The organism is Neobacillus dielmonensis (assembly GCF_000612665.1).
Taxonomy (GTDB): domain Bacteria; phylum Bacillota; class Bacilli; order Bacillales; family Cytobacillaceae; genus Neobacillus; species Neobacillus dielmonensis.
The window spans coordinates 1-56243 of the sequence record NZ_HG942021.1; the positions used below are offsets into that span (position 1 = coordinate 1).

69 protein-coding genes and 2 other annotated features (1 of these 71 running past the window's edge) are annotated in these 56243 nt (G+C 41.8%); of the genes, 67 read left to right on the plus strand and 2 right to left on the minus strand.

The annotated features are described in order from the left end of the window. Positions 1–340: 340 nt before the first annotated feature. The 67 genes from BN2425_RS00440 to ftsZ all read left to right on the plus strand — a co-directional run bounded on the left by BN2425_RS00440 (position 341) and on the right by ftsZ (position 54174). Entirely contained in the window at positions 341–802 is a 462-nt protein-coding gene (locus tag BN2425_RS00440; RefSeq protein WP_042453893.1) for a CtsR family transcriptional regulator, read from the plus strand. A gap of 24 nt (positions 803–826) precedes the next feature. Then, on the plus strand, positions 827–1378 hold the full coding sequence (locus tag BN2425_RS00445) for a UvrB/UvrC motif-containing protein (RefSeq protein ID WP_042453895.1): 552 nt from the start codon (positions 827–829) through the stop codon (positions 1376–1378). Between the two features lies 1 nt (position 1379). Further along, positions 1380–2453 carry a protein arginine kinase gene (locus tag BN2425_RS00450; protein ID WP_042453898.1) on the plus strand — a complete coding sequence of 358 codons (1074 nt, stop codon included), beginning with the start codon at positions 1380–1382 and terminating at the stop codon, positions 2451–2453. A gap of 12 nt (positions 2454–2465) precedes the next feature. Continuing rightward, the gene (gene clpC, locus BN2425_RS00455) at positions 2466–4907 is read left to right on the plus strand and encodes an ATP-dependent protease ATP-binding subunit ClpC (RefSeq protein WP_042453901.1); all 2442 of its coding nucleotides are present in this window, start codon (positions 2466–2468) and stop codon (positions 4905–4907) included. Between the two features lie 209 nt (positions 4908–5116). Further along, positions 5117–6499: a DNA repair protein RadA gene (radA, locus tag BN2425_RS00460; RefSeq protein WP_042453903.1), complete on the plus strand. Its 1383-nt coding sequence runs from the start codon at positions 5117–5119 to the stop codon at positions 6497–6499. Positions 6500–6502: 3 nt separating this feature from the next. Continuing rightward, the gene (disA, locus tag BN2425_RS00465) at positions 6503–7576 is read left to right on the plus strand and encodes a DNA integrity scanning diadenylate cyclase DisA (RefSeq protein ID WP_042453905.1); all 1074 of its coding nucleotides are present in this window, start codon (positions 6503–6505) and stop codon (positions 7574–7576) included. A 190-nt stretch (positions 7577–7766) separates the two neighbouring features. After that, positions 7767–8855: a PIN/TRAM domain-containing protein gene (locus tag BN2425_RS00470; protein ID WP_042453906.1), complete on the plus strand. Its 1089-nt coding sequence runs from the start codon at positions 7767–7769 to the stop codon at positions 8853–8855. Between the two features lie 21 nt (positions 8856–8876). Next, on the plus strand, positions 8877–9569 hold the full coding sequence (gene ispD / locus BN2425_RS00475) for a 2-C-methyl-D-erythritol 4-phosphate cytidylyltransferase (RefSeq protein ID WP_042453907.1): 693 nt from the start codon (positions 8877–8879) through the stop codon (positions 9567–9569). Then, positions 9569–10045, plus strand: coding sequence for a 2-C-methyl-D-erythritol 2,4-cyclodiphosphate synthase (gene ispF, locus BN2425_RS00480; RefSeq protein WP_042453908.1), 477 nt, complete (start codon positions 9569–9571; stop codon positions 10043–10045). Before ispD ends, ispF begins: the two co-directional genes overlap by 1 nt. Positions 10046–10125: 80 nt before the next feature. Continuing rightward, positions 10126–11583 carry a glutamate--tRNA ligase gene (gltX, locus tag BN2425_RS00485; protein ID WP_042453909.1) on the plus strand — a complete coding sequence of 486 codons (1458 nt, stop codon included), beginning with the start codon at positions 10126–10128 and terminating at the stop codon, positions 11581–11583. Positions 11584–11630: 47 nt separating this feature from the next. Next, positions 11631–11893 (plus strand) — a binding site (T-box leader). A 52-nt stretch (positions 11894–11945) separates the two neighbouring features. Then, a complete protein-coding gene (cysE, locus tag BN2425_RS00490; RefSeq protein WP_042453910.1) occupies positions 11946–12614 on the plus strand; it encodes a serine O-acetyltransferase in 669 nt (222 codons plus the stop codon). Continuing rightward, a complete protein-coding gene (gene cysS / locus BN2425_RS00495; RefSeq protein ID WP_042453912.1) occupies positions 12595–13992 on the plus strand; it encodes a cysteine--tRNA ligase in 1398 nt (465 codons plus the stop codon). The genes cysE and cysS overlap by 20 nt, the downstream gene beginning before the upstream one ends. Before the next feature lie 3 nt (positions 13993–13995). After that, a complete protein-coding gene (locus BN2425_RS00500; protein WP_042453914.1) occupies positions 13996–14421 on the plus strand; it encodes a Mini-ribonuclease 3 in 426 nt (141 codons plus the stop codon). Further along, a complete protein-coding gene (gene rlmB, locus BN2425_RS00505; protein ID WP_042453916.1) occupies positions 14418–15161 on the plus strand; it encodes a 23S rRNA (guanosine(2251)-2'-O)-methyltransferase RlmB in 744 nt (247 codons plus the stop codon). The genes BN2425_RS00500 and rlmB overlap by 4 nt, the downstream gene beginning before the upstream one ends. A gap of 2 nt (positions 15162–15163) precedes the next feature. After that, a complete protein-coding gene (locus BN2425_RS00510; protein WP_042453918.1) occupies positions 15164–15673 on the plus strand; it encodes an NYN domain-containing protein in 510 nt (169 codons plus the stop codon). A gap of 114 nt (positions 15674–15787) precedes the next feature. Then, entirely contained in the window at positions 15788–16393 is a 606-nt protein-coding gene (sigH, locus tag BN2425_RS00515) for an RNA polymerase sporulation sigma factor SigH (protein ID WP_235714550.1), read from the plus strand. A 112-nt stretch (positions 16394–16505) separates the two neighbouring features. Further along, entirely contained in the window at positions 16506–16655 is a 150-nt protein-coding gene (gene rpmG / locus BN2425_RS00520) for a 50S ribosomal protein L33 (protein ID WP_074432989.1), read from the plus strand. Between the two features lie 46 nt (positions 16656–16701). Continuing rightward, positions 16702–16884, plus strand: coding sequence for a preprotein translocase subunit SecE (gene secE / locus BN2425_RS00525; protein ID WP_042453923.1), 183 nt, complete (start codon positions 16702–16704; stop codon positions 16882–16884). A gap of 143 nt (positions 16885–17027) precedes the next feature. Continuing rightward, complete coding sequence (nusG, locus tag BN2425_RS00530; protein WP_042453925.1) at positions 17028–17564, plus strand: transcription termination/antitermination protein NusG; 537 nt, start codon at positions 17028–17030, stop codon at positions 17562–17564. 206 nt (positions 17565–17770) lie between these two features. Continuing rightward, positions 17771–18196 (plus strand): 50S ribosomal protein L11, encoded by a 426-nt coding sequence (gene rplK, locus BN2425_RS00535; RefSeq protein ID WP_042453928.1) that lies wholly within the window; start codon positions 17771–17773, stop codon positions 18194–18196. A 119-nt stretch (positions 18197–18315) separates the two neighbouring features. Further along, positions 18316–19014, plus strand: coding sequence for a 50S ribosomal protein L1 (rplA, locus tag BN2425_RS00540; RefSeq protein ID WP_042453930.1), 699 nt, complete (start codon positions 18316–18318; stop codon positions 19012–19014). 59 nt (positions 19015–19073) lie between these two features. Further along, positions 19074–19212: a sequence feature (ribosomal protein L10 leader region), on the plus strand. Between the two features lie 33 nt (positions 19213–19245). Beyond that, positions 19246–19746, plus strand: coding sequence for a 50S ribosomal protein L10 (gene rplJ, locus BN2425_RS00545; RefSeq protein WP_042453932.1), 501 nt, complete (start codon positions 19246–19248; stop codon positions 19744–19746). Between the two features lie 56 nt (positions 19747–19802). Then, a complete protein-coding gene (gene rplL, locus BN2425_RS00550; RefSeq protein ID WP_042453934.1) occupies positions 19803–20165 on the plus strand; it encodes a 50S ribosomal protein L7/L12 in 363 nt (120 codons plus the stop codon). 151 nt (positions 20166–20316) lie between these two features. After that, the gene (locus BN2425_RS00555; protein ID WP_042453936.1) at positions 20317–20916 is read left to right on the plus strand and encodes a class I SAM-dependent methyltransferase; all 600 of its coding nucleotides are present in this window, start codon (positions 20317–20319) and stop codon (positions 20914–20916) included. A 251-nt stretch (positions 20917–21167) separates the two neighbouring features. Continuing rightward, complete coding sequence (gene rpoB / locus BN2425_RS00560) at positions 21168–24728, plus strand: DNA-directed RNA polymerase subunit beta (protein ID WP_042453939.1); 3561 nt, start codon at positions 21168–21170, stop codon at positions 24726–24728. 102 nt (positions 24729–24830) lie between these two features. Then, positions 24831–28430 carry a DNA-directed RNA polymerase subunit beta' gene (rpoC, locus tag BN2425_RS00565; RefSeq protein WP_042453941.1) on the plus strand — a complete coding sequence of 1200 codons (3600 nt, stop codon included), beginning with the start codon at positions 24831–24833 and terminating at the stop codon, positions 28428–28430. 150 nt (positions 28431–28580) lie between these two features. Further along, a complete protein-coding gene (locus BN2425_RS00570) occupies positions 28581–28829 on the plus strand; it encodes a 50S ribosomal protein L7ae-like protein (protein WP_042453943.1) in 249 nt (82 codons plus the stop codon). A gap of 101 nt (positions 28830–28930) precedes the next feature. Continuing rightward, on the plus strand, positions 28931–29350 hold the full coding sequence (rpsL, locus tag BN2425_RS00575) for a 30S ribosomal protein S12 (protein ID WP_042453945.1): 420 nt from the start codon (positions 28931–28933) through the stop codon (positions 29348–29350). A 41-nt stretch (positions 29351–29391) separates the two neighbouring features. Then, entirely contained in the window at positions 29392–29862 is a 471-nt protein-coding gene (gene rpsG, locus BN2425_RS00580; RefSeq protein ID WP_042453947.1) for a 30S ribosomal protein S7, read from the plus strand. A 48-nt stretch (positions 29863–29910) separates the two neighbouring features. Continuing rightward, positions 29911–31992, plus strand: coding sequence for an elongation factor G (gene fusA / locus BN2425_RS00585; protein ID WP_042453948.1), 2082 nt, complete (start codon positions 29911–29913; stop codon positions 31990–31992). A gap of 129 nt (positions 31993–32121) precedes the next feature. Then, the gene (tuf, locus tag BN2425_RS00590; protein ID WP_042453950.1) at positions 32122–33309 is read left to right on the plus strand and encodes an elongation factor Tu; all 1188 of its coding nucleotides are present in this window, start codon (positions 32122–32124) and stop codon (positions 33307–33309) included. A 482-nt stretch (positions 33310–33791) separates the two neighbouring features. Next, positions 33792–34100, plus strand: a complete 309-nt coding sequence (gene rpsJ / locus BN2425_RS00595) for a 30S ribosomal protein S10 (RefSeq protein WP_007085291.1) — start codon at positions 33792–33794, stop codon at positions 34098–34100. 38 nt (positions 34101–34138) lie between these two features. Beyond that, on the plus strand, positions 34139–34765 hold the full coding sequence (gene rplC, locus BN2425_RS00600) for a 50S ribosomal protein L3 (protein ID WP_042453953.1): 627 nt from the start codon (positions 34139–34141) through the stop codon (positions 34763–34765). 28 nt (positions 34766–34793) lie between these two features. Beyond that, positions 34794–35417, plus strand: a complete 624-nt coding sequence (rplD, locus tag BN2425_RS00605) for a 50S ribosomal protein L4 (protein WP_042453955.1) — start codon at positions 34794–34796, stop codon at positions 35415–35417. Beyond that, positions 35417–35701, plus strand: coding sequence for a 50S ribosomal protein L23 (gene rplW, locus BN2425_RS00610; RefSeq protein ID WP_042453957.1), 285 nt, complete (start codon positions 35417–35419; stop codon positions 35699–35701). Before rplD ends, rplW begins: the two co-directional genes overlap by 1 nt. A 28-nt stretch (positions 35702–35729) precedes the next feature. Beyond that, positions 35730–36560, plus strand: coding sequence for a 50S ribosomal protein L2 (gene rplB, locus BN2425_RS00615; RefSeq protein WP_042453960.1), 831 nt, complete (start codon positions 35730–35732; stop codon positions 36558–36560). Positions 36561–36620: 60 nt separating this feature from the next. After that, positions 36621–36899 (plus strand): 30S ribosomal protein S19, encoded by a 279-nt coding sequence (gene rpsS / locus BN2425_RS00620; protein ID WP_042453962.1) that lies wholly within the window; start codon positions 36621–36623, stop codon positions 36897–36899. 17 nt (positions 36900–36916) lie between these two features. After that, positions 36917–37258 carry a 50S ribosomal protein L22 gene (gene rplV, locus BN2425_RS00625; protein WP_042453964.1) on the plus strand — a complete coding sequence of 114 codons (342 nt, stop codon included), beginning with the start codon at positions 36917–36919 and terminating at the stop codon, positions 37256–37258. A 3-nt stretch (positions 37259–37261) separates the two neighbouring features. Beyond that, complete coding sequence (gene rpsC / locus BN2425_RS00630; protein WP_042453966.1) at positions 37262–37918, plus strand: 30S ribosomal protein S3; 657 nt, start codon at positions 37262–37264, stop codon at positions 37916–37918. 2 nt (positions 37919–37920) lie between these two features. Continuing rightward, positions 37921–38355, plus strand: coding sequence for a 50S ribosomal protein L16 (gene rplP / locus BN2425_RS00635; protein WP_042453968.1), 435 nt, complete (start codon positions 37921–37923; stop codon positions 38353–38355). Continuing rightward, a complete protein-coding gene (rpmC, locus tag BN2425_RS00640; RefSeq protein ID WP_042453970.1) occupies positions 38345–38545 on the plus strand; it encodes a 50S ribosomal protein L29 in 201 nt (66 codons plus the stop codon). Before rplP ends, rpmC begins: the two co-directional genes overlap by 11 nt. 23 nt (positions 38546–38568) lie before the next feature. Then, positions 38569–38832 carry a 30S ribosomal protein S17 gene (rpsQ, locus tag BN2425_RS00645; protein WP_042453972.1) on the plus strand — a complete coding sequence of 88 codons (264 nt, stop codon included), beginning with the start codon at positions 38569–38571 and terminating at the stop codon, positions 38830–38832. Positions 38833–38871: 39 nt separating this feature from the next. After that, the gene (rplN, locus tag BN2425_RS00650; RefSeq protein WP_042453974.1) at positions 38872–39240 is read left to right on the plus strand and encodes a 50S ribosomal protein L14; all 369 of its coding nucleotides are present in this window, start codon (positions 38872–38874) and stop codon (positions 39238–39240) included. A 41-nt stretch (positions 39241–39281) separates the two neighbouring features. Beyond that, positions 39282–39590, plus strand: coding sequence for a 50S ribosomal protein L24 (gene rplX, locus BN2425_RS00655; protein ID WP_042453976.1), 309 nt, complete (start codon positions 39282–39284; stop codon positions 39588–39590). Positions 39591–39616: 26 nt separating this feature from the next. Beyond that, on the plus strand, positions 39617–40156 hold the full coding sequence (rplE, locus tag BN2425_RS00660; RefSeq protein WP_042453978.1) for a 50S ribosomal protein L5: 540 nt from the start codon (positions 39617–39619) through the stop codon (positions 40154–40156). 24 nt (positions 40157–40180) lie between these two features. Continuing rightward, positions 40181–40366, plus strand: coding sequence for a 30S ribosomal protein S14 (gene rpsN, locus BN2425_RS00665; RefSeq protein WP_009499044.1), 186 nt, complete (start codon positions 40181–40183; stop codon positions 40364–40366). A gap of 30 nt (positions 40367–40396) precedes the next feature. After that, a complete protein-coding gene (gene rpsH, locus BN2425_RS00670) occupies positions 40397–40795 on the plus strand; it encodes a 30S ribosomal protein S8 (RefSeq protein WP_042453980.1) in 399 nt (132 codons plus the stop codon). A 32-nt stretch (positions 40796–40827) separates the two neighbouring features. Then, positions 40828–41364, plus strand: coding sequence for a 50S ribosomal protein L6 (rplF, locus tag BN2425_RS00675; RefSeq protein WP_042453982.1), 537 nt, complete (start codon positions 40828–40830; stop codon positions 41362–41364). 32 nt (positions 41365–41396) lie between these two features. Then, positions 41397–41759 carry a 50S ribosomal protein L18 gene (rplR, locus tag BN2425_RS00680; RefSeq protein ID WP_042453984.1) on the plus strand — a complete coding sequence of 121 codons (363 nt, stop codon included), beginning with the start codon at positions 41397–41399 and terminating at the stop codon, positions 41757–41759. A gap of 25 nt (positions 41760–41784) precedes the next feature. Beyond that, positions 41785–42285: a 30S ribosomal protein S5 gene (rpsE, locus tag BN2425_RS00685; protein WP_042453986.1), complete on the plus strand. Its 501-nt coding sequence runs from the start codon at positions 41785–41787 to the stop codon at positions 42283–42285. Between the two features lie 13 nt (positions 42286–42298). Beyond that, complete coding sequence (rpmD, locus tag BN2425_RS00690) at positions 42299–42481, plus strand: 50S ribosomal protein L30 (RefSeq protein ID WP_042453988.1); 183 nt, start codon at positions 42299–42301, stop codon at positions 42479–42481. Positions 42482–42514: 33 nt separating this feature from the next. Then, positions 42515–42955: a 50S ribosomal protein L15 gene (gene rplO / locus BN2425_RS00695; protein WP_042453990.1), complete on the plus strand. Its 441-nt coding sequence runs from the start codon at positions 42515–42517 to the stop codon at positions 42953–42955. Then, positions 42955–44250: a preprotein translocase subunit SecY gene (gene secY, locus BN2425_RS00700; RefSeq protein WP_042453992.1), complete on the plus strand. Its 1296-nt coding sequence runs from the start codon at positions 42955–42957 to the stop codon at positions 44248–44250. Before rplO ends, secY begins: the two co-directional genes overlap by 1 nt. Positions 44251–44308: 58 nt before the next feature. Then, positions 44309–44959 carry an adenylate kinase gene (locus BN2425_RS00705; protein ID WP_042453994.1) on the plus strand — a complete coding sequence of 217 codons (651 nt, stop codon included), beginning with the start codon at positions 44309–44311 and terminating at the stop codon, positions 44957–44959. A gap of 277 nt (positions 44960–45236) precedes the next feature. Next, positions 45237–45455, plus strand: a complete 219-nt coding sequence (gene infA, locus BN2425_RS00710) for a translation initiation factor IF-1 (RefSeq protein WP_007085268.1) — start codon at positions 45237–45239, stop codon at positions 45453–45455. 37 nt (positions 45456–45492) lie between these two features. After that, positions 45493–45606: a 50S ribosomal protein L36 gene (rpmJ, locus tag BN2425_RS00715; RefSeq protein WP_000868344.1), complete on the plus strand. Its 114-nt coding sequence runs from the start codon at positions 45493–45495 to the stop codon at positions 45604–45606. A gap of 21 nt (positions 45607–45627) precedes the next feature. Next, entirely contained in the window at positions 45628–45993 is a 366-nt protein-coding gene (gene rpsM, locus BN2425_RS00720) for a 30S ribosomal protein S13 (protein WP_042453996.1), read from the plus strand. Positions 45994–46016: 23 nt separating this feature from the next. Next, on the plus strand, positions 46017–46406 hold the full coding sequence (gene rpsK, locus BN2425_RS00725; protein WP_042453998.1) for a 30S ribosomal protein S11: 390 nt from the start codon (positions 46017–46019) through the stop codon (positions 46404–46406). 168 nt (positions 46407–46574) lie between these two features. Continuing rightward, on the plus strand, positions 46575–47519 hold the full coding sequence (locus tag BN2425_RS00730; protein WP_042454000.1) for a DNA-directed RNA polymerase subunit alpha: 945 nt from the start codon (positions 46575–46577) through the stop codon (positions 47517–47519). A 63-nt stretch (positions 47520–47582) separates the two neighbouring features. Further along, the gene (rplQ, locus tag BN2425_RS00735; protein WP_042454002.1) at positions 47583–47945 is read left to right on the plus strand and encodes a 50S ribosomal protein L17; all 363 of its coding nucleotides are present in this window, start codon (positions 47583–47585) and stop codon (positions 47943–47945) included. 375 nt (positions 47946–48320) lie between these two features. Then, entirely contained in the window at positions 48321–49160 is an 840-nt protein-coding gene (locus BN2425_RS00740) for an energy-coupling factor ABC transporter ATP-binding protein (RefSeq protein WP_042454004.1), read from the plus strand. Continuing rightward, complete coding sequence (locus BN2425_RS00745) at positions 49136–50005, plus strand: energy-coupling factor ABC transporter ATP-binding protein (RefSeq protein WP_042454006.1); 870 nt, start codon at positions 49136–49138, stop codon at positions 50003–50005. Before BN2425_RS00740 ends, BN2425_RS00745 begins: the two co-directional genes overlap by 25 nt. Continuing rightward, positions 50002–50799, plus strand: a complete 798-nt coding sequence (locus BN2425_RS00750) for an energy-coupling factor transporter transmembrane component T family protein (protein ID WP_042454007.1) — start codon at positions 50002–50004, stop codon at positions 50797–50799. The genes BN2425_RS00745 and BN2425_RS00750 overlap by 4 nt, the downstream gene beginning before the upstream one ends. Before the next feature lie 12 nt (positions 50800–50811). Continuing rightward, complete coding sequence (truA, locus tag BN2425_RS00755) at positions 50812–51549, plus strand: tRNA pseudouridine(38-40) synthase TruA (RefSeq protein WP_042454009.1); 738 nt, start codon at positions 50812–50814, stop codon at positions 51547–51549. Between the two features lie 401 nt (positions 51550–51950). Then, on the plus strand, positions 51951–52388 hold the full coding sequence (rplM, locus tag BN2425_RS00760) for a 50S ribosomal protein L13 (RefSeq protein ID WP_042454011.1): 438 nt from the start codon (positions 51951–51953) through the stop codon (positions 52386–52388). Positions 52389–52407: 19 nt separating this feature from the next. Further along, a complete protein-coding gene (gene rpsI, locus BN2425_RS00765) occupies positions 52408–52800 on the plus strand; it encodes a 30S ribosomal protein S9 (RefSeq protein ID WP_042454013.1) in 393 nt (130 codons plus the stop codon). A 213-nt stretch (positions 52801–53013) separates the two neighbouring features. Next, positions 53014–54174 (plus strand): cell division protein FtsZ, encoded by a 1161-nt coding sequence (gene ftsZ / locus BN2425_RS00770; protein WP_042454016.1) that lies wholly within the window; start codon positions 53014–53016, stop codon positions 54172–54174. 311 nt (positions 54175–54485) lie between these two features. Here ftsZ and BN2425_RS00775 read toward each other — a convergent pair whose 3' ends face one another. Together BN2425_RS00775 and BN2425_RS00780 are read right to left on the minus strand one after the other, a co-directional pair. Further along, complete coding sequence (locus BN2425_RS00775; protein ID WP_042454018.1) at positions 54486–55127, minus strand: response regulator; 642 nt, start codon at positions 55125–55127, stop codon at positions 54486–54488. A gap of 14 nt (positions 55128–55141) precedes the next feature. Beyond that, on the minus strand, positions 55142–56243 hold the 3' portion of the coding sequence (locus BN2425_RS00780; RefSeq protein ID WP_042454020.1) for a GAF domain-containing sensor histidine kinase. The gene runs 11 nt beyond the window's last position; the window shows 1102 of its 1113 coding nt (coding positions 12–1113); the start codon falls outside the window, past its right edge; the stop codon is at positions 55142–55144.

A 56243-nucleotide genomic window follows, 5' to 3' on the forward strand; every position in this document is an offset into this window, starting at 1 on the left:
AGGACGCTGCCAGGCAATAGTGAAAGGCAACCTGAAATGGTTGTCTTTTTTGTGTTTATAGAATTTTAAGAAAGAAACATTATAGATTCTAAAGACAATTTGCGGAATTCTATGAAGGAAATGTCATCATTCCTGTATTAAGCCGGTTAGCTGCATTTTATCCCCAACCAAGACTTTTACAATATCCTCAATAAAATTGGAATATCCTGCATTTTCACGTTTCACAATTGCGAAATTTGGAGAAAATCATATAGTAGTGAATCGTTGCATCTGAATCAGAAATTGATTATAATTATAGTCAAAGATAGTCAAAGTCAGATGATGGCAGGGGGGTGGAATGATGCGGAACATTTCCGATATTATCGAGCATTACTTGAAGCAAGTATTGGAAATGAGTGATGAGGACTTAGTCGAAATCAAACGCAGCGAGATAGCCGATAAATTTCAGTGTGTCCCTTCTCAAATAAATTATGTAATCAACACACGTTTTACAATAGAAAGAGGTTACCTTGTCGAAAGTAAACGGGGCGGCGGTGGCTATATCCGAATTATGAAGGTACAGTCTCTCGGCTCCACTCAACTAATCGAACACTTGCTTTCGCTTTTTCATAATCGGATTAGCCAAGCAAGTGCTGAAGATGTTATTACCCGTCTCGTACAAGAGGAGGTTATAACCAAGCGTGAAGCAAAAATTATGCTTAGTGTGATTGATCGTTCCGTTTTATATATTGACCTTCCATATCGGGATGAATTAAGAGCCAGAATGCTAAAAGCAATGTTAACCTCATTGAAATATAACTAATATTGCAGCCGAAGAGGTGAAATCATGAACTGTCAGGAGTGTAATCAACGGCCTGCTGCTGTTCATTTTACAAAAATCGTGAATGGCGAAAAAACCGAAGTACATCTTTGTGAAAAATGTGCCCAGGAGAAGGGTGAAATGTTTATGTTCAGCGGGGAATCTGGTTTTTCCTTTAATAATTTATTAGCTGGACTTTTAAATATCGATCCTTCATTCCATAAGCAGGAACAGAATCCATTTCAACAAGAAGAAATTCTTCAGTGTCCGCACTGTTCCATGACATTTCCGCAATTTTTAAAGATTGGCAGGTTTGGCTGTGCACATTGCTATGAAACCTTCCAAGACCAGTTAAAACCGGTGCTAAGGCGGCTTCACGGCGGGAACTGGACACATAGCGGAAAAATACCAAAACGAATTGGCGGAGGAATCTCTCTAAGGAAGAAAATTGATGAATTGAAAAGTGCGTTACGGGAGTCTGTTATCCAGGAAGAATTTGAAGAAGCAGCAAGTATACGTGATGAAATTCGCGAACTAGAGAGAAAGCTCACTGCGAGCCAGCAAGAGGGAGGAAAATGACATGTCGCTCGAGCGGTTTTTAAATAAAGCAGTAAGCTCGTGGATGAGCCAAGAAGGACCAGACTCTGATATTGTTCTAAGCTCCCGAATTCGTTTGGCCAGGAACTTTGACAATTATTCTTTTCCAACCGTTTTTTCACATGAAGAAGCCAAACAGGTTATTCATGATATCGAAGGGGTTTTAAAAAAATCTCCATTTCAAAAGTTTGGGCAAATGGAATTACTTAAAATTGATGAGATGCAGCCGTTGCAAAAGCGAGTATTAGTCGAAAAGCACTTAATCAGCCCGCATCTATCGGATGATGCCCCGCATGGAGCAGTTCTTTTATCCGAAAACGAAGAAGTTAGTATTATGATAAATGAGGAAGATCATATTCGCATCCAGTGTTTATTTCCGGGGCTGCAATTGAAGGAAGCTTTAAGCACGGCGAATGAAATTGATGATTGGTTGGAGAATGCTGTTCATTTTGCTTTTGATGAAAAGCTTGGCTATCTGACTAGCTGCCCAACAAATGTAGGAACGGGGCTTCGGGCATCGCTGATGATGCATTTACCTGGACTCGTTATGACACAGCAGATTAACCGAATTATCCCTGCAATTAACCAATTGGGATTTGTTGTAAGAGGGATTTATGGTGAGGGAAGTGAAGCCCTTGGTAATATCTTTCAGATTTCTAATCAAATAACACTTGGAAAATCGGAGGAGGACATCTGTCGTGATTTAATGGGGGTTGTCAGCCAGATCATTTCACAGGAAAGGTCAGCCCGGGAAGCATTACGGAAAAGTTCCAACATACAATTAGAAGATAGAGTTTTTCGTTCGTTAGGTGTTTTAACTCATAGCCGAATCATCGAATCCAAAGAAGCAGCCAGATGTTTATCAGATGTTAGATTGGGTATCGATATGGGCTATATTCATAATATGTCTAAAACCATCCTGAATGAACTAATGATTTTAACTCAGCCGGGATTTCTCCAGCAATACGCTGGCGGCCCTTTAAGGCCGTATGAACGAGACATCAGACGTGCTGCATTAATCCGTGAACGGATTCAGATGGAAACTGAGAAAAGATAAGGAGTGAGTGATATGATGTTTGGCCGTTTTACTGAAAGAGCACAAAAGGTTTTGGCATTAGCTCAGGAAGAAGCCATTCGCCTTGGCCATAATAATATTGGAACAGAGCACATCCTTTTAGGGTTAATCCGCGAAGGAGAAGGCATTGCTGCTAAAGCTCTATTTGGACTTGGGCTCGGATCCGATAAAATTCAAAAAGAAGTAGAAAATTTAATTGGCAAAGGCCAAGAATCATCTCAGATTATTCACTACACCCCAAGAGCGAAAAAAGTAATTGAATTATCAATGGACGAAGCACGAAAACTAGGGCACTCCTATGTAGGAACGGAGCATATTCTGCTTGGTCTTATCCGTGAAGGCGAAGGTGTAGCTGCCCGGGTATTAAATAATCTGGGTGTCAGCTTAAATAAAGCACGCCAGCAAGTACTTCAATTGTTAGGAAGTAATGAATCAGGCGGACACCAAGGTGGTGCGTCAGCTAGTGCCAATACACCAACATTAGATAGCTTGGCGAGGGATTTGACCGCCATTGCCCGGGAAGGCAGCTTAGATCCTGTTATTGGCCGCAGCAAAGAAATCCAGCGTGTTATTGAGGTCCTAAGCCGCCGTACGAAAAACAATCCAGTATTAATTGGGGAACCTGGTGTTGGTAAAACTGCGATCGCTGAGGGGCTTGCCCAGCAAATCGTAAATAATGAAGTACCAGAAATCCTTCGTGATAAGCGCGTCATGACTCTTGATATGGGGACTGTTGTGGCTGGAACAAAATACCGCGGGGAATTTGAGGACCGGTTGAAGAAGGTTATGGATGAGATTCGCCAAGCGGGAAATATCATTCTATTTATTGATGAACTTCATACCTTAATTGGTGCCGGGGGTGCAGAAGGAGCAATCGACGCATCCAATATTTTAAAACCATCGCTAGCCCGTGGAGAATTGCAGTGTATTGGTGCTACAACCCTTGATGAATATCGTAAATATATTGAAAAAGATGCAGCTCTAGAGCGGCGCTTCCAGCCAATCCGCGTGGATGAACCAACTGCGGAAGAATCCGTTCAAATTCTTCAGGGATTACGTGACCGCTATGAAGCGCATCACCGTGTATCGATTACTGATGAAGCGATAGAAGCTGCAGTTAAGTTATCTGACCGTTATATTTCTGACCGGTTCCTTCCGGATAAAGCCATTGATTTAATTGATGAAGCAGGTTCGAAGGTGCGGCTTCGCTCCTATACCACTCCTCCTAATTTAAAAGAGCTTGAAGTGAAGCTTGAGGAGGTTCGTAAAGAAAAGGATGCAGCGGTTCAAAGTCAAGAATTTGAAAAAGCAGCATCATTAAGGGATTCAGAACAGCGCTTGCGAGAACAGCTTGAAGAAACAAAGAAAAGCTGGAAAGAAAAGCAAGGCAAGGAAAACAATCAAGTTACCGTAGAAGATATTGCAGCAGTTGTCTCTAGCTGGACAGGAATACCAGTCTCCAAACTGGCTCAAACGGAAACCGAGAAACTGCTTAATTTAGAGGAAATTCTACATTCTCGTCTAATCGGACAGGAAGAAGCGGTTAAGGCAGTCTCAAAAGCAGTGAGAAGAGCAAGAGCTGGATTAAAGGATCCTAAACGCCCAATTGGCTCTTTTATCTTCCTTGGTCCTACTGGTGTAGGTAAAACAGAATTAGCCCGTGCCTTGGCTGAGGCAATGTTCGGCGATGAAGATGCAATGATCCGGATTGATATGTCCGAATATATGGAGAAGCATTCGACTTCCCGTCTTGTCGGCTCACCTCCAGGGTATGTTGGTTATGAGGAAGGCGGCCAGCTGACCGAAAAGGTTCGTAGGAAGCCATACTCTGTCATTCTGTTGGATGAAATTGAAAAAGCGCATCCGGATGTATTTAATATTTTGCTTCAGGTACTAGAAGATGGTCGCTTAACGGATTCTAAAGGCAGAACGGTTGACTTCCGGAATACCGTCTTAATTATGACATCAAATGTCGGGGCTGACACGTTAAAACGGAATAAGTACGTTGGCTTTAATATTCAAGATACAACCCAAGACTATAAAGACATGAAGGGAAAAGTCATGGAAGAATTGAAAAAGGCTTTCCGTCCTGAGTTCCTGAACAGGATTGATGAAATTATTGTCTTCCATGCCCTAGAAAAGAAACACTTAGACGAAATTGTTACTTTACTGTCGGATCAGTTGATCAAACGGCTTAAAGAGCAAGATATTCATATTGAGCTTACTCCAGCAGCTAAGAGCAAAATTTCCGAAGAAGGCTATGATCCTGAATATGGTGCACGGCCATTAAGAAGGGCGATTCAAAAGAATGTGGAAGATATGCTATCCGAAGAACTTCTTAAAGGCACCCTGCTTACGGGCCAGCAGGCCATTATTGATGTCGAGAACGGAGAATTTGTCGTCAAAACAGCTGAGAGAACAGGGGTTTCACAATAAGCAGAATATAAATGTCTGTCTGTATAATAATTAACTTCCCTGAGGTACACGTGAATAAAGTAACATCCGTGTACCTCTTTTTATTTTTTAGGCTCTGTTAAATTTAGCTGTTGATTTCCGCTCCAATCAACAGAGTTAAAAAAATCAACAGTATCGTTTTACGGAGCCTTTTTTTATAGCAAAAAAACAACTAAGAAAGGAACTGCCTTATGGTGAAAAGAAAAACAAAGTTTATTTGCCAGGAATGCGGCTATGAGTCGCCTAAATGGATGGGAAAATGCCCGGGCTGCGGCCAATGGAACAAAATGACGGAAGAGGTAGAGGTTACAGGTCCAGCCAGAAGAGGAGCTTTTGCTCATTCTCAGGGCGGTTCTGCTATTCTCTCCAAACCCACACCCATTACTAGCATTGAATCCGTAAGTGAGCCTAGAATTCTGACTGACTTGGCAGAATTAAATCGGGTTTTAGGGGGCGGTGTGGTTAAAGGTTCATTAGTCTTAATCGGCGGTGATCCTGGGATTGGTAAGTCCACGCTGCTTTTGCAAGTATCCTCTCAATTAGCCAATAAAGGCAACCAGGTCTTGTATATTTCCGGAGAAGAGTCCTTGCGCCAAACCAAGCTCCGGGCAGAACGTCTTCATATCGCTTCGGAAAACCTGTTGGTTTACGCAGAAACCAACCTAGAGGAAATTAATCGTACCATTGACGCTACCAACCCAAGTTTCGTTATCATTGATTCCATTCAAACTGTTTTTCATCCGGATGTGACCTCAGCACCGGGAAGTGTATCACAAGTACGTGAATGTACTGCGGAATTAATGAGAATCGGCAAAACAAAAGGGATTGCCATTTTCATAGTCGGGCATGTGACAAAAGAAGGGGCAATTGCCGGTCCAAGGCTACTAGAGCATATGGTAGATACTGTTCTGTACTTTGAGGGAGAGCGGCACCATACCTACCGGATCTTACGTGCCGTCAAAAACCGCTTTGGTTCTACCAATGAAATGGGTATTTTTGAAATGAAAGAATTTGGCCTTGAAGAAGTGGAAAATCCTTCAGAAATCTTCCTGGAAGAACGTTCAAGGGGGGCAGCAGGTTCCACCGTGGTAGCTTCCATGGAGGGGACACGTCCCGTACTGGTTGAAATCCAGGCTTTGATTTCGCCGACAAGCTTTGGAAACCCGAGAAGGATGGCAACTGGAATCGATCATAACCGTGTTTCGTTGTTAATGGCTGTTCTAGAGAAACGGGTAGGCATGCTCCTTGCCAACCAGGATGCTTATTTAAAGGTTGCTGGTGGCGTGAAATTAGATGAACCCGCAATTGACTTAGCCATAGCTGTCAGTATTGCTTCTAGCTTTAGGGATGATCCATCAAGACCAACAGATTGTATTATTGGGGAAGTCGGTTTAACAGGTGAGGTAAGAAGGGTATCAAGAATTGAACAGCGCGTACAAGAAGCAGCAAAAATGGGTTTTGAACGTATCATTCTTCCTGCAAACAATTTAGGCGGCTGGAAGGGGCCGGAAGGAATTCAACTGATTGGCGTTTCTTCAGTCAGTGAGGCACTTCGAGCAGCCCTAGGGGGATAATGGATGGAACATAAACGGTCGGGAGAGCAATCGATTAACGATATCATACAGTTGGTGGCACCGGGGACACCGATACGCGAAGGCCTCGACAATGTACTGCGGGCCAATACAGGCGGCCTGATTGTGTTAGGTTATAACGAAAAAGTGAAAGGGATTGTTGACGGCGGCTTTGAAATCAATTGTCCATTTTCACCAAGCCTTTTATATGAGTTGGCCAAAATGGACGGGGCGATTATTTTAAACGAATCAGGGAATAAAATTCTGATAGCTAACGCCCAACTAGCTCCTGATCCTGAAGTTCCTTCCTCGGAAACAGGCATGCGCCACCGTACAGCGGAAAGGACTGCGCGGCAAACCAAAGCCTTGGTCATTGCGATTTCTCAGCGAAGAAACGTGATTACCTTGTACCAGGGGAATATCCGCTATGCCCTTAAGGACATTTCGGTTATCCTGACAAAAGCAAATCAAGCCATTCAAACGCTGGAAAAATATAAAGCAGTTGTTGAACAAAGTATTACGAATTTAAGTGTTTTAGAATTTGAGGAATCTGTCACCTATAATGATTTCTTATTAGTTTTGCATCGCTTTGAAATGGTATTAAAGATTAAAAATGAATTGTTGGCATTTCTTTATGAGCTGGGAACGGAAGGGCGCCTGATTCGGCTGCAAATGAACGAAATATTAACCGAGCTCGAAGACGAAGTTAAGCTAATTATCAAGGATTATGCCCATAATCGTGAAATTCATCCTGATGAAGTTTTGCAACGAATGCAAGGGTTGTCACTGAACGGAGCTATTGAGGATACGATAGTTTTAAAAATGCTTGGCTACCTGGGATATGTCCATTTAGATGAAATAAAACATCCACGCGGTTATCGAATACTGAATAAAATACCGCGTTTGCCAGGCGTGATTATTGAAAATCTGATTACTCAGTTTGATAATCTATCGAATGTTTTGGCGGCAACAGTGGAAGAATTAGATGATGTTGAAGGGATCGGCGAGGTCAGGGCCAAGAAAATCAAGGAAGGGTTTAAATTAATAAAAGAGCGACTTTACACCGACAGGCATTTATAAAAAACAGACCCCAGAGTAATCAAGAACTTCCAATTATTTGACAGTTTGTTTTATTCAATGCTACCCTATTGGGAGTATGGATTTCTTGCAACAGCCCATGTTTCAAAATGATTACATTTTAAAAAAATAATCGCCAAATCAAGGTTTCATTTTGACGAATATGTTTATAATGAGTAGAGGAGGTGAAGGAATGTTAAGAAGAATAGTGCAGGCTTGCTTCCTCATAATGGGTGGTACGCTTGGGATTTTGTTATTGCCAGAGCTGTTCAATTTACTCCAAATAAATGACATTCCAGTTGTCAATAATTCTTATGTTACTGCTATTTTAGGTGCTATTATTTTTTATCTTATTACCTTTTGGGCAGTAGATTACGTGTTTAATTTTATTAAGTGGGCAGAGGACTCATTAGTAAAAATACCTGTTACCGATGTCTTATTTGGCAGCGTAGGGCTCATTTTCGGGCTATTGGTTGCTTTTTTAATAGGTTTTGCCCTCAATGCTGTCCAAGTACCGGTTATAAACGCAGTTGCTCCCATTTTACTTACGCTGTTATTCGGCTATCTTGGCTTTCAGGTTGGCTTTAAAAAACGTGATGAACTACTAGGATTGTTTGGTAAAGGAAGTTCCAAGAAAAAGGCTGCCGAAGAAGAGCCTGAAAAGGTTGACCATAAAACGCTGAAAATATTGGATACTAGCGTGATCATTGATGGCCGGGTCGCGGATATATGCCAAACGGGATTTTTAGAAGGGACCATTGTGATTCCACAATTTGTTCTCGCCGAGCTGCAGCATATTGCCGACTCCTCCGACGTCCTAAAGCGAAATCGCGGCAGGAGGGGATTGGACATCCTTAACCGGATTCAAAAAGAACTTGCTATTAAAGTGGAAATTTATGAAGGTGATTTTGAAGATACCCAAGAGGTCGACTCTAAACTGGTCAAGCTGGCTAAAATGACAAGTGGCGTCCTTGTCACCAATGATTTTAATTTAAATAAAGTCTGTGAACTGCAAAATGTTTCAGTATTGAATATAAATGACCTTGCAAATGCCGTGAAGCCTGTTGTCCTGCCGGGTGAAGAATTAACCGTACACGTGATTAAGGACGGCAAGGAGTATCACCAGGGTGTTGCCTACCTAGATGACGGAACAATGATTGTCGTCGAAGAAGGAAGAGAGTACATCGGAAAAAGAATCGATGTGCTAGTTACAAGTGTGCTGCAAACCTCTGCAGGCAGAATGATTTTTGCAAAACCAAAGTTACTTGAAAAAGCACTTTAGGATAAAGAATGGAGTTTTCATATGACTTACCAAGTCATTCTCCCGGCTGCCGGCCAGGGAAAAAGAATGGGAGCAGGAAAAAACAAGCTGCTGCTGTCCCTAAATGATATACCGATTCTCATTCATACATTAAGGGTCTTTGAAGAAGATGACCATTGTGAGGGAATGATTTTAGCTATTCATCCTCAGGATGAGGCGGAATTTAATCGTTTGCTAAAGAACTATCAAATTCAAAAGGTCACTCGTTTAGTACCAGGCGGAAAGGAACGTCAGGACAGCATTTACAATGCGTTAAAAACCGTAAAGTCAGATGGTATTATCCTCGTCCATGATGCTGCCAGACCTTTTATAAAAATAGAACAGATTCATCGGTTAACCAAAACAGCGGAAACGGCAGGAGCTGCGATCATTGGGGTGCCAGCCAAAGATACAATGAAAAAAGTACAAGATGGTGTGGTCACAGAAACTGTCGAACGTTCAAGCTTGTGGGCTGTTCAAACCCCGCAAGCTTTTCGTATTTCACTATTGCTTCAGGCGTATGACCAGGCTGAAGAGGACGAATTCATAGGCACCGACGATTCTAGCCTTGTTGAGAGAATGGGGTACCCGGTGGATATCGTAGAAGGTGACTATGACAATATTAAAATCACTACACCAGAGGATTTATACTTCGCAGAAGCGATCTTAAAGAAAAGACAAAAGGAGTTTTGCTGATGTTTCGTATTGGACAGGGCTTTGATGTCCATCAATTAACGGAAGGCCGCCCGCTGATTATTGGCGGTATTACTATACCTTATGAAAAGGGACTTCTTGGTCATTCTGATGCTGATGTCCTGCTGCACACTGTTGCAGATGCTTGCCTCGGTGCCATAGGTGAGGGGGATATTGGCAGACATTTTCCCGATACCGATCCCGCTTTTAAGGATGCTGACTCTGCTAAACTTATGGAGCATGTCTGGGAGTTAGTCAAATCGAAAGGCTATCAATTAGTGAATGCGGATTGTACAATTATCGCCCAAAAGCCAAAGATGGCTCCTTATATCGAGCAAATGAAGCAACGGATCGCGGAATTGCTTGAAGCAGCACCCGAACAAATTAATGTGAAGGCGACTACAACTGAAAAGCTGGGTTTCACTGGCAGAGGTGAGGGAATCGCTTCGCAAGTGGTTTTGTTATTAGAAAAATCATAATCTCGGAGTTAGGGCTTTATTGGGTAAATCTATAGTGGTAAAATAATTCGGGATGAAATTTGGAAAGTGGAGGCATTAAAATGTCAAACGATATTCGTGTACGGTACGCTCCAAGTCCAACAGGACATTTACATATTGGAAACGCTCGGACCGCTTTGTTTAATTATTTATTTGCCCGCAGCCAAGGCGGGAAGTTTATTATCCGCATTGAAGATACGGATACAAAACGGAACATTGAGGGCGGCGAACAAAGCCAATTAAAATATTTAAAATGGCTGGGAATGGATTGGGATGAAAGTGTCGATGTCGGCGGTGAATATGGACCATACCGACAATCAGAAAGAAATCACATTTATCAAACCTATACCAATCAACTGATTGAAAAGGGACTTGCCTATAAATGCTATTGTACGGAAGAAGAATTGGAACAAGAGCGGGAGGCCCAGATCGAAAGAGGGGAAACACCGCATTATTCAGGAAAATGCCGCCATTTAACGGCAGAAGATCGGGACCGCTTAGAAAAGGAAGGACGTAAACCAAGTATCCGGTTTGTCGTTCCACAAGATCAAACCTATACGTTTGATGACATTGTCAAGGGGCATGTTTCCTTCGATTCGGAGGGAATGGGCGACTGGGTTATCGTGAAAAAGGACGGTATGCCAACGTATAACTATGCAGTTGTGATTGACGACCATTTGATGGAAATTTCCCATGTCCTTCGTGGCGATGACCATATCTCCAATACGCCTAAACAGCTAATGATTTATCAGGCTTTAGGTTGGGAACCGCCAATATTTGGCCATATGACCTTGATTGTCAATGAAAGCCGTAAAAAGCTTAGCAAACGTGATGAATCGATTATTCAATTTATTGAGCAATACGAAGAACTTGGCTATCTGCCAGAAGCGCTGTTTAACTTTATCGCTTTGCTTGGCTGGTCTCCTGCTGGAGAAGAAGAGATTTTCTCAAGAGAAGAGTTCATCAAAATTTTTGACGCCAGCCGTCTTTCCAAGTCTCCAGCATTATTCGATAAGCAAAAGCTCACTTGGATGAACAATCAATACATGAAAAAGGTAGAGATTGACCGTGTAATGGAATTGGCGCTGCCGCACTTGATCAAAGCGGGCCGTTTGAGTGAAAATATGACGGAAGAAGAAAGCCGATGGGCTCGTACATTAGTGACACTGCTTCAAGAGAAAATGAGCTATGGGGCAGAAATTATCGAACTGTCAGATTTATTTTTCCAAGAAGAGGCAGAATATGAACAAGAAGCAAAAGAGGTCCTCGCAGGCGAAACGGTACCAGAGGTATTAAAGGCTTTTTCTGAAGAACTCGAACAATTGGAGGCTTTCAAAGCGGAAGGGATTAAAGCAGCGATGAAGAGAGTCCAGAAATCAACTGGACAAAAAGGTAAGAATTTATTTATGCCAATTCGTGCAGCTGTAACCGGCCAAACGCATGGGCCAGACCTTCCTGAAACCATTGAACTTTTAGGAAAGGAAAAGGTCCAAAGTCGAGTTCAGAAAATTATTAGTTAACATTATCCGCAAAATGTAATATAGTAAGTGATATAAAATTAAATGAGTAAAAAGCGTAGAAGAGGAAAAGTAGGAAAATGAAGCTTGAAAGAGAGAACCATCATCGGCTGAAAGTGGTTTAGGCCCCTCATTTTTCGAAGTGCACCTCTGAGCCTCATTTCGAACGAACTTGATTTTTAGTAGATCTGGGCGGAGATTTCCGTTACAAAAATGAGTGAGACTAGAAAGCTAGATCACATTTTCCTTGTTGAAAACTGTGTGTAGAGCTGGACGTCTAATCAGAGTGGAACCACGCGTACGCGTCTCTGTCGTTATCGACAGGGACGTTTTTTTATACACAAGGGGAACAAGGGGGGTAACCAATGTTTAAGCGGATAAAGGAAGATATTGAAGTCGTTTTTGAGCAAGACCCAGCAGCCAGGACGAAACTAGAGGTGGTTTTAACTTATTCAGGACTGCATGCGATCTGGTCTCATCGTATTGCCCATGCCCTTTATAAACGGAAGTTTTTTTTCCTGGCGCGGGTCATTTCGCAAACTAGTCGCTTTTTTACAGGAATTGAAATACATCCAGGTGCCAAAATCGGCAAGAGATTTTTTATCGACCATGGCATGGGTGTGGTCATCGGGGAAACCTGTGAAATTGGCGATAATGTAACGGTATATCAAGGGGTCACATTGGGAGGTACCGGAAAAGAAAAAGGTAAACGCCATCCCACTATTAAGGATAATGTCCTGATTGCTACCGGTGCTAAAGTTCTTGGATCGATTACCATTGGGGAAAACTCAAAAGTAGGTGGAGGCTCTGTTGTATTAAAAGATGTACCGCCTAATTCAACCGTAGTAGGGATCCCAGGCAGGGTTGTCATTCAGGATGGAAAACGGATTAATAATGACTTAAATCATAACAATCTCCCCGATCCAATTGCGGACCGGTTTAGCCAATTGCAAAATGAACTTAATGAATTGAAGATAGAATTAGAAAGATTAAAGGAAGAAGGGAAGAAAGTCAATGAGCATTCAACTTTATAACACGCTCTCCCGCAGAAAAGAAGAGTTTATCCCTCTTGAAGAGGGAAAAGTGAAAATGTATGTATGTGGTCCGACTGTCTATAACTATATTCATATCGGGAATGCCCGACCTGCCATTGTTTTTGACACGGTCCGCCGTTATCTGGAATACCGCGGCTATGATGTCCAGTATGTATCCAACTTTACAGACGTCGATGATAAATTAATTCGTGCCGCCAATCAGCTGGGCGAGGATGTTCCAACCATCGCCAACCGGTTTATCGAAGCTTACTTTGAGGATGTAACCGCCTTGGGCTGCCAGCATGCAGACATCCATCCGCGGGTCATGGAAAACATGGATATTATCATTGAATTTATCAGCCAGCTTGTCGAAAAGGGCTTTGCTTATGAATCAGAGGGGGATGTTTACTTTCATACCCGCAGCTTTGATGAATACGGCAAGCTATCCCATCAATCGATCGATGAACTACGTGTCGGTGCGAGAATTGAAGTGGGGGATAAGAAACAACATGACCTGGACTTTGCCCTTTGGAAAGCGGCGAAAGAAGGGGAAATCTTCTGGGAGAGCCCATGGGGACCGGGCCGGCCTGGCTGGCATATTGAATGCTCTGCGATGGCCAAGAAATATCTCGGTGACACCATCGATATTCATGCAGGCGGGCAGGATTTAACGTTCCCGCACCATGAAAATGAAATTGCCCAATCAGAAGCCCTTACAGGTAAACAGTTTGCTCGTTATTGGATGCATAATGGTTATATTAATATTGATAACGAAAAAATGTCTAAATCACTTGGGAATTTTGTGCTAGTTCACGATATCATCAAACAGCATAATCCACAGGTTCTCCGGTTATTTATGTTGTCAGTCCATTACCGCAATCCAATCAACTATAGTGAAGAGTTATTGGAAAGCACGAAAGCGGCTTTTGAACGGCTTCAAACCTCTTATCAAAACCTAATACACAGGAGAGAGGCAAGCACCAATTTAACAGACAATAATCAAGAGTGGCTCGATAAAATCAGCGCCTTGCACAAAGACTTCATCGAGGCTATGGATGATGATTTTAATACTGCCAAGGCGATTTCCGTGTTATTTGACTTATCGAAAGCAGCGAACTATTATCTTTTAGAAAAAAATACAGCTACCGAAGTGATTGATGCATTTACCACCCAATTTGAGGAGCTATTTGCTGTATTAGGATTAAAGCTGGAGAAAGAAGAAATGCTCGATGAGGAAATTGATGCACTGATTGAAAAGCGGAATCAAGCTCGAAAAGAACGCAATTTCCAACTTTCTGACCAAATCCGTGACCAATTAAAGGATTTGAATATTATCTTAGAAGACACACCACAAGGTACAAGATGGAAAAGAGGCTAATACATGTTTGAATATGAAAACAACCTAGATGCCGCCCAATTAAATAGTCTTGCTCTGGCCTATATGGGTGACGCCATTTACGAGACCTATGTAAGGCGTCACCTGCTATACAGCGGGCAGGTTCGGCCAAATCGTCTCCATCGTGAAGGTACTAGATATGTTTCTGCTAAAGCCCAATGCCAGATTTTATTTTACATGATGGATGATGGGCTGCTCATAGAGGAAGAGCTAGCCGTTGTCATGCGCGGCAGAAATGCCAAATCGGGTACAGTTCCTAAAAATACGGATGTACAAACGTATCGGTACAGCACTGCATTTGAGGCATTAATGGGTTATTTATTTTTAACAGGCCAGGAAGCACGCCTAGAAACATTGATTCGCCAGGCACTTGACTATGTGGATCAGAAGCAAGGAGGAAAGGTAACATGAACCAAGACTATATCGTTGGGAAAAATCCCGTTATTGAAGCATTAAAGTCAGAACGGGACATTAATAAAATATTAATTGCAGAGGGTTCCCAGCGGGGGCAAATGCATCAGATTATGCAGTTGGCTAAAGATGCCAATGTCATCGTTCAATTGGTACCGAAGAAAAAAATTGACCAAATAACGGACCAAAATCATCAAGGCGTTCTAGCTTATGTTGCTGCTTATCAATACGCTGAATTAGATGATTTATTTCAGGCGGCTGGAGCAAAAAAGGAACCTCCTTTCTTTTTGATATTGGACGAAATTGAAGATCCTCATAATCTTGGTTCGATTATGAGGACAGCAGATGCAGTGGGAGCACATGGGATTATTATTCCAAAACGAAGAGCAGTTGGACTGACTGCCACTGTTGCGAAAGCCTCAACGGGAGCAATTGAGTATATCCCTGTTGTTCGGGTAACCAATCTCGCCCAAACAATAGATGAGTTAAAAGAACGAGGAGTTTGGATTGCTGGTACAGATGCTAAGGGGAAGGAAGACTACCGTAGGTTCGATGGCACCTTGCCGCTGGGGCTTGTAATTGGCAGTGAAGGAAAAGGGATGGGCCGGTTAATTCGCGACAAATGTGATTTCCTCATCCATTTGCCAATGGTCGGAAAAGTAACATCGTTAAATGCATCGGTTGCTGCAGCCATACTAATGTATGAGGTATACCGGAAACGGCATGCACTTGAGGGATAAAAATGGACATCCTGCTTGTTGACGGATACAACATAATCGGGGCATGGCCCGAACTTATGGCATTAAGGGACCGTGACCTGCCGGCGGCGAGGGATCGGTTGGTAGAGAAAATGGCTGAGTATCAAGCCTTTTCTGGGTATCGAGTGATTGTTGTCTTCGATGCCCAGTATGTGCAGGGAACAGAAAGAAAGTATAAGTATCATAGTGTAGAAGTAATTTTTACAAAAGAAAACGAAACAGCTGATCAACGCATTGAAAAGATGGCAATTTCTTTAAGTAACCGTAAAACCCAAATCCATGTGGCCACTTCTGATTATACGGAACAGTGGGCAATTTTTGGACAGGGGGCACTCCGTAAGTCGGCCCGAGAGTTAATGATTGAAATGGAGTCGATTGAAAAGGGAATTAATAAAAATGTGAAAACAATTCAGGAGAAGAAACCAGTTACGAAGATCCCAATTAGCGAGGAACTAGCAGAAATTTTTGAAAAATGGCGCAGAGGAGAGAAATGAGCCTCGACTTGAAAAAATTAGTAATGTATAATAATAATATCTATGCTTGTTCGGTGGAGGGGATCTACATTGAGTGCGGACTTCGGAATAAAAATTAACGAACATTACTTCGTTATGGAAGATGAAGAAATGGTCGATCTAGTACACCAAGGTGACAGTGAGGCTCTGGATTACTTAATTTATAAGTATCGTAATTTTGTACGTGCAAAAGCAAGATCCTATTTTTTAATCGGGGCGGATAAAGAGGACATTGTTCAGGAGGGCATGATTGGTCTGTATAAGGCAATCCGTGATTTCCGTGAGGACAAGCTCACCTCTTTTAAAGCATTTGCTGAGCTGTGCATTACCAGGCAGATTATTACGGCAATTAAAACAGCAACAAGGCAAAAGCATATCCCGCTAAACTCCTATGTTTCCTTGGACAAGCCCATTTACGATGAAGAGTCAGACCGTACTTTAATGGATGTGTTGTCAGGTGCAAAGGTGTTAGATCCTGAAGAATTAATTATTAACCAAGAAGAATTTGACCATATTGAGGTCAAAATGGCGGAGTTATTAAGTGATTTAGAGAGGAAGGTTTTAGCCCTGTATTTAGATGGCCAATCCTATCAAGAGATTTCTGAGGAACTAAATCGACATGTAAAATCTATCGATAATGCCCTCCAGCGTGTGAAAAGGAAATTGGAACGATATTTGGAAATTCGTGAGTTTTCCTTGTGATTTTGTATACGCTACCATAAAATTGTCGAATATATGAATCTCGTTCTTATTGCTGTTGACATTAATTAGGGAGCGTGTTACAGTTTTATGGAAATTACCGAGGTGTCGAATTATGAGTAAAAAGACAGTACTTGCCTGCACCGTTTGCGGCTCTCGTAACTATTCCACAGTCAGCAGCAAAGAAGTGCAGACAGACAGGTTAGAATTAAAAAAGTTCTGCAAAACTTGCGGAGTCCATACGATCCATCGTGAAACGAAATAAATAGATATAAGAGTTCGGAATAGAAGCTATGGGGGTTTAACGAGACATGAAACGCATAAAAAATTTCTTTAGTGATATCCTACGTGAAATGCGAAAAGTAAGCTGGCCAAAGCGTGGGGAATTGACTCGTTCTACGGTTACAGTTATCTCTACAGTTGTGTTCTTTGGCTTATTCTTTACTGTATTGGACTTGGGGATTTCCAAATTGATTCGCTTAATTCTTGAATAATCTACTATCATTCATGGTATAATGGTGATTAATAGAGGAAATTTTATCTAAAAAGCCCGTTTTGACGGGTTTTTTAATTGGAAAAAAACGATAAGATCTTCTACCAAATTGTAAGGAGGGACGGACGCTCTAGTCCTCTTAATATGGAAAAGAATTGGTATGTTGTTCATACTTACTCTGGCTATGAAAATAAAGTAAAAGCCAATTTAGAGAAACGTGTAGAATCAATGGGAATGTCGGATAAGATTTTTCGGGTTATTGTTCCCGAAGAAGAAGAAACGGAAATAAAAAATGGTAAGCAAAAAGTGGTTAAGCGTAAAGTGTTCCCTGGTTATGTCTTAGTTGAAATCGTCATGACGGATGATTCATGGTATGTGGTACGGAATACTCCTGGAGTAACAGGATTCGTTGGCTCAGCAGGTTCAGGTTCAAAGCCGACTCCTTTGCTGCCGGAAGAAGTGACGTTTATATTGAAACGCATGGGTGTAGAAGATAAACGGGCTGATGTTGATTTTGAAATTGGTGAAACTGTTCGTGTGAAGGAAGGCCCATTTGCCAACTTTACGGGCAATATTGAGGATATGGACAAGGATAAAGCTAAACTTAAAGTTTTAGTCAATATGTTCGGCCGCGATACCCCGGTAGAGCTGGACTTTTCACAAATTGAAAAGCTTGACTAATAGATGAAAATTAACATTTATCATCAGATATTGTAAAAAAACTTGAAATCAATGATAAAAAATGTTAATATTTCATAGGTCAGTATGTCTCAGCAAATGCTGAGCTAAGACTTATGTAAGTTCTTTGTATTTATATAAAGACTAGAGTAGAGTGGGAGGGGTAACACCCTGTTAACCACATCACGGACTTTAAGGAGGTGTGTCTCGTGGCTAAAAAAGTAATTAAGGTTGTTAAATTACAAATCCCTGCTGGTAAAGCAAACCCTGCACCACCAGTTGGTCCTGCACTTGGTCAAGCCGGTGTAAACATTATGGGATTCTGTAAAGAATTTAACGCACGTACAGCAGATCAAGCTGGATTGATTATTCCTGTTGAAATCACGGTATTTGAAGACCGTTCATTTACATTTATTACGAAAACTCCTCCTGCTGCAGTTCTTTTGAAAGTAGCAGCTGGAATTCAGTCTGGTTCAGGCCAGCCTAACCGTAATAAAGTAGCAACAGTAAAGCGTGATAAAGTACGCGAGATTGCGGAACAAAAAATGCCTGACCTTAACGCAGCTAGCGTTGAAGCAGCAATGCGCATGGTTGAAGGTACTGCACGCAGCATGGGTATCGTTATCGAAGACTAATCCATGCAGACAACTGTTTTTGCTTTGTAATGAGGGGTTGCGACGTTTTAACACTCGCAACCTTTTTCGTGGGAGTTATCAAAAAACGCTAAAACCACAATTTTGAGGAGGAAATGATAATGGCTAAAAAAGGTAAGAAGTATTTAGAAGCTGTTAAGCTTGTAGATCGTTCAAAAGCTTACCCAATTGCAGAAGCAATTGAACTTGCTAAGAAAACAAACGTTGCTAAATTTGATGCAACTGTTGAGGTTGCATTCCGTTTAGGCGTTGACCCTAAGAAAGCTGACCAGCAAATTCGTGGAGCAGTTGTGCTTCCTAATGGTACTGGTAAAACTCAGCGCGTATTAGTATTCGCGAAGGGTGAGAAATTGAAAGAAGCTGAAGCTGCTGGTGCAGATTATGTAGGCGATTCAGAGTACATCAACAAAATCCAACAAGGTTGGTTTGACTTCGATGTAATCGTAGCTACACCTGACATGATGGGTGAAGTAGGTAAACTTGGTCGTGTATTAGGACCTAAAGGCTTAATGCCAAACCCTAAGACTGGTACTGTTACTTTTGACGTAACAAGAGCCATCGCTGAAATCAAAGCTGGTAAAGTAGAATACCGCGTAGACAAAGCTGGTAACATCCATGTGCCTATCGGTAAAACTTCTTTCGAAGATCAAAAACTTGTAGAGAATTTCACTACTGTATTCGACACAATGTTAAAAGCAAAACCTTCTGCAGCTAAAGGTACTTACATGAAGAACGTAACTGTTGCTTCAACTATGGGACCTGGAATCAAGGTTGACCCTTCAACTGTTGCTGCGAAGTAAGATAAATTTTACCAATTGACAATCAACAATATATTGAATAAAATATATCTTGTTGTTAAAATGAATAAACATTTGTACCGTAGACAGCAGGTGCCTAGTGCTTAATTTCCTGCCGAGGTAATGCGATATATTAGCTTACTTTAGCTATTCTTGCAGCCTCCATGTCTTTGCTCGATATGGAGGCTTTACTTTGCCGGGTATGAATGTAGGAAATCTACAGGAGGTGTTAAAATGAGCAGTGCAATCGAAGCTAAAAAACAAGTCGTTGACGAAATTGCCGAGAAATTAAAAGCAAGTGTTTCAACGATCGTTGTTGATTACCGTGGACTTTCAGTTGCAGAAGTAACTGAACTTCGTAAACAACTTCGCGAAGCAGGCGTTGAATTCAAGGTTTACAAAAACACTATGACTCGCCGTGCTGCTGAGGCTGCAGGTCTTGAAGGCCTTAATGCTGCATTAACTGGTCCTAACGCAATTGCGTTCAGTGCAGAAGATGTAGTAGCACCAGCTAAAATCTTAAATGATTTTGCTAAAAAGAATGAGGCACTTGAACTTAAAGCAGGTGTGATTGAAGGAAACGTTGCTACTGTTGAAGAAGTAAAAGCTCTTGCTGAACTTCCTTCACGCGAAGGCTTGCTTTCTATGCTGCTTAGCGTTCTGCAAGCTCCAATCCGTAATCTTGCTCTTGCTGCAAAAGCAGTTGCAGATCAAAAAGAAGAACAAGGCGCGTAAGCTGACCTTAAACGCAATTCAATAAATTAAACCAATCTTAAGGAGGAACATTTAAAATGACTAAAGAACAAATCATTGAAGCAGTTAAATCTATGACTGTTTTAGAACTTAACGATTTAGTAAAAGCAATTGAAGAAGAATTTGGCGTAACTGCTGCTGCTCCTGTAGCTGTAGTTGGCGGTGCAGGTGCTGCTGCTGCTGAAGAAAAAACTGAGTTTGATGTAATCCTAGCTGGCGCTGGCGACCAAAAAATCAAAGTTATCAAGGTTGTTCGTGAAATCACTGGCCTTGGTCTTAAAGAAGCAAAAGAACTTGTTGACAACACTCCAAAAGCAGTTAAAGAAGGCGCTTCTAAAGAAGAAGCTGAAGAAATCAAAGCTAAACTTGAAGAAGTTGGAGCAAACGTTGAAGTTAAGTAATCAAGACTTTAAAAAGCTCGCTGCATAAGCGGGCTTTTTTGCTTTACGTGAAATGCTAAAATTAGCTAGATATTAAATTCAAAGAGTTTTTGGCAATACTAATCATATTCCACATCTATTCTTCAATTATCTGTTCTCCGGAGGTGATCTCATGTCTGAACACTATTATTCCCGTACTCAAAACGTTGAAAGCAATCCTAAATACTGGAACTTTACGCTGCGGAACCAAGTATTCCGGTTTAAAACCGATAATGGAGTCTTTTCCAAAAGAGAGGTAGATTTCGGGTCCCGTTTGTTAATAGAAGCTTTTCACATGCCGGATATCGAAGGACCTGTACTGGATGTTGGTTGTGGTTATGGCCCGATTGGATTGTCGATTGCAAAAGAGCACCCTGAACGTACTGTACATATGGTGGATATAAATGAACGGGCGATTGAACTGGCAAAGGAAAATGCAGAAAAAAACGGCATTCGAAATGTCAAGATTTTTGAAAGTGACCGCCTTGAGAATGTAACGGAATTAGGTTTTTCAGCTATTTTGACAAACCCTCCGATTCGGGCTGGTAAAAAAACAGTTCATGATATTTTTGAACAAAGCTATCATCATCTCGCTCCCACTGGTGAACTTTGGGTGGTAATTCAAAAGAAACAGGGAGCTCCATCGACACTTGAGAAATTAAAAGATTTATTTTCACATGTAGAAACTGTTGACAAATCGAAAGGCTATTTTATTATTAAGGCAACAAAATAGTTGACTCGAAAATTCCGTTGTGGTAGCATTATAAAATGCCATCATAATAATTTCCGAATTATTCCTTTAAATGCTTATTTTTAGTATAAAATCGGCATAAGAAGGAAATGATGACAAAATAATAGTCAAAATGTGAAAATGTGGTTTTTGAACAAAAACCCTTTTTCTTTTTGTCTGATAGGAAGAGCTTATGCTTCTCCTGCAGATGTAATAGATTATTTAAATAACGCTTGATTTGAGGGGTGAATCAGTTGACAGGTCAACTAGTTCAGTATGGACGACACCGCCAACGTAGGAGTTATGCGCGAATCAGTGAAGTGTTGGAATTACCAAATCTTATTGAAATCCAAACCTCTTCCTATCAATGGTTTTTGGATGAAGGATTGCGTGAAATGTTCCAGGATATTTCACCAATTGAAGACTTTACTGGTAACCTATCACTTGAATTTATTGATTACAGCCTTGGCGAGCCAAAATACTCTGTTGAGGAATCAAAGGAACGGGACGTTACATATTCTGCTCCACTCCGTGTGAAGGTACGTCTTGTAAACAAAGAAACAGGTGAAGTAAAAGATCAAGATGTATTCATGGGTGATTTCCCGCTTATGACAGAAACAGGCACGTTTGTCATTAATGGCGCAGAACGCGTTATTGTTTCACAGCTTGTGCGCTCACCGAGTGTATACTTCAATGCAAAGGTTGATAAAAACGGTAAAAAAGGTTTTACAGCTACCGTCATTCCGAATCGTGGTGCTTGGCTCGAGTATGAAACGGATGCCAAGGATGTTGTTTATGTAAGAATTGACCGGACTCGGAAACTTCCCGTAACCGTTCTTCTGCGTGCACTTGGATTTGGCTCCGATCAAGAGATTATCGATTTGATTGGTGATAATGAGTACATTCGTAATACGCTGGAAAAGGACAATACGGAAGGTGTAGATAAAGCGTTGCTTGAAATCTACGAACGCCTGCGTCCGGGTGAACCACCAACAGTTGAAAATGCGAAGAACTTACTGATATCACGTTTCTTCGATCCAAAGCGATATGATTTGGCTAATGTAGGCCGATATAAAATCAACAAAAAGCTTCATATTAAAAATCGATTATTTAACCAACGTTTAGCTGAAACGCTAGCCGATCCAGAAACAGGCGAAATCATTGCCGAAAAAGGGACACTTCTTGATCGAAGAAACCTAGATCGTATTTTGCCTGCCCTTGAGAAAAATATTAACTTCCAATCATACAGCCCTGTAGGTGGTGTAGTGGAGGAAGAAATCGTTTTACAAGGGATTAAAATATATGCCCCTGGCGATGAAAATGAAAAAGTAATTAATGTAATGGGAAATGCCTATGTGGCGGAACCGATTAAACACATCACTCCGGCTGATATTATTGCGTCGATCAGCTACTTCTTCGATTTATTGCATGGAGTAGGGGATACCGATGATATTGACCATTTAGGAAACAGACGCCTTCGTTCTGTTGGGGAATTGCTGCAAAATCAATTCCGTATCGGTTTGTCTCGGATGGAACGTGTCGTACGCGAAAGAATGTCTATTCAAGATACGGCAACCATTACACCTCAGCAGTTAATTAATATTCGACCTGTTATTGCGTCAATTAAGGAATTCTTCGGAAGTTCCCAGTTGTCTCAGTTTATGGACCAAACGAATCCGCTTGCGGAATTGACTCATAAACGCCGTCTGTCGGCATTAGGACCAGGTGGACTTACTCGTGAACGCGCAGGTTTCGAAGTTCGTGACGTTCACTATTCCCACTATGGCCGTATGTGTCCAATTGAAACTCCAGAGGGACCAAACATCGGGTTGATTAACTCTTTATCAACATATGCAAAGGTTAATCGTTTCGGCTTTATTGAGACGCCGTACCGACGGGTTGACCCGGATACCGGGAAGATTACTGACCGGATCGACTACTTAACAGCAGACGAAGAGGATAACTATGTAGTGGCCCAGGCAAACTCTCGCCTTGGTGACGACGGTTCGTTCTTGGATGAAGAGGTTGTTGCCCGTTTCCGTGGTGAAAACACCGTTGTGAAACGCGAACGCGTTGACTACATGGATGTATCTCCAAAACAAGTAGTTTCTGCTGCAACTGCTTGTATTCCGTTCCTTGAAAATGACGACTCGAACCGTGCGCTAATGGGAGCAAACATGCAGCGCCAAGCTGTGCCGCTCATGCAGCCGGAAGCACCTCGTGTTGGTACTGGTATGGAATACGTATCAGCAAAAGACTCGGGAGCAGCTGTTATTTGTAAGCATGATGGTATTGTTGAACATGTTGAGGCCCGCGAAATTTGGGTTCGTCGTGTGAGAAACATAGATGGTCAAGAAGTAAAAGGTGACCTTGATAAATATCGTTTATTGAAATTTGTACGTTCTAACCAAGGTATGTGCTATAACCAAAGACCGATTGTCGCTGTAGGTGACCGTGTTGTAAAGGGTGAGGTACTTGGTGACGGGCCATCCATGGAATTGGGTGAGTTGGCACTGGGACGTAACGTATTAGTTGCTTTCATGACATGGGATGGTTATAACTATGAGGATGCCATCATCATGAGTGAACGATTAGTTAAAGATGACGTTTATACTTCTATCCATATCGAGGAATATGAATCAGAGTCCCGTGATACCAAGCTTGGACCTGAGGAAATCACTCGTGATATTCCAAACGTCGGAGAAGATGCTCTTCGCAATTTAGATGAGCGCGGTATTATTCGAATTGGGGCCGAAGTAAAAGACGGCGATTTGCTTGTCGGTAAAGTAACGCCAAAGGGTGTAACAGAACTGACTGCTGAAGAACGCTTATTACATGCCATATTCGGTGAGAAAGCACGTGAAGTCCGTGATACATCACTAAGAGTACCGCATGGCGGTGGCGGAATTATTCACGATGTCAAAGTATTTAACCGGGAAGATGGAGATGAACTCCCTCCAGGAGTCAATCAACTTGTCCGCGTATATATTGTTCAGAAACGGAAAATCCATCAGGGCGATAAAATGGCAGGACGCCATGGTAACAAAGGGGTTATTTCCCGTATATTGCCTGAAGAAGACATGCCATTCCTTCCAGATGGTACACCGGTTGATATCATGTTAAACCCATTAGGGGTGCCATCAAGGATGAACATCGGGCAAGTGCTTGAACTTCACTTAGGTATGGCTGCAAGATACCTCGGTATTCACGTTGCTACACCGGTATTTGATGGTGCACGTGAAGAAGATGTCTGGTCAACAATCGAAGAAGCTGGCATGGCCCGCGATGCGAAGACCGTTCTATATGATGGACGCAGCGGAGAACCATTTGATAACCGTGTATCTGTTGGTGTCATGTACATGATTAAACTGGCACACATGGTTGATGATAAATTGCACGCCCGTTCTACTGGACCATACTCACTTGTTACGCAACAGCCATTGGGTGGTAAAGCTCAATTCGGTGGACAACGTTTTGGTGAGATGGAGGTTTGGGCACTTGAAGCATATGGTGCAGCCTATACACTGCAAGAAATTCTTACAGTAAAATCGGACGATGTCGTGGGTCGTGTGAAAACATACGAAGCGATTGTCAAAGGTGAAAATGTTCCTGAACCAGGTGTTCCTGAATCGTTCAAAGTTTTAATTAAAGAGCTTCAGAGCCTTGGACTCGATGTCAAGATTCTTTCCGGCGATGAAGAGGAAATTGAAATGCGGGATACTGATGACGATGATGACCTACAACAGGTGGACACGTTAAATATTGTTCCTGAAGCACCGAGCTTTGAATCTGAAAAAGTTGGTACAAAAGAATAACTCATAAACTTACAGCTTAATCCCCCGAACAAGCGGGGGATCAGCTGCTTGCATGAATTTAAAAGCGGGTAAAACCTGGAGATCAAAAGGGAGGTAGGCCCCTTGTTGGACGTTAATAATTTTGAATACATGAAGATTGGTCTTGCTTCACCGGATAAAATCCGTTCTTGGTCATTCGGAGAAGTCAAGAAGCCAGAAACCATTAACTATCGTACATTAAAGCCTGAGAAAGACGGATTGTTCTGTGAAAGAATTTTCGGTCCGACAAAAGACTGGGAGTGTCACTGCGGAAAGTATAAGCGTGTACGCTATAAAGGTGTTGTGTGTGATCGATGCGGTGTTGAAGTAACTCGTGCTAAAGTCCGCCGTGAACGCATGGGCCATATTGAATTAGCTGCACCCGTTTCCCACATTTGGTACTTTAAAGGAATTCCAAGCCGGATGGGACTTGTATTAGATATGTCCCCACGTGCTTTAGAAGAAGTGATTTACTTTGCTTCTTATGTTGTAACTGAATCTGGAGATACAGCTCTAGAGAAGAAACAGCTTCTATCAGAAAAAGAATACCGCACTTATCGTGAGAAGTACGGAAACAAATTCCAGGCTTCCATGGGTGCTGAAGCAATCAAAAAGCTATTATCTGATATTGATTTAGATAAAGAAGTAGATATTCTTAAAGAGGAATTAAAAACAGCCCAAGGTCAGCGCCGTACGCGGGCGATCAAGCGCCTTGAGGTACTAGAGGCCTTCCGTAACTCAGGAAATGAGCCATCTTGGATGATCCTTGATGTTCTTCCAGTTATTCCTCCGGAGCTTCGCCCAATGGTGCAATTGGATGGTGGGCGTTTTGCTACATCCGACCTAAACGATTTATATCGTCGTGTGATTAACCGTAATAATCGGTTAAAGCGTTTATTGGACCTTGGTGCGCCAAGCATTATTGTTCAAAACGAAAAGCGAATGCTGCAAGAAGCAGTTGATGCTTTGATTGATAACGGACGCCGCGGACGCCCTGTTACAGGTCCTGGTAATCGACCGTTAAAATCACTTTCCCATATGTTAAAAGGTAAGCAAGGACGTTTCCGTCAAAACTTGCTTGGGAAACGGGTTGACTACTCTGGACGTTCTGTTATCGTCGTTGGTCCTAACCTAAAAATGTATCAGTGCGGTCTTCCAAAAGAAATGGCACTTGAATTATTTAAGCCATTTATTATGAAAGAGCTTGTTGAAAAAGGGTTAGCCCACAATATCAAGTCTGCAAAACGGAAAATCGAACGGGTATCTCCAGAAGTTTGGGATGTCCTAGAAGATGTTATTAAAGAACATCCAGTATTGCTTAACCGTGCCCCAACGCTGCATAGACTAGGGATTCAGGCATTTGAACCAACGCTTGTAGAAGGACGTGCAATTCGTCTTCATCCGCTTGTTTGTACAGCATACAATGCGGACTTCGACGGAGACCAGATGGCTGTGCACGTGCCACTGTCTGCGGAAGCACAAGCAGAAGCCCGTCTATTAATGCTAGCGGCTCAAAACATCTTGAACCCTAAAGATGGTAAGCCAGTCGTTACACCTTCTCAGGATATGGTATTAGGAAACTATTACTTAACATTGGAAAGGGAAGGCGCTGTCGGTGAAGGTATGATTTTTAACGACACCGCAGAAGCTGAACTTGCTTATCAAAATGGGTATGTTCATTTGCACAGCCGTGTTGCCGTTTTCGCTGGTTCATTAGGAAATGAGACCTTTACGGAAGAGCAGAACCAAATGATGTTGATTACCACTGTTGGTAAATTGATTTTCAATCAGATTCTGCCAAAATCTTTCCCATATATTAACGAACCAACAAGAGATAATCTTGAAGTGAAAACCCCGGAAAAATATTTTGTTGCTAAAGGCGAGGACATCAAAGCAAAAATTCAATCAATGCCATTGGTGGATCCGTTCAAGAAGAAAATTCTTGGAAACATCATTGCCGAAGTGTTCAAACGGTTTAAAATTACCGAGACCTCTAAAATGCTTGACCGCATGAAAGATCTTGGATTTAAATATTCGACTAAAGCAGGGATCACTGTTGGTGTTGCTGATATCGTCGTACTCGGCGAAAAAGAGCAAATTCTCCATGAAGCCCAAGCGAAGGTCGATAATGTAATGAAACAGTTCAGACGTGGTTTAATTACCGAGGATGAACGTTATGAGCGTGTTATTTCAATTTGGAGTGCTGCGAAGGATACAATTCAAGGGAAATTGATGAAATCCTTAGCTAAAACGAACCCAATCTTTATGATGAGTGATTCCGGTGCCCGTGGTAACGCCTCTAACTTTACCCAGTTAGCTGGTATGCGTGGTTTGATGGCGAACCCGGCTGGACGGATTATCGAGCTCCCAATTAAGTCAAGTTTCCGTGAAGGATTAACCGTATTAGAGTACTTTATCTCGACACATGGTGCGCGTAAAGGTCTTGCGGATACAGCCCTTAAAACAGCTGACTCTGGTTACTTAACACGTCGTCTAGTTGACGTTGCCCAGGATGTAATTGTTCGGGAAGATGACTGTGGAACTGACCGCGGCCTTGCGATTCGCTCCTTAAAGGATGGCACTGAAATTATTGAATCGCTTGAAGAACGTTTAATCGGTCGTTATGCCCGCAATAACATTAAACATCCGAAGACCAATGAAATCCTTGTGAGAGAAAATGAACTTATCACTGAGGACCTTGCTGCTACTATTGTTGAAGCTGGAATTGAAGAAGTTAAAATCCGCTCTGCATTTACATGTAATACCCGTCATGGTGTATGTAAGAAATGTTACGGACGAAACCTTGCAACAGGTCAAGAAGTGGAAGTCGGCGAAGCAGTTGGTATCATTGCTGCCCAATCAATCGGTGAGCCTGGTACACAGTTAACGATGCGTACTTTCCACACAGGCGGTGTTGCTGGAGATGACATCACACAAGGTTTACCGCGGATTCAAGAGATTTTTGAAGCCCGTAACCCTAAAGGTCAAGCTGTTATTACAGAAATTGAGGGTACCGTTATTGCCATTAATGAAGGACGTGACCGTCAGCACGAAATCGTCATTCAAGGTGAAGTGGAATCCCGCACATACAATGCTCCGTATACAGCCCGACTGAAAGTGGCTGCAGGAGACCAGGTAGAACGCGGTCAAGAATTAACCGAAGGTTCTATCGATCCAAAAGAGTTAATCAAAGTAAAAGACGTGAAGTCTGTCCAAGAATACCTGCTTCGTGAAGTTCAAAAAGTTTACCGTATGCAGGGTGTTGAAATTGGTGACAAACACGTTGAAGTAATGGTACGGCAAATGCTTCGCAAAGTTCGTGTCAGCGATGCAGGTGAAACAGATGTACTTCCAGGTACATTACTCGATATTCACCAATTTACTGATGCGAATGAAAAGGCATTATTATCTGGTAAAATGCCGGCTACTGGACGCCCTGTATTGCTCGGTATTACTAAGGCTTCTCTTGAGACAGATTCATTCCTTTCTGCAGCATCGTTCCAAGAAACAACAAGAGTTCTTACCGATGCAGCGATCAAAGGCAAGCGGGATGAGTTACTTGGCTTGAAGGAAAATGTTATCATTGGTAAGCTTGTGCCTGCTGGAACAGGAATGCAGCGCTATCGGAAAGCAGAACCTGTACTAAGAGACACAACATCAGAAGAGCCGATTACGGTAGAATAAAATAATTTACGGTGCCAGTATTACTGGCACCGTATTTTAAAGACTTTAGCTTCTAACAAAAAAAGTAAAAATATATTTGACATCCTTTTTAGAAGATGGTACTATATCAAAGGTGCTCCTATTCATTTGATACTTTGGAGGATATGAAAGTTGTCTAATGATAAAGTATTAAAGTCCAATGAGTTTATTATAGGAACAAAACAAACAGTGAAAGCACTAAAGGAAGGTATTGTAAAAGAGTTAATCGTTGCTAAAGATGCTGACCCTAAGTTAGTTGAAAAGGCTATAAACGAAGCTCATAAACAAGATGTTCCAATCCAATATTGCGATTCGATGAAACGATTAGGAAAAGCATGTGGGATCCAAGTAGGTGCAGCAGCTGTTGCTATTATCCGTTAAAAACTGTTTTTGCAGTAGAATAGTCTGCAAGAACTTTGTTTTTGCAAAAAAATGAACCACCTGGATGTGTGGGTCTACAAATTGTGAAAGGAGGAAAAAACATGCCAACAATTAACCAATTAGTGCGTAAACCACGCCAATCAGTGACAGAGAAATCAAAATCTCCTGCGCTAAATAAAGGTTATAACAGCTTTAAAAAATCTCAAACAAATGTATCTTCACCACAAAAACGCGGGGTATGTACTCGTGTAGGTACAATGACTCCAAAGAAACCAAACTCAGCGTTACGTAAATATGCTCGTGTACGCTTGACTAATGGTATTGAGGTGACAGCATACATTCCTGGTATCGGCCACAACCTTCAAGAGCACAGTGTTGTTCTTATCCGTGGCGGACGTGTAAAGGACTTACCAGGAGTGCGTTATCATATCGTTCGTGGTGCGCTTGACACTGCCGGTGTGAACAACCGTATGCAAGGTCGTTCTAAATACGGTACTAAAAAACCAAAAGCAAAAAAATAAAATCATAAAAATATAGAGCTTTTTTGAAAGGAGGAAATACGATGCCACGTAAAGGTCCTGTAGCAAAGAGAGATGTATTGCCAGATCCGCTTTACAATTCAAAGCTGGTTACCCGCTTAATCAACAAAATGATGGTTGACGGTAAGAGAGGTAAATCTCAAGCTATTCTTTACTCATCATTTGATATTATTCGTGAACGTACTGGCAAAGAACCAATGGAAGTGTTCGAAGCAGCACTTAAAAACATTATGCCAGTACTTGAAGTTAGAGCACGCCGTGTAGGTGGTGCAAACTACCAAGTACCAGTTGAGGTGCGTCCTGACCGCCGTACAACTCTTGGTCTTCGCTGGTTAGTTAACTATTCACGTCTTCGCGGTGAAAAAACCATGGAAGAGCGTTTAGCTAACGAAATCATGGATGCAGCTAACAACACTGGTGCCTCTGTTAAGAAACGTGAAGATACACACAAAATGGCAGAAGCGAACAAAGCGTTTGCTCACTATCGTTGGTAATCTCATCTTCAATCAAAAATCTTTCATACTAGGAAGGAGAAAAACCCAATGGCAAGAGAGTTCTCCTTAGAAAACACTCGTAATATCGGCATCATGGCTCACATTGATGCCGGTAAAACGACGACCACTGAACGGGTCCTTTATTACACTGGTAAAATTCATAAAATCGGTGAAACACACGAAGGCGCGTCTCAGATGGACTGGATGGAGCAGGAACAAGAGCGCGGAATTACAATCACATCCGCTGCAACAACAGCACAATGGAAAGGTCACCGTGTTAACATCATCGACACCCCAGGACACGTAGACTTCACAGTAGAAGTTGAACGTTCCCTTCGTGTACTTGATGGTGCGGTTGCTGTGCTTGATGCGCAATCTGGTGTAGAACCACAAACTGAAACAGTTTGGCGTCAGGCAACCACTTACGGTGTTCCACGTGTTGTGTTTGTTAACAAAATGGACAAAATCGGTGCAGACTTCTTGTATTCAGTTAAAACAATACATGATCGTTTGCAAGCGAATGCCCACCCAATTCAGTTACCAATCGGTGCTGAAGACCAGTTTGAGGCTATCATTGACTTAGTAGAGATGAAAGCTCATTTCTACACCAATGACCTTGGTACTGATATCGAAGTGAAAGAAATTCCAGAAGAATACCGTGCGCAAGCTGATGAATACCACGAGAAGCTTCTTGAAGCAGTAGCAGAACTTGATGAAGAATTAATGGAAAAGTATCTTGGCGGAGAAGAGATCTCTGTTGAAGAGTTAAAAGCTGCTATCCGTAAAGGTACTGTAAACGTTGAATTCTTCCCAGTTATCTGTGGCTCTGCATTTAAAAACAAAGGTGTTCAATTAATGTTGGATGCAGTTATTGAGTATCTTCCATCTCCATTAGATGTACCTTCTATTAAAGGTCATGCAGTTGATGATGAAGATGAAGTGCTTGAGCGTCACTCAAGTGATGATGAACCATTTGCTGCTCTTGCATTCAAAGTTATGACTGACCCTTATGTTGGTAAATTGACTTTCTTCCGTGTTTATTCTGGTACTTTAGAGTCAGGATCATATGTCCAAAACTCTACAAAAGGCAAGCGTGAACGTATTGGTCGTATCCTTCAGATGCATGCTAACCACCGTCAAGAAATCTCTAAGGTTTATGCTGGTGACATCGCTGCAGCTGTAGGTTTAAAAGATACAACAACAGGCGACACTCTTTGTGATGACAAAAATCCTGTTATCTTAGAGTCTATGCAATTCCCAGAGCCTGTTATCCAACTTTCTGTAGAACCTAAGTCAAAAGCTGACCAAGACAAAATGACAACTGCCTTGCAAAAGCTTCAAGAAGAAGATCCAACATTCCGTGCACATACTGACCAGGAAACTGGACAAGTAATCATCGCTGGTATGGGTGAACTTCACCTAGATATCATCGTTGACCGTATGAAGCGTGAATTCAAAGTTGAAGCTAATGTAGGTGCACCACAAGTTGCTTACCGTGAAACATTCCGTGCTTCTGCACAGGTTGAAGGTAAATTTGCCCGTCAGTCTGGCGGCCGTGGACAATACGGACATGTTTGGATTGAGTTCTCTCCAAACGAAGAAGGTAAAGGCTTTGAATTCGAAAATGGCATCGTCGGCGGTGTTGTTCCTCGTGAATACATTCCTGCGGTTGAAGCTGGTTTGAAAGACGCACTAGAGCGTGGTGTTCTTGCTGGTTATCCATTAGTAGACATCAAAGCAAGACTATTTGATGGTTCTTACCATGATGTTGACTCATCTGAGATGGCATTTAAAATCGCTGCTTCTTTAGCACTTAAAAATGCAGCTTCAAAATGTTCACCAGTTATCCTTGAACCGATGATGAGAGTTGAAGTTGTAATCCCTGAAGAATATCTAGGCGATATTATGGGACAAATTACAGCTCGCCGTGGTCGTGTAGAGGGTATGGAAGCTCGTGGTAATGCACAAGTAGTACGTGCAATGGTTCCACTATCAGAAATGTTTGGTTATGCTACAGCCCTTCGTTCAAGTACTCAAGGACGTGGAGTATTCTCCATGCACTTCGATCACTACGAAGAAGTTCCAAAATCAGTTTCTGAAGAAATTATCAAAAAAAATAAGGGTGAATAATTGATTTTCACCCATCTATCAAGTATAACTACTTATGTATTAATGGAAACTGTTATCTTGAACCAACATTATAGCAGTTTCCACTAAAAATATACTTATAAACTTTATAATCCAAAGGAGGATTTTCAAATGGGAAAAGCTAAATATGACCGCTCTAAACCACACGTTAACATTGGTACAATTGGCCACGTTGACCATGGTAAAACAACCCTTACTGCTGCAATCACTTCTGTACTTGCTAAACAAGGTAAAGCAGAAGCTCGTGCATACGATCAAATTGATGGTGCTCCAGAAGAAAGAGAACGTGGTATCACAATCTCTACTGCACACGTTGAGTATGAAACTGATGCTCGTCACTATGCACACGTAGACTGCCCAGGACACGCTGACTATGTTAAAAACATGATCACTGGTGCTGCTCAAATGGACGGCGGTATACTTGTAGTATCTGCTGCTGACGGTCCAATGCCACAAACTCGTGAGCACATTCTTCTTTCTCGTCAGGTAGGCGTTCCTTACCTTGTTGTATTCATGAACAAATGTGACATGGTAGACGACGAAGAATTACTTGAATTAGTAGAAATGGAAGTACGTGACCTTCTTACTGAGTATGACTTCCCTGGTGATGATGTACCAGTTATCAAAGGTTCTGCTCTTAAAGCATTAGAAGGCGATGCAGCTTGGGAAGAAAAAATCATTGAATTAATGGATGCTGTTGACAGCTATATCCCAACTCCAACTCGTGACACTGACAAACCATTCATGATGCCAGTTGAGGACGTATTCTCAATCACTGGTCGTGGTACTGTTGCTACTGGCCGTGTAGAACGCGGACAAGTTAAAGTTGGTGACGTAGTTGAAATCGTTGGTTTCACTGAAGAGCCAAAATCTACTACTGTAACAGGTGTAGAAATGTTCCGTAAACTTCTTGACTTTGCTGAAGCTGGTGACAACATCGGTGCCCTACTTCGTGGTGTTTCTCGTGACGAAGTTGAGCGTGGACAAGTTTTGGCTAAGCCAAAAACTATCAACCCACACACTTCTTTTAAAGCTCAAGTTTATGTATTGTCTAAAGAAGAAGGTGGACGTCATACTCCATTCTTCTCAAACTACCGTCCACAATTCTATTTCCGTACTTCTGATATCACTGGAATCATCACTCTTCCAGAAGGTACTGAAATGGTAATGCCTGGCGATAACACTGAAATGTCAGTTGAATTAATCGCTCCAGTCGCAATCGAAGAAGGAACTAAGTTCTCTATTCGTGAAGGCGGACGTACAGTTGGTTCAGGTTCAATCACAACTGTAATTAAATAATATAACTATTAGTGAAAGCAGATGGGTGACGACTCATCTGCTTTTTTTATTTTACGAATCTTACTTTTTGGTTCTTTTACACATGATTGTTGGCTTTCGCTCTAATCAACAGAGTTGAAAAATCAACAATGTCGTTTATCAGATCCTACTTTTAAAAGAAGATTGTACCGTGTTTCTTCTATATAATATGAAACACATTGTAAAGTATGAGGTATAAAAATTAGGATATTACTGGAGAATGTATAATCCTATTGAAATCGGGTATCTGACCCGTTATAATAGTAAAAGTGTTAAACACCAAGTAATTCAATATTATTGTTGCAATTACCCAGTGTTTTATGTATAATAGACAATGTTGGTCTTTGACTGCGATGATGTGGGAGGTTGCTGACACACCCGGCCGCTTTGCCATGGCGCGTGTGTGAGGATATTTCCACAGAGTATGTCTATTTTGAAAATAGGCGAATAAAGGAGGGAAAATAATGGCAAAACAAAAGATTCGTATCCGCTTAAAAGCTTATGATCACAGAATTCTTGATCAATCTGCAGAAAAAATTGTTGAAACAGCAAAACGTTCAGGTGCAGCCGTTTCGGGTCCGATTCCGCTTCCAACTGAAAAATCTGTCTACACAATCTTACGTGCGGTTCATAAGTACAAAGATTCTCGTGAACAATTTGAAATGCGGACACATAAGCGTCTAATCGACATCGTTAACCCAACTCCACAAACAGTTGATGCGTTGATGCGTTTAGATTTACCATCTGGTGTAGATATCGAAATTAAACTTTAATCTAATAAACATTATAAACCACAGGAGGTGTGACTTACATGACCAAAGGAATCTTAGGAAGAAAGATTGGTATGACTCAAGTATTTGCAGAGAACGGCAATTTAATCCCTGTAACAGTTGTTGAGGTAGCAGCTAACGTTGTTCTTCAAAAGAAATCAGTTGAGACTGACGGATATACTGCTATCCAAGTTGGCTTTGAAGACAAACGTGAAAAGTTAGCTAACAAGCCAGAAAAAGGGCATGCTGCAAAAGCAAATACTGCTCCTAAGCGCTTCGTTCGCGAATTCCGCGAAGATGACTTAGCAGGCTATGAAGTTGGTCAAGAAGTCAAAGTTGATATTTTCGCTGCTGGCGATTTAGTAGATGTAACAGGAATCTCAAAGGGTAAAGGTTTCCAAGGCTCTATCAAACGCCACGGACAATCCCGCGGCCCAATGGCCCACGGTTCTCGTTACCATCGTCGTCCTGGTTCAATGGGACCTGTTGCTCCAAACCGCGTATTCAAAGGTAAATTGTTACCTGGACGTATGGGCGGAGAACAAGTTACTGTACAAAACCTTGAAATTGTTAAAGTTGATGCTGAACGCAACTTGCTATTAATCAAAGGTAACGTTCCAGGAGCTAAAAAAGCATTACTAAAAATTAAAGGTGCGGTTAAAGCATAATTAATTTTTCGGAAAGGAGGAAAAAGGAATGCCTAAAGTAGCATTATTAAACCAAGCTGGTTCTCAAGTTGGCGAAATCGAACTAAATGAATCAGTATTTGGAATTGAGCCAAACCAACACGTATTGTTTGAAGCAATCGTTATGCAACGTGCTTCATTACGTCAAGGTACTCACAGTGTAAAAAATCGTTCTGAAGTAAGCGGCGGTGGTAAAAAACCATGGCGTCAAAAAGGAACTGGACGTGCTCGTCAAGGTTCGATTCGTTCACCACAATGGCGCGGGGGCGGTACTGTATTCGGTCCTACACCACGCAGCTACAGCTATAAATTGCCTAAAAAGGTTCGTCGTTTAGCAATCAAGTCTGCTTTATCTTCTAAAGTTCAAGAAGAGAATATTTTAGTACTTGAAGCCTTAACGTTCGAAGCTCCAAAAACAAAAGACTTCAAAGCTGTTTTAAATGGTCTTTCTGTTGAGAAAAAAGCATTAATCGTTACTGCTGACCTTGATGAGAGCGTAGCATTATCTGCTCGTAACATCCCTGGTGTAACAGTTGTAACAGCTGATGGAATCAACGTTTTAGACGTTGTTAATCATGATAAATTGATCATGACTAAAGCAGCGGTTGAAAAAGTAGAGGAGGTGCTTGCATAATGGATGCACGCGATATCATTAAGCGCCCCGTTATCACTGAACGTTCTACTGACCTTATTGCTGAAAAGAAATATACTTTTGAAGTAGATGTGAGAGCTAACAAAACTCAAGTTAAAGATGCTGTGGAAGAAATCTTCGGTGTTGATGTTGAGAAAGTTAACATCATGAACTACAAAGGTAAATTCAAGCGTATGGGTAAATTCGGCGGCTATACAAACAAGCGTCGTAAAGCAATCGTAAAATTAACAGCTGATAGCAAAGAAATTGAATTCTTTGAAAGCTAAAAATTAATAAGAAGAGGAGGGAAATAAAATGGCGATTAAAAAGTACAAACCTACCTCTAACGGTCGTCGTGGAATGACAGTATCTGATTTTGCAGAAATCACATCTACCACTCCAGAAAAATCTTTACTTGCTCCTTTAAAGAGCAATGGCGGCCGTAATAACCAAGGTAAGTTAACTGTTCGTCATCAAGGTGGCGGTCACAAGCGTCAGTATCGGATCATCGATTTTAAACGTACTAAAGATGGCATTCCAGGACGCGTTGCCACTATTGAATATGATCCAAACCGTTCTGCAAATATTGCGTTAATCAATTATGCAGATGGTGAAAAGCGTTATATCTTAGCTCCAAAAAACCTAGAAGTTGGAATGACAGTTATGTCAGGCCCTGAAGCTGACATTAAAGTAGGTAATTCACTACCACTTGCAAACATTCCAGTTGGTACTGTAGTACACAACATTGAGTTAAAACCTGGTAAAGGTGGACAATTGGTACGTTCTGCCGGAACAAGTGCGCAAGTACTTGGTAAAGAAGGTAAATATGTATTAGTTCGCTTAACTTCTGGTGAAACTCGTTATATCTTATCAGAGTGCCGTGCTTCTATCGGTCAAGTAGGTAACGAGCAACACGAACTTATTAAGATTGGTAAAGCAGGTCGTTCTCGCTGGTTAGGCAAGCGCCCAACTGTTCGTGGATCTGTTATGAACCCTAACGATCACCCACACGGTGGTGGTGAAGGACGCGCTCCTATCGGACGTAAATCACCAATGTCACCATGGGGTAAACCAACTCTTGGTTATAAAACTCGTAAGAAGAAAAACAAATCAGATAAACTTATTGTTAACCGTCGTAAAAAATAACGGGATTGTACTACGGTTCAACGTAAGAGCCGTAGAGCAATCACGAAGGGAGGTTCCTTCATGGGTCGCAGCTTAAAAAAAGGACCATTTGTTGATGATCATTTAATGGTTAAAGTTGAAAAGTTAAATGAGTCTGATAAAAAGCAAGTGATTAAAACTTGGTCACGCCGTTCTACAATCTTCCCACAATTTATCGGTCATACGATTGCCGTTTATGATGGACGCAAACATGTGCCTGTATATGTTACGGAAGATATGGTAGGTCACAAGCTTGGAGAATTTGCTCCAAGTCGTACTTACAAAGGCCACGCCGCTGATGATAAGAAAACAAGACGTTAAGAGAGGAGGGCATCCAAATGCAAGCTAAAGCTGTTGCTAGAACAGTCCGTATTGCTCCTCGTAAAGCACGTTTAGTCGTTGATTTAATCCGAGGAAAGCAAGTTGGTGAAGCGGTGGCGATTTTAAATCTCACACCAAAGGCTGCTTCTCCAATCGTTGAAAAAGTATTAAAATCTGCTATGGCAAATGCTGAGCACAACTATGAAATGGACGTTAATAATCTAGTTGTTGCACAAGCATTCGTTGACGAAGGACCAACATTGAAACGTTTCCGTCCACGCGCTATGGGACGTGCAAGCCAAATCAATAAACGTACTAGTCATATTACTATCGTACTATCAGAGAAGAAGGAGGGATAATCTGTGGGTCAAAAAGTAAATCCAGTCGGACTGCGTATTGGAATCATCCGTGATTGGGAATCTAAATGGTATGCAGGCAAAGACTTTGCTGATCTTTTACACGAAGATATTAAAGTTCGTGAATATATCACAAAGCGTTTAAAAGATGCTTCTGTTTCTAAAGTTGAAATCGAACGTGCAGCAAACCGCGTGAACGTTACTGTCCATACAGCTAAACCTGGTATGGTTATCGGTAAAGGCGGTACTGAAGTTGAAGCACTTCGTAAAGCTTTGAATCAATTAACTGGCAAACGAGTTCATATCAACATTCTTGAAATCAAGAAAGCTGATATCGATGCAAAGTTGGTTGCTGAAAACATCGCTCGTCAATTAGAAAACCGTGTTTCTTTCCGTCGTGCACAAAAGCAAGCAATTCAACGTTCAATGCGTGCAGGTGCTAAGGGTATTAAAACACAGGTATCTGGACGTCTAGGCGGAGCAGATATCGCTCGTGCTGAACACTATAGCGAAGGCACTGTTCCACTTCATACACTTCGCGCTGACATCGACTATGCTACAGCTGAAGCTGACACTACTTATGGTAAGCTTGGTGTTAAAGTATGGATCTATCGTGGAGAGGTCCTTCCTACTAAGAAGAAATCTGAGGAAGGAGGCAAATAATCATGTTATTGCCAAAACGCGTTAAATATCGCCGTCCACACCGTGGAAGCATGAAAGGTACTTCAAAAGGCGGCACTGAAGTTACTTTCGGTGAATATGGCTTACAAGCATTAGAAGCTTCCTGGATTACAAACCGTCAAATTGAAGCTGCCCGTATTGCGATGACACGTTACATGAAACGTGGCGGTAAAGTTTGGATTAAAATTTTCCCGCATAAAGCTTATACAGCAAAACCGTTAGAAGTTCGGATGGGTTCCGGTAAAGGGGCACCTGAAGGATGGGTGGCTGTTGTAAAACCAGGCAGAATCATGTTTGAAATTGCTGGTGTACCTGAAGAAGTTGCTCGTGAAGCACTTCGTCTTGCTATGCACAAACTTCCAATCAAATGTAAGTTTGTAAAACGTGAAGAAATTGGTGGTGAATCAAGTGAAAGCTAATGAAATTCGTGACCTTACCACTGCTGAAATTGAACAAAAAGTAAAATCTCTTAAGGAAGAGCTTTTTAACCTTCGCTTTCAATTGGCGACTGGACAACTTGAAAACACTGCACGCATTCGTGAAGTTCGCAAATCGATTGCCCGTATGAAAACTGTTGTTCGTGAAAGAGAAATCAGCTTTAACAAGTGATCAATGAGAGGAGGTTCACGTAGATGAGTGAACGTAACCAGCGCAAAGTTTACACTGGACGCGTTGTTTCTGACAAAATGGATAAAACCGTTACAGTTCTTGTCGAAACTTACAAAAAGCATCCACTTTATGGTAAACGCGTTAAGTACTCTAAAAAGTTTAAAGCTCATGATGAGCAAAACCAAGCAAAAGTTGGCGATATCGTACGCATTATGGAAACTCGCCCGCTATCAGCTACTAAACGCTTCCGCTTAGTAGAAGTTGTAGAAAAAGCAGTTATCATTTAATGGTTCGGATTAGTTTCATTCCGAAGGGAGGTTACACACATGATTCAACAAGAATCTCGTTTAAAAGTTGCTGACAACTCTGGTGCTCGTGAAGTACTTACAATTAAAGTTCTTGGTGGTTCTGGCCGCAAGACTGCTAATATCGGTGATATTATCGTTTGTGCAGTAAAACAAGCAACACCAGGTGGCGTTGTTAAAAAGGGCGATGTTGTTAAAGCCGTTGTAGTTCGGACAAAGAGTGGTGTTCGCCGTCCAGATGGTTCCTACATTCGTTTTGATGAGAACGCATGTGTCATTATCAGAGATGATAAGGGCCCTCGTGGAACACGTATCTTCGGACCAGTTGCCCGCGAATTACGTGACAACAACTTTATGAAAATCGTTTCTCTAGCCCCAGAAGTACTATAATAACATTTAATCCAAATGGCCTTTAAGGAGGTGCTTTAAGGATGCATGTAAAAAAAGGTGATAAAGTCAGAGTCATTTCTGGCAAGGATAAAGGTAAAACAGGCGTAATCCTGGCTGCTTATCCGAAAGATAACCGCGTGGTTGTAGAAGGCGTAAATATTGTTAAAAAACATTCAAAACCTTCTCAAGTGAACCCACAAGGTGGTATCGTCAGCTTTGAGGCTCCAATCCATGTATCTAACGTTATGCCTATCGATCCAAAAACCGGCAACCCAACTCGGGTAGGATACAAAACGGTTGATGACAAAAAGGTACGCGTAGCAAAATCCGGTGAAGTATTAGATAAATAGTTCAAAAAAGAAGGGAGGTACACTAAATGAACCGCCTAAAAGAAAAATATGCTAAAGAAATTAGTCCTGCTCTAATGAGCAAGTTTAATTATAAATCTGTTATGCAGGTTCCTAAAATTGAGAAGATTGTTATCAACATGGGTGTTGGTGACGCTGTTCAAAATGTAAAAGCATTAGACAATGCAGTTGAAGAATTAACAATGATCACTGGTCAAAAACCAGTTGTGACTCGTGCAAAAAAATCAATCGCTGGTTTCCGTCTTCGTGAAGGCATGCCTATCGGCGCTAAAGTTACTCTTCGCGGCGAGCGCATGTATCAATTCTTGGATAAATTAGTTTCTGTTTCTTTACCTCGTGTACGTGACTTCCGTGGTGTTTCTAAAAAAGCATTTGATGGTCGCGGTAACTATACATTAGGTGTGAAAGAACAGCTAATCTTCCCTGAAATTGATTACGATAAAGTCAGCAAAGTTCGCGGTATGGACATCGTAATTGTAACTACTGCAAATACTGATGAAGAGGCTCGTGAATTATTAACTCAAATCGGAATGCCATTCCAAAAGTAATCGCTAAATAAGGGAGGCGAAAACGTGGCTAAAAAGTCAATGATTGCGAAACAAAAACGCACGCCTAAATACAAAGTACAAGAGTACACACGCTGCGAACGCTGCGGACGTCCACACTCTGTATACCGTAAATTTAAGCTTTGCCGTATTTGTTTCCGTGAATTAGCATATAAAGGACAAATTCCTGGTGTCAAAAAAGCTAGCTGGTAAAACTAGAGCTTGTGGAAGGAGGTAAAAATAATGGTCATGACAGATCCAATTGCTGATATGCTTACTCGCATTCGTAATGCGAACATGGTGCGTCACGAAAAGTTAGAAGTGCCTGCTTCTAATATCAAAAAACAAATCGCTGAAATCTTAAAGCGTGAAGGTTTCGTACGTGACGTTGAATTTATCGAAGATAATAAACAAGGTATTATCCGTATCTTCTTAAAATACGGTGCAAATAATGAACGTGTTATCACTGGTCTTAAACGCATAAGCAAGCCTGGTCTTCGTGTTTACGCAAAATCTGACGAGGTACCAAAAGTTCTTAACGGACTTGGTATTGCATTAGTTTCGACATCTCAAGGGGTTTTAACAGATAAAGAAGCTCGTGCAAAACAAATCGGCGGAGAAGTACTAGGTTACGTTTGGTAATTGATTTTTTCAATGAATGGAGGTGCAACTAAATGTCTCGCGTAGGAAAAAAACCTATCGAAATTCCAGCAGGAGTTACAGTAACTGTTAATAACAGCGCAGTTACTGTGAAAGGACCGAAAGGCGAACTTTCTCGTACTTTTAATCCTGATATTACAATCAATGTTGAAGAGAACGTTGTAACTATTACACGTCCTTCTGATAATAAAGAACACCGCGCATTGCACGGAACAACTCGTGCCGTGATCGCTAACATGGTTGAAGGTGTATCTAAAGGCTTTGAAAAGAACCTTGAATTAATCGGGGTTGGATACCGTGCTCAAAAACAAGGCAAAAAGCTTGTATTGAACGTTGGTTACTCTCATCCGGTTGAAATCGAGCCAGAAGATGGTCTTGAAATTGAAGTACCTGCCAATACAAAGATTTCCGTAAAAGGTACTGATAAAGAACGCGTTGGCGCTCTAGCAGCCAATATCCGCGGAGTTCGTCCTCCAGAGCCATATAAAGGTAAAGGAATCCGCTACGAAGGCGAATATGTTCGCCGTAAAGAAGGTAAAACTGGTAAGTAATGCCGCGTAGGTAAACGAAAGGAGTGACGTAAATGATTACGAAGCAAGATAAAAACGCAGTTCGCCGTAAAAGACATGCTCGTGTCCGTGCGAAACTAAGCGGTACTTCTGCTCGTCCACGTCTAAATGTGTTTCGTTCTAACAAACATATTTATGCTCAAATTATCGACGATATGAATGGAGTTACTCTAGCTAGTGCTTCAACTATCGAAAAAGACCTTGGTCTTGAGTCTACAAGCAATATCGAAGCTGCACAAAAGGTCGGAGAATTAGTTGCAAAACGTGCAGTTGAAAAAGGAATCTCTGCAGTTGTATTTGACCGCGGAGGATACCTTTACCACGGACGCATTCAAGCATTAGCTGATGCTGCTCGTGAAAACGGCTTACAATTTTAATAGACAAAGGAGGGACTAAAGAAAGATGCGTCGTATTGATCCAAACAAACTTGAACTTGAAGAACGCGTAGTAACCATTAACCGTGTTGCAAAGGTTGTTAAAGGTGGACGTCGTTTCCGTTTCTCTGCACTAGTTGTAGTTGGAGATAAAAACGGTCATGTAGGTTTCGGTACTGGTAAAGCACAGGAAGTACCTGATGCCATTCGTAAAGCTATTGAAGATGCTAAGAAAAACCTAGTGGAAGTACCAATGGTCGGAACAACTGTTCCTCACCAAGTAATCGGACGTTTTGGTGCTGGTGAAATCCTTCTAAAACCTGCTTCTGAAGGTACAGGAGTTATCGCTGGTGGCCCAGTTCGTGCGGTTCTAGAATTAGCAGGGGTAGCAGATATCCTTTCTAAATCACTTGGAACTAACACTCCAATCAATATGGTTCGTGCCACTATTGATGGTCTAAAACAATTGAAACGTGCTGAAGACGTAGCGAAATTACGTGGTAAGTCAGTAGAAGAACTATTAGGATAAGGAGGGAAATCAAATGGCAAACAAACTTTTAATTACCCTCAGCCGAAGCCTAATTGGTCGTCCTGAAGACCAACGCGCGACTGTTGAAGCGCTGGGTTTACGTAAATTAAATCAAACAGTTGAACACCAAGATAATCCTGCCATCCGTGGTATGGTTAACAAAGTGTCTCACCTAGTAACAGTTAAAGAACAATAAAAGGTTGTTTTTCTTGAATAAGGAGGTGCCAAAATGAAACTTCATGAATTAAAACCTGCAGAAGGTTCTCGGAAAGAGCGTAAACGCTTAGGACGTGGTATTGGTTCTGGTCAAGGTAAGACAGCCGGTAAAGGCCATAAAGGTCAAAATGCTCGTTCTGGCGGTGGTGTACGTTTAGGCTTCGAAGGTGGTCAAACACCTTTATTCCGTCGTTTACCAAAACGTGGTTTTACTAACATTAGCCGTAAAGAATATGCAGTAGTTAATCTTGATGCTTTAAATCGCTTTGAAGACGGTACAGAAGTTACTCCAGAACTTCTTATTGAAACAGGCGTTGTAAGTAATGAAAAAGCAGGAATCAAGATTCTTGCAAAAGGGAATGTAGAGAAAAAACTGACTGTTAAAGCTCACAAATTCTCATCTGCTGCTAAGGAAGCGATCGAAGCTGCTGGTGGAACTACTGAGGTGATCTAATGTTCCAGACTCTCTCCAATTTTATGCGTGTGGGTGAAATACGTCGAAAGGTCATTTTCACCCTTTTAATGTTAGTGGTTTACCGAATTGGAACATTTATTCCCGTTCCCAATGTAAATGCTGATATACTAGCATCTCAAGATGAACTCAGTGTGTTTGGGATTCTTAATACTTTTGGCGGTGGAGCATTAAAACAATTCTCCATTTTTGCCATGGGTATTATGCCCTACATTACTGCTTCTATCATTATTCAGCTATTGCAAATGGATGTTGTCCCTAAGTTTACCGAATGGTCCAAACAAGGGGATGCCGGACGCCGTAAGATCGCACAATTTACGCGTTACTTTACGGTTATCCTAGGATTCATCCAAGCATTAGGTATGTCATATGGCTTTAATAACTTAGCCAATGGACAATTGATTCAAAATCCAGGAATCACAACGTACTTGTTGATTGCCGTTGTGTTAACTGCTGGTACAGCTTTCTTGTTGTGGTTAGGTGAGCAAATTACATCTCACGGTGTTGGAAATGGAATTTCCATCATCATCTTTGCTGGGATTGTTGCTGGCATGCCTTCAACCATCAACCAGATCTATGTTCAACAGTTTGAAAATGCGGGCGAGCAGTTATTCTTAAAAATTGTAACGATGCTCATAATTGTATTAGTCATCATCGCAATCGTTGTTGGGGTTATTTTTATCCAGCAAGCAGTACGGAAAATTCCAATTCAATATGCAAAAAGGATGGCAGTTGGCCGGAATCCTGTTGGCGGTCAATCAACGCATATGCCGTTGAAGGTAAATGCTGCAGGTGTTATCCCAGTTATCTTCGCCATTTCATTTATAGTAACCCCAAGAACGATTGCATCATTCTTCCCAACGAATGATGTAACATTGTGGATTACAAAAGTATTTGATTATACTCATCCGATCGGGATGACCCTTTATGCGGCTCTTATCATTGCGTTTACTTACTTTTATGCGTTTATCCAAGTTAACCCTGAACAGGCAGCTGAAAACCTGCAAAAACAAAGCGGATATATTCCTGGTATTCGTCCAGGAAAAAGCACACAAGAGTATTTAACTCGTGTGTTATACCGTTTAACATTTGTGGGTGCCCTCTTCCTAACTGTTATTGCGATCCTTCCTACTATCTTTATAAAAGTAGCGAACTTACCGCAATCAGCTCAAATTGGAGGAACCAGCTTACTGATTGTTGTCGGTGTTGCTCTTGATACGTATAAACAGCTTGAGGCACAGCTTGTAAAGCGTCACTATAAAGGCTTTATTAAATAGAGGTTTTGGGGACCTTAGGGCCCCCTAAAAACCATTCTTAGCACGAGGGGGAACACGTGTGAACTTAGTATTAATGGGGCTTCCGGGTGCCGGTAAAGGTACTCAGGCTGAACGAATTGTTGAAAAGTACGGCATCCCTCATATCTCAACTGGAGATATGTTCCGTGCAGCTATGAAAGATGGTACAGAACTGGGATTAAAGGCCAAATCCTTCATGGATAAAGGTGAACTTGTTCCAGATGATGTGACGATTGGCATTGTCCGTGAACGATTAAGTAAAGATGACTGTAAAAAAGGATTCTTGCTTGATGGTTTTCCTAGAACAGTTCCTCAGGCGGAAGCGTTAGAAAACTTACTTGAAGAGTTAAATAAAAAAATAGATTACGTTATCAATATTAATGTTGATAAAAGTATCTTAATGGAGCGTTTAACTGGACGCCGAATTTGTAAAGACTGTGGCTCTACCTATCATTTAGTATTTAATCCACCTGCTAAAGAGGGCGTATGTGACCGATGCGGCGGTGAATTATATCAACGTGCTGATGATAATGCTGAGACTGTTCAAAACAGACTAGACGTCAATATTAAGCAGCAAGAACCATTATTAACTTTTTATGAAACAAAAGGTTACCTACGCACCATTGACGGTCAGCAAGATATCAAAAAGGTCTTTGTTGATATCGAGCAATTACTTGAGGGCTTGCATTGATGATTGTTTTAAGTCCTGGTATAGGTTGCAAACATCATGCAGGAAGCCAGGTGAGCGGATCTTGAGGACACTCCCATGCGCTTCATGTGTAGTAGTGGGGAGCAATTGGCTTTTCATCCGCAAAAAGTATATAATTTCTAATTGTTACTAGCGGACAGAACTCTTGATATATGGTAAAATTGTAAAGTTGCAAGCTCATCCTTATACAAGAAGACCCGCTTTGCACTACATGCTGTTATAGAAACGCTAGTCTGAAAAGAGAAGGGAGCCGAGACCGATGGCCAAAGATGATGTTATTGAAATTGAAGGCAAGGTCATTGAAACTTTGCCAAATGCAATGTTTAAGGTAGAATTAGAAAATGGTCATACTGTACTAGCTCATGTCTCTGGTAAAATCCGAATGCATTTTATTCGTATCCTGCCAGGTGATAAAGTAACTGTTGAGCTTTCTCCATATGACTTAACACGCGGAAGAATTACCTACCGCTTTAAATAATCTGTTTGCGCTCCGTACTATTAAGGAGGTTAGGATAATGAAAGTAAGACCATCTGTTAAACCGATCTGCGAAAAATGTAAAGTTATTCGCCGTCGCGGTAAAGTAATGGTTATCTGTGAAAACCCTAAGCATAAACAAAAACAAGGTTAATTGATAGGAGGTGCACATTAAATGGCACGTATTGCTGGTGTAGATATTCCACGTGAAAAGCGTGTAGTTATCTCTTTAACTTATATTTATGGTATTGGTAAACCAACTGCTCAAAAAATCTTAGCAGAAGCTGGCGTTTCTGAAGATACTCGTGTTCGTGATTTAACAGAAGATGAGTTAAATAAAATCCGTGATATCATTGACAAGCTAAAAGTTGAGGGTGACCTTCGTCGTGAAGTTTCTCTAAACATTAAGCGTCTAATGGAAATCGGCTGCTACCGCGGTCTTCGTCATCGTCGCGGCTTACCTGTTCGCGGACAAAATACGAAAAACAATGCTCGTACACGCAAAGGTCCTCGTAAGACTGTTGCTAACAAGAAGAAGTAATCGGTAAAGGAGGTTAATTAAAAATGGCACGTAAAACGAATACACGTAAACGTCGTGTGAAAAAGAATATTGAAGCTGGTGTTGCTCACATCCGCTCAACTTTTAACAATACGATTGTAACAATCACTGATGTACATGGTAATGCGATTTCTTGGTCTAGTGCAGGTGCGCTTGGATTTAAAGGTTCTCGTAAATCTACTCCATTCGCTGCCCAAATGGCTGCTGAAACAGCTGCTAAGGCTTCTATGGATCATGGCATGAAAACATTAGAAGTTACTGTTAAAGGACCTGGCGCTGGACGTGAGGCTGCTATCCGTGCTCTTCAAGCTGCAGGACTTGAAGTAACAGCTATTAAGGATGTTACACCAGTTCCCCATAACGGATGCCGTCCGCCAAAACGTCGTCGTGTGTAATTTTTCTGTATAAGATTTGTATCACCTGTCTATAATGGGATATGATATGAATTTTTCCAGAAATTATTTATTCCAGTTGTTGTGCACAGAACGGGAACGTATACATGGGGGAATTTCGAGTAGTAAAATACTATTCGAGGTTTCGACGTTTTGAAGGAGGGTTATTTGATGATCGAAATAGAAAAACCAAAAATCGAAACGGTTGAGATCAGCGATGATGCCAAGTACGGTAAGTTCGTAGTAGAGCCGCTTGAGCGTGGATATGGTACCACTTTGGGTAACTCCTTACGTCGTATCCTATTATCTTCACTCCCAGGTGCCGCTGTTACCGCGATTCAGGTCGATGGGGTACTTCATGAGTTCTCAACAATTGAAGGTGTTGTAGAAGACGTAACATCCATCATACTAAACATTAAAAAAATCGCTTTAAAGATATACTCTGATGAAGAGAAGACTCTTGAAATCGATGTTCAAGGTGAAGGACCTGTTACAGCTGGTAATATTACTCATGATAGTGACGTAGAAATATTGAATCCTGATCTTCATATCGCAACGTTAGCAGCAAATGGACATCTTCACATGCGTTTAACAGCTAAACGCGGTAGAGGATATACACCTGCGGATCAAAACAAGCGCGAGGATCAGCCTATTGGTGTCATTCCGATTGATTCAATTTATACGCCAGTTTCTCGTGTATCTTACCAAGTTGAAAATACTCGTGTGGGTCAATTAGCCAACTTTGATAAACTGACATTAGACGTTTGGACAGATGGCAGCACTGGCCCTAAAGAAGCAATTGCACTTGGTTCGAAAATCTTAACTGAGCATTTGAATATCTTTGTCGGATTAACTGATGAAGCTCAGAATGCTGAAATTATGATTGAAAAAGAAGAGGATCAAAAAGAAAAGGTTCTAGAAATGACAATTGAAGAACTTGATCTTTCTGTTCGTTCTTATAACTGTCTAAAACGTGCAGGCATCAACACTGTTCAGGAATTAGCTAATAAAACTGAAGAAGATATGATGAAAGTACGTAACTTGGGCCGTAAATCACTCGAAGAAGTGAAGGCAAAACTAGAAGAGCTTGGATTAGGCTTACGGAAAGACGACTAGGTAATTGGTTGGACTTTAGCTGATCCAAAATATATAAAGATTTCAAAAAGGAGGGAACCCTTCATGGCATACAGAAAGTTAGGACGTACAAGCGCACAGCGTAAAGCTATGCTTCGTGACTTAACAACAGATTTAATCATCAACGAGCGCATTGAAACAACAGAAACCCGTGCGAAAGAGCTTCGCTCAACTGTTGAGAAAATGATCACTCTAGGAAAACGCGGAGACCTTCATGCACGTCGTCAAGCTGCTGCTTACGTTCGTAATGAAGTAGCTGATGCAGAGAGCGGTCAAGATGCACTACAAAAGTTATTCGCTGATATTGCTCCTCGTTATCAAGAGCGTCAAGGTGGCTATACTCGCATTATGAAACTTGGACCTCGTCGTGGTGACGGTGCACCAATGGTAATTATCGAGTTAGTTTAATAACTTGGACAGACAACAAGGGTACTGGACAGTTTTGTTACAAGAACTTGTTCTCTGCCCTTTTTCTGTAGGTATGGTCTCGGAACAGCCAAAAAGAGCGTTATGATGAGCGTAACTCCACAGGGAAGGAGAAACTTTTGAAAGATAAAACAGGTAGCTTTGTCTTTTTGAGTTTAGCATTTACTGAGAGATCCCTGGTTGAGCGTAAATGTTTTGCGTCTCGTCTAGCTTATGCACCTCTCCCAATTATATATTGCAAGTATTGCATGTTGTTGAGTTAATCAAGCACTGCCCTGGGATGAGGTGCAGGCTTTTTTTGTATTTAACGGTAAGTAGAGAAGAGCTGAGGTATAGGACAGGGAGGGAATCGCCGCAATGAAACAGCCGATTGTGTCTTTAAAGGAAGTGTCCTTTCAATATGATGAACAAGACAGAATGGCGCTCAAGTCTGTCTCCTTTGATATTTACGAGGGAGAATGGCTAGCGATTGTAGGCCATAACGGTTCTGGAAAGTCAACCATGGCCAAGCTGCTAAACGGATTGCAATTTCCGCAGCAGGGAGAAATCGTGGTTTCAGGTACCAAGCTGAACGAAGAGACTATTTGGGAAATCCGCCGTAAAATCGGCATGGTCTTCCAAAACCCAGATAATCAGTTTGTGGGTACAACCGTTCAAGATGATGTGGCTTTTGGTTTAGAAAACATGGGGATTCCAAGAGAAGAAATGGTGGAACGGGTAAAAGATGCCTTGAAAAAGGTTAAAATGGAGGCGTTTCTAGATCAAGAGCCCCACCATCTGTCTGGAGGCCAAAAGCAAAGGGTGGCCATTGCTGGAGTACTCGCGTTAAGGCCAGCCATTATTATTCTAGACGAAGCAACATCGATGCTTGACCCGAGAGGCAGGGAGGAAGTACTGGAGACGGTAAGGGCCTTACAGGATGAAAAATTGTTGACAGTCATTTCGATCACTCATGATTTGGAAGAAGCAGCTAAAGCCGATCGAATGATTGTCATGAACAAGGGAGAAGTCTATCGGCAAGGCATTCCTGCAGAGATTTTCTCCATGGAAGAGGAACTCATTCAATTAGGCTTGGACATTCCTTTCTCTGTTAAGATGGGCCAAGCCCTCAGACTGCAGGGGGTCAATTTACCAAACCGGTATTTATCGGAGGAAGAGTTGGTGACAGAGATATGGACATCTCACTCGAAAAGGTAGAATATCGCTATCAGGCGGGCACACCATTTGAACGCCTGGCGATTTCCGATGTATCGATTAACATTCCATCCGGGACTTATTTGGCACTAATTGGTCATACCGGCTCCGGCAAATCAACGGTTTTGCAACATTTAAATGCACTCCTGCAGCCAACTGAGGGTATGGTCAAGATTGGTGAATATGAAATTAAAGCCCATCAGAAGAATAAAAACCTGAAACCGGTCCGCAAACGGGTTGGAATTGTGTTCCAGTTTCCGGAACACCAGCTGTTTGAAGAAACCGTTGAAAAGGATATTATGTTTGGTCCGATGAATTTTGGCGTCTCTGAGTCTGAAGCAAGAGAACGGGCCAGAATAGCGTTGAACCAAGTAGGACTTGGGAAAGAAATTCTAGAAAAATCACCATTTGACCTGTCAGGCGGCCAAATGCGACGTGTGGCCATTGCCGGTGTATTGGCGATGGACCCCGATGTCATTGTTCTGGATGAGCCTACAGCAGGGCTTGATCCTCGCGGCCGCAAGGAGATTATGGACATGTTTTATTCGCTTCATAAGCAACGGCAGCTCTCCACGATATTGGTGACACACAGTATGGAAGATGCGGCACGGTACGCAGATCAAATCGTCATTATGCAGCAGGGCAGGGTCGCCAAACAAGGCACTCCTGAAGAGATCTTTTCCTCACCAGAAGAACTTATGCAAATGGGATTGGATGTTCCAGAAGTGGTACGGTTTCAATTGAGCCTTGAGAAAAAGATTGGCAGAAAGCTGGGCAAGATTTGCCTGTCTATCGACGAACTGGCGGCAGTTGTGGCAGATATGGTGAGCGGAGGTGTCCGCCCATGATGGAAAAAATGATTTTTGGCCGGTATGTGCCAGCCGATTCCTTGATTCATAAAATGGACCCTCGGTCGAAATTGATTATTATTTTCCTTTTTGTATGCATTATCTTTTTAGCAAATAACTGGATCACCTATGTGCTTATTGGTATTTATACTTTTTTCTTATTGGGATTATCAAAGGTGCCGGCCAAGTTTTTATACGGCGGCCTTAAACCTGTTATATGGCTGGTTTTATTAACCTTTATCATGCAGTTATTTTTCACAAAAGAAGGCAGTGTTGTGTTTACGTGGGGACCTGTCAAAATTTATGAGGAAGGAATCAAAATGGGGGTATTCATCTCCTTACGGTTTTTCTTCTTGATCTTGATTACGTCACTATTAACGTTAACGACAACTCCTATTGAAATTACTGATGGTTTGGAAGCACTGCTGAACCCATTGAAAAAGGTTCGTTTTCCTGTTCATGAAATGGCGTTAATGATGTCTATTTCGTTAAGGTTTATTCCCACGCTGATGCAGGAAACAGACAAAATCATGAAGGCGCAGACAGCCCGGGGAGTGGAATTTGCCAGCGGTCCGTTTAAAGAACGGATCAAAGCGGTTATTCCATTATTAATTCCGCTGTTTGTCAGTTCGTTTAAGCGTGCCGAGGAGCTCGCAATCGCGATGGAGGCAAGAGGCTACCGCGGCGGAGAAGGACGGACGAAATACCGGCTCTTAAGCTGGGGTGCTGTAGATACGATCCAGATTTTAATTCTGGTCGTTTTAACCGTACTACTCATTCTATTTAGATCATAAAGAGGTAGGCCCATGCAAAGATTCAAGGGAATTATCACCTATGATGGCACTGGTTTTTCTGGGTACCAAGTTCAGCCGAAAAAACGAACGGTACAAGCTGAACTGGAAACCATGTTAACCAAAATTCATAAGGGGCAAGCGGTCAAGGTAACAGCGTCCGGCAGAACGGATGCTGGAGTACATGCTAAGGGGCAGGTCATTCATTTTGACTCTCCGCTGTCCATCCCTCCGGAAAAATGGGAAATAGCGATGAATTCCTTGCTTCCCGAGGATATAGCCGTACTGTCCATCGAGGCAGCCAGCCCATCATTTCACGCCCGCTTTGATGCAGAAGGAAAAGAATATCGCTACCAACTGCTTTTATCTGGCAAGCGCGATCCGTTTCTGCGCAGCTATGCTTATCAATACCGGTATCCCTTGGATATAGAAGCTATGAAGCAAGCGTCCGCTTTCTTTTTGGGGACCCATGATTTTACCAGCTTTTGTTCCGCAAAGACAGAGGTGGAAGACAAAATCCGGACCATTGAAACGATTGATTTTTCCTTGGATAAGGATTTACTGACATTACGTTTTGTGGGCAATGGATTTTTATATAATATGGTAAGGATCTTGGTGGGAACGTTGCTGGAGGTCGGAGCAGGAGAATTGAACCCCCAGGACATCCCTGCGATCTTGCAAAAAAAAGACCGCCGTTTTGCCGGAAAGACTGCCCCAGCTCATGGGTTGTATCTGTGGCGGGTGTTTTACTAACGATTATTTGGAAAATATATACAAACTTTGTAGAATAACCTGTCTACTTTGTAGAATAACCAATGGATTTGTTGAATTCGACAGGTGTTTTGTAGAATCCAGGCCTACTTTTGTAAAATTCGCAGTGAATCACTAATTATAAGCTAAAAATGAAAAACAACTGTCCCTGGTGTAACATCTTCTTGACAATGTGACCTATAGGTTTTATTATATTATATGTGTGTGTTTTAAATCCCACGATAAAGCCCCGGAAAGTCTTCATCGTGATTAAACATATTTGAAGTGAAATCAACGCACAAGGGCATAGGCATTCATTCCCCGGAACAGGTTTGAAACGACCTAAAGCTTTGAAGGTGCGAAACTAATAATCTTTACGGATTTAAAATTTAGGAGGGTAACTCATGCGTTCAACATTTATGGCTAATGCCAATAATATCGAGCGTAAATGGTATGTAATTGATGCTGAGGGCAAAACTCTTGGTCGTCTTGCTTCTGAAGTAGCATCCATTTTGCGCGGTAAGAACAAACCAACTTTTACACCACATGTTGATACTGGTGATCATGTAATCATTCTTAATGCATCTAAAGTAGAACTAACTGGTAAAAAATTAACTGACAAAATCTACTACCGTCACAGCTTACATCCAGGCGGTTTAAAACAAAGAACAGCTCTTGAAATGCGTACGAACTACGCTGAGAAAATGATTGAGCTTGCTGTTAAAGGCATGCTTCCAAAGAATTCTCTTGGTCGTCAACAGTTCAAAAAATTACACGTGTATGCTGGCGCAGAGCATCCACATCAAGCACAAAAACCTGAAGTTTACGAACTTCGCGGTTAATTAAGAGGAGGGAATTAACTTGGCACAAGTTCAATACATTGGTACTGGCCGTCGTAAGAGCTCTGTCGCACGTGTGCGCTTAGTTCCAGGTACAGGCAAAATTGTTATTAATGGTCGTGACATTGAAGAATATATTCCATTCGAAGCTTTACGCGTTGTTGTAAGACAACCTCTAGTTGCTACTGAAACTGTTGGCAGCTACGATGTTCTTGTAAACGTAAGCGGCGGTGGTTACACTGGTCAAGCTGGCGCAATCCGTCATGGTGTTGCTCGTGCATTATTACAAGCTGACCCAGAATACCGTCCAACATTAAAGCGCGCTGGTCTATTAACTCGTGACCCACGTATGAAAGAACGTAAGAAGTACGGTCTTAAAGGCGCTCGTCGTGCACCTCAGTTCTCAAAACGTTAATTATTACGTTTCGAAGGCTCTCAAACCTTGTTGTTTGGGAGCCTTTTTTATTATATGATGATTTATGATATAAATAGCTCATGTAAAGAAGTCAAAATATCCCCCATTCCTCCTACATCCGTACCGATAAAAAACGGATGATAATTTCGAATAATATAAGGAATTCTTTGTAGTACGAGCATTTTTAGACTGAATATTTAGACAAATGGTTAAATGAGGAGGAGCACCCAATTGAATTTTTTCGATACAAATATAGATCAATACGCTGCCATTAAGGTTATAGGTGTTGGTGGCGGGGGAAACAACGCCGTAAACCGAATGATTGAAGCCGGAGTTGACGGAGTAGAATTTATCGCGGCTAATACAGATGCACAAGCCCTTAAACAATCAAGGGCGGAAATCAAAATGCAAATCGGCGCTACGTTAACAAGAGGTTTAGGGGCAGGTGCAAATCCGGAAATAGGAAAAAGGGCAGTAGAAGAAAGTAAACGGCAAATTGAAGAAGTACTTACGGGAGCAGACATGGTTTTCGTTACAGCCGGTATGGGCGGAGGCACAGGAACAGGCGCCGCACCTGCCATTGCCAAAATCGCCCGTAATATTGGCGCCTTAACCATTGGGGTTGTCACGCGTCCGTTTAAATTCGAGGGACATAAGCGTGCGGCAAATGCGCTAAAGGGAATTAACGATATGAGAGAGGCCGTCGACACTTTAATTATTATTCCAAATGATCGTCTGTTAGATATTGTTGATAAAAAAACGCCAATGGTCCAAGCCTTCCATGAAGCAGATAATGTGCTGAGACAAGGTGTTCAGGGTATTTCTGATTTGATTGCTGTTCCAGGCTTAATTAACCTTGATTTTGCCGATGTGAAAACGGTTATGTCCCATAAAGGAACAGCCCTTATGGGTATTGGTGTGGCAAAAGGTGATAATCGTGCAGTTGAAGCTGCCAAGAAAGCCTTAAATAGTCCTTTATTAGAAACTTCCATTACTGGAGCACAAGGCGTGATTATGAATATAACCGGAGGACGCAATTTAAGTTTATTCGAGGTACAGGAGGCAGCTGAAATCGTTTCTTCCGCATGTCATGAGGATTTAAATATGATTTTTGGTTCGGTTATTAATGAAAACTTAAAAGAGGAAATCATAGTAACGGTCATTGCCACAGGATTCAATGAGCAAGAGGCTGCTCTATCGCAATCTCCTTCTGAGCAGTCAAAGGAAGGGATGTCTGAACCGAAGGAACAGCATACACATGATGAACGGGTAATCCAAAGAGAACGGGTTCCAAACCATGACCGGAATTCACCGCAACCAGAAGAACCTATTGATATACCAGCGTTTTTACGTCGAAGAAGAAGAGAACTCTAGTTATAAGACTGATGTACCATAGGCTCCCAATCCTTTTTGATTTGGGGGCTTTTTTTGATTCCATAAACAAATGTAAGAAATTAATTTAGCGGCTAGATGTATTTCAACTATTACCTACTTGAACAGTCAGTTTCATATTGATAATGGTGAAGTTCTTGGTTGTTATGCCTCGTTACAACATTGCTCCTAATTATCCAAGCTGTGCACTAACCTGCTTCCCGGTCGTTAGGGGTTGCTCCAAACTCTCCAATCGGCCTGTTGAACTGACCCGCGGTCGTTAGGAATCGCTCTCTTACCCACTAGGGTGTGCATTAATCTGTTATTTGGTGCTTAACGGCATAGAGGGCGGCCTGTGTCCGGTCAGCAAGTTCAAGTTTGGCCAATAAATTGGATACATGTGTTTTAACTGTCTTCTCAGTAATGTATAAGGATGAAGCAATTTCTTTATTGCTTTTTCCTTTGGCAATTTCCTTCAATACATCCAACTCGCGATTGGTTAATTCCTCTAACTGCTTTTTCTGGGGGTTACTCTTGCTAGAAAGATTGTTAAGCAAATGGGATGTAGCTTTAGGATGTAGCTGGTTTTCTCCCTTCATGATCTTTATAATCGAATGGACAAGCTCATCAGGCTGGATATCTTTTAATTGGAATCCCGAGGCACCGGCCTCAAGGGCGGGAATTACATGGCCCTGGTCAGAAAAACTCGTTAGTATCATGATTTTAATAGCAGGCTGTTCCTGTTTTATAGCTCGTGTTGCTTCAATCCCATCCATTTCTGGCATCACTAAATCCATTAGAATCAAATCGGGCTTTAACCGCATCGCCAAGTCCACAGCTTCTTTTCCATTTGCTGCTTCTCCAACAATATCTATGTCCTTTTGAGTCCGCAAAAAAAGCACAAGCCCTCTTCTAACAACATGATGGTCGTCCGCTATCAGTACTCGTATACTCATTTTCATTATTCCCCCTAATACGGAATACGGATCTTTATTACTGTCCCGCGGCCCGGTATGCTGTTTAATTGAAACTCACCATGTAAGGCTTCTGTTCGAGTTTTCATGCTTTTTAATCCAAGAGAGAGCAGTTCGAGTTTGTCATTGTAAAGAAAACCACAGCCATTGTCCTTAATTGTGAACCTAACACCATCGTTGGAAGTATGGAATGATAAACTGACATCCTTGGTCTGGGCATGTTTTTTACAATTAGCAAGAGCCTCTTGCCCAATTCGCCATAGGGCTTCCTCTACCTTGCCGGGGATACTGGCTGCTCCGGTTACCTTTGATTCCATGGTCAGTCCCAGCAGATCGGCATAGCTTTTGAGGGCACTGATGAGTCCATTTTCCAGCCCCTGCGGCCGCAACTGCCAGATAAGTGCTCTCATTTCTCCAAGAGCTTCCTGGGCCATATCTTTCATGTAATCAAACGTTTGTTTTATATTCTCATCTTCTGTCATTTCTCGACCGGCACGGGCTGTAAGACTCAATGAAAATAATAGTTGGTTTACAGAATCATGAAGATCCCTTGCCAGCCGGTTTCGTTCAGCAACGAGGGCATTTTCTTGCTCCCGTTGGGTTAGTTTGATTCGTTTGAGGGCTGTTCCAATTTGGTAGGCAACCGATTCGAGCAATGCGAGTTCATTTTTTTCAAAATGCGTTTTGTGTGGGGACCCGACATTTAAGATTCCGAACCGTTCATTCCCTGCACGAAGCGGGACAGTGGCATGATGGGTCAGCCCGCAGGTTTCTCCGGCATTTTCATCAAGGGCATCCTCAATCCGTTTGCATTCTAAAATATTGGTAGCTTTATTTAAAGTTTGTTTATTATATTTATTCACACACCAGCAATTGCCCTGACACATCCGTTGTTTATGGTTGTCTGCTAGGGCAGGAGGCAAGGCTGCATCCGCGGCTAACTGATGTTTACCCGTTTCATCAATTAAAAAAATCCAGCCTGTTTTCAGACCTGTTACATGGAGGAGTTTTTTCAATACACCGGACAATACCGTAACGGTGTCTATTCCTTCATTCAGCAGTTCAGCGATTTCCTTCAAAATGCTGATTTCCTCAAAT

Bases quoted from the DNA above. Each gene is read 5' to 3' on its own strand.
- rpsS (WP_042453962.1), top strand. From the start codon at position 36,621: ATGGGTCGCAGCTTAAAAAAAGGACCATTTGTTGATGATCATTTAATG.
- rpsE (WP_042453986.1), top strand. From the start codon at position 41,785: ATGCGTCGTATTGATCCAAACAAACTTGAACTTGAAGAACGCGTAGTA.
- rpsG (WP_042453947.1), top strand. From the start codon at position 29,392: ATGCCACGTAAAGGTCCTGTAGCAAAGAGAGATGTATTGCCAGATCCG.
- rplX (WP_042453976.1), top strand. From the start codon at position 39,282: ATGCATGTAAAAAAAGGTGATAAAGTCAGAGTCATTTCTGGCAAGGAT.
- rplW (WP_042453957.1), top strand. From the start codon at position 35,417: ATGGATGCACGCGATATCATTAAGCGCCCCGTTATCACTGAACGTTCT.
- secE (WP_042453923.1), top strand. From the start codon at position 16,702: ATGAAACGCATAAAAAATTTCTTTAGTGATATCCTACGTGAAATGCGA.
- rplL (WP_042453934.1), top strand. From the start codon at position 19,803: ATGACTAAAGAACAAATCATTGAAGCAGTTAAATCTATGACTGTTTTA.
- BN2425_RS00470 (WP_042453906.1), top strand. From the start codon at position 7,767: ATGTTAAGAAGAATAGTGCAGGCTTGCTTCCTCATAATGGGTGGTACG.
- rplD (WP_042453955.1), top strand. From the start codon at position 34,794: ATGCCTAAAGTAGCATTATTAAACCAAGCTGGTTCTCAAGTTGGCGAA.
- BN2425_RS00555 (WP_042453936.1), top strand. From the start codon at position 20,317: ATGTCTGAACACTATTATTCCCGTACTCAAAACGTTGAAAGCAATCCT.
- rpsM (WP_042453996.1), top strand. From the start codon at position 45,628: ATGGCACGTATTGCTGGTGTAGATATTCCACGTGAAAAGCGTGTAGTT.
- fusA (WP_042453948.1), top strand. From the start codon at position 29,911: ATGGCAAGAGAGTTCTCCTTAGAAAACACTCGTAATATCGGCATCATG.
- rpsL (WP_042453945.1), top strand. From the start codon at position 28,931: ATGCCAACAATTAACCAATTAGTGCGTAAACCACGCCAATCAGTGACA.
- sigH (WP_235714550.1), top strand. From the start codon at position 15,788: ATGGAAGATGAAGAAATGGTCGATCTAGTACACCAAGGTGACAGTGAG.
- ftsZ (WP_042454016.1), top strand. From the start codon at position 53,014: ATGAGGAGGAGCACCCAATTGAATTTTTTCGATACAAATATAGATCAA.
- rpsJ (WP_007085291.1), top strand. From the start codon at position 33,792: ATGGCAAAACAAAAGATTCGTATCCGCTTAAAAGCTTATGATCACAGA.
- rplN (WP_042453974.1), top strand. From the start codon at position 38,872: ATGATTCAACAAGAATCTCGTTTAAAAGTTGCTGACAACTCTGGTGCT.
- cysS (WP_042453912.1), top strand. From the start codon at position 12,595: ATGAGCATTCAACTTTATAACACGCTCTCCCGCAGAAAAGAAGAGTTT.
- BN2425_RS00740 (WP_042454004.1), top strand. From the start codon at position 48,321: ATGAAACAGCCGATTGTGTCTTTAAAGGAAGTGTCCTTTCAATATGAT.
- BN2425_RS00510 (WP_042453918.1), top strand. From the start codon at position 15,164: ATGGACATCCTGCTTGTTGACGGATACAACATAATCGGGGCATGGCCC.
- rplA (WP_042453930.1), top strand. From the start codon at position 18,316: ATGGCTAAAAAAGGTAAGAAGTATTTAGAAGCTGTTAAGCTTGTAGAT.
- rplJ (WP_042453932.1), top strand. From the start codon at position 19,246: ATGAGCAGTGCAATCGAAGCTAAAAAACAAGTCGTTGACGAAATTGCC.
- rplC (WP_042453953.1), top strand. From the start codon at position 34,139: ATGACCAAAGGAATCTTAGGAAGAAAGATTGGTATGACTCAAGTATTT.
- BN2425_RS00500 (WP_042453914.1), top strand. From the start codon at position 13,996: ATGTTTGAATATGAAAACAACCTAGATGCCGCCCAATTAAATAGTCTT.
- rpmD (WP_042453988.1), top strand. From the start codon at position 42,299: ATGGCAAACAAACTTTTAATTACCCTCAGCCGAAGCCTAATTGGTCGT.
- rpsQ (WP_042453972.1), top strand. From the start codon at position 38,569: ATGAGTGAACGTAACCAGCGCAAAGTTTACACTGGACGCGTTGTTTCT.
- tuf (WP_042453950.1), top strand. From the start codon at position 32,122: ATGGGAAAAGCTAAATATGACCGCTCTAAACCACACGTTAACATTGGT.
- rplQ (WP_042454002.1), top strand. From the start codon at position 47,583: ATGGCATACAGAAAGTTAGGACGTACAAGCGCACAGCGTAAAGCTATG.
- BN2425_RS00440 (WP_042453893.1), top strand. From the start codon at position 341: ATGCGGAACATTTCCGATATTATCGAGCATTACTTGAAGCAAGTATTG.
- rpsH (WP_042453980.1), top strand. From the start codon at position 40,397: ATGGTCATGACAGATCCAATTGCTGATATGCTTACTCGCATTCGTAAT.
- rplE (WP_042453978.1), top strand. From the start codon at position 39,617: ATGAACCGCCTAAAAGAAAAATATGCTAAAGAAATTAGTCCTGCTCTA.
- BN2425_RS00750 (WP_042454007.1), top strand. From the start codon at position 50,002: ATGATGGAAAAAATGATTTTTGGCCGGTATGTGCCAGCCGATTCCTTG.
- rplO (WP_042453990.1), top strand. From the start codon at position 42,515: ATGAAACTTCATGAATTAAAACCTGCAGAAGGTTCTCGGAAAGAGCGT.
- BN2425_RS00730 (WP_042454000.1), top strand. From the start codon at position 46,575: ATGATCGAAATAGAAAAACCAAAAATCGAAACGGTTGAGATCAGCGAT.
- BN2425_RS00745 (WP_042454006.1), top strand. From the start codon at position 49,136: ATGGACATCTCACTCGAAAAGGTAGAATATCGCTATCAGGCGGGCACA.
- infA (WP_007085268.1), top strand. From the start codon at position 45,237: ATGGCCAAAGATGATGTTATTGAAATTGAAGGCAAGGTCATTGAAACT.
- secY (WP_042453992.1), top strand. From the start codon at position 42,955: ATGTTCCAGACTCTCTCCAATTTTATGCGTGTGGGTGAAATACGTCGA.
- radA (WP_042453903.1), top strand. From the start codon at position 5,117: ATGGTGAAAAGAAAAACAAAGTTTATTTGCCAGGAATGCGGCTATGAG.
- rplM (WP_042454011.1), top strand. From the start codon at position 51,951: ATGCGTTCAACATTTATGGCTAATGCCAATAATATCGAGCGTAAATGG.
- clpC (WP_042453901.1), top strand. From the start codon at position 2,466: ATGATGTTTGGCCGTTTTACTGAAAGAGCACAAAAGGTTTTGGCATTA.
- rplV (WP_042453964.1), top strand. From the start codon at position 36,917: ATGCAAGCTAAAGCTGTTGCTAGAACAGTCCGTATTGCTCCTCGTAAA.
- rlmB (WP_042453916.1), top strand. From the start codon at position 14,418: ATGAACCAAGACTATATCGTTGGGAAAAATCCCGTTATTGAAGCATTA.
- BN2425_RS00775 (WP_042454018.1), bottom strand. From the start codon at position 55,127: ATGAGTATACGAGTACTGATAGCGGACGACCATCATGTTGTTAGAAGA.
- ispD (WP_042453907.1), top strand. From the start codon at position 8,877: ATGACTTACCAAGTCATTCTCCCGGCTGCCGGCCAGGGAAAAAGAATG.
- rplP (WP_042453968.1), top strand. From the start codon at position 37,921: ATGTTATTGCCAAAACGCGTTAAATATCGCCGTCCACACCGTGGAAGC.
- disA (WP_042453905.1), top strand. From the start codon at position 6,503: ATGGAACATAAACGGTCGGGAGAGCAATCGATTAACGATATCATACAG.
- cysE (WP_042453910.1), top strand. From the start codon at position 11,946: ATGTTTAAGCGGATAAAGGAAGATATTGAAGTCGTTTTTGAGCAAGAC.
- rpmJ (WP_000868344.1), top strand. From the start codon at position 45,493: ATGAAAGTAAGACCATCTGTTAAACCGATCTGCGAAAAATGTAAAGTT.
- rplR (WP_042453984.1), top strand. From the start codon at position 41,397: ATGATTACGAAGCAAGATAAAAACGCAGTTCGCCGTAAAAGACATGCT.
- rpsK (WP_042453998.1), top strand. From the start codon at position 46,017: ATGGCACGTAAAACGAATACACGTAAACGTCGTGTGAAAAAGAATATT.
- rpmG (WP_074432989.1), top strand. From the start codon at position 16,506: ATGAGTAAAAAGACAGTACTTGCCTGCACCGTTTGCGGCTCTCGTAAC.
- nusG (WP_042453925.1), top strand. From the start codon at position 17,028: ATGGAAAAGAATTGGTATGTTGTTCATACTTACTCTGGCTATGAAAAT.
- truA (WP_042454009.1), top strand. From the start codon at position 50,812: ATGCAAAGATTCAAGGGAATTATCACCTATGATGGCACTGGTTTTTCT.
- BN2425_RS00445 (WP_042453895.1), top strand. From the start codon at position 827: ATGAACTGTCAGGAGTGTAATCAACGGCCTGCTGCTGTTCATTTTACA.
- rplB (WP_042453960.1), top strand. From the start codon at position 35,730: ATGGCGATTAAAAAGTACAAACCTACCTCTAACGGTCGTCGTGGAATG.
- gltX (WP_042453909.1), top strand. From the start codon at position 10,126: ATGTCAAACGATATTCGTGTACGGTACGCTCCAAGTCCAACAGGACAT.
- BN2425_RS00450 (WP_042453898.1), top strand. From the start codon at position 1,380: ATGTCGCTCGAGCGGTTTTTAAATAAAGCAGTAAGCTCGTGGATGAGC.
- ispF (WP_042453908.1), top strand. From the start codon at position 9,569: ATGTTTCGTATTGGACAGGGCTTTGATGTCCATCAATTAACGGAAGGC.
- rplF (WP_042453982.1), top strand. From the start codon at position 40,828: ATGTCTCGCGTAGGAAAAAAACCTATCGAAATTCCAGCAGGAGTTACA.